The organism is Arthrobacter sp. ES3-54 (genome assembly GCF_029504395.1).
GTDB lineage: Bacteria > Actinomycetota > Actinomycetes > Actinomycetales > Micrococcaceae > Arthrobacter.
In genome coordinates this window covers 286,297-340,818 of sequence record NZ_JAQFIF010000005.1, presented here as the reverse complement: position 1 = coordinate 340,818, position 54,522 = coordinate 286,297, and the positions used below count along the sequence as shown (strand labels likewise).

Here is a 54,522-nt window from a genome sequence, read left to right as displayed (position 1 = left end):
GCGGCGGACAGATCAATATGAAGACAAACCCTTCTCGGGCGTCAGTCGCACCCAGAGTCACGCCGCAACACAACCAATTCCATCATTACCGTCGCTGCCCGGCCGTAGCCTGCTTTTGTCCAGCCTTTCTGCTGGCAACAGGTGGCCCACGGCGAGGCAGCAGCCCCGTCCGGGCCGGAAATGGGGAAGCATGACAGATTCAGCCCTGACGCACGTGTACGTCCTCCTGGACCGTTCCGGTTCGATGAGCGCCATCGCCGATGACACTGTGGGCGGGTTTGCGGCGTTCGTGCGCGAACAGCAGGCGGTGGCGGGCCGGTGCCGGCTCTCGCTCGCGCAGTTCGATGACACCTACGAGCGCGTCTACGCCTCGATGGACATCCAGGACGTGCCCGCCCTGGACCTGCAGCCGCGGGGCAGCACCGCCCTGCACGACGCCATGGTCCGGCTGATCGGGGAAGCGGGTGCGGAACTTGCGGCCCTTCCGGAGGACCAGCGCCCCGGCACTGTGCTTGTGGCCGTGCTGACGGACGGGCATGAGAACTCTTCGCGCGAGGCCACGGGCGAACTGGTCAAGGCCCTGGTCCAGCGGCAGCAGAGTCAGTGGGGCTGGCAATTCACGTATTTGGGCGCCAACCAGGACGCCGTGTTGACGGCGGGCAGCCTAGGCATCCGCGCCGAGGACGCCCTGACCTATGCCGCCGGGAACGTCGATGCTGCCTTTTCCGTCCAGTCCGCCAAGACGCGGCGGTTGCGGGAGGCACGGATCGGGGGTGCCAGCATGGCGGACGCCGCCGCGGCAGCAGCCTACACGGCGGAGGAGCGGGAGGCAGCCGGCGGAGAACCGCCCCGGGTCTAGCTTTAGAGATGCGGTGTTCTGACATGCGGTGCAGACATGCCGCCGGCCGGCACCCTTCAGGAAGGGGGCCGGCCGGCGGCGGATGTTCTCTGCGGGGCGGTGTGGCCGCCCGGAGTCGCTAGGCCTTGTGCGGCGGGCGCGTCATGGACATGACGTCCAGGGCGGTGTCGAGCTGCTCTTCGGTCAGTTCACCGCGCTCGAGGAAGCCCATGGAGACGACGGTTTCGCGGATGGTCAGGCCCTCGGCCACCGCCTTCTTGGCGATCTTGGCGGCGTTCTCGTAACCGATGAACTTGTTCAGCGGGGTCACGATCGACGGCGAGGCCTCGGCGAGGAAACGGGCGCGCTCCACGTTGGCGGTGATGCCGTCGATCATCTTGTCGGCCATGACGCGGCTGGTGTTGGCCAGCAGGCGCACGGATTCAAGGAGGTTGGCGGCCATGACCGGGATGCCGACGTTGAGTTCGAAGGCGCCGTTGGTGCCGGACCACGCGATCGCGGTGTCGTTGCCGATCACTTGGGCGCAGACCATGATGGAGGCTTCGCAGATGACCGGATTGACCTTGCCGGGCATGATCGAGGAGCCGGGCTGCAGGTCCGGGATCGCGATTTCGCCGAGGCCGGTGTTGGGGCCGGAGCCCATCCAGCGCAGGTCGTTGTTGATCTTCATGAAGGAGATCGCAATATTGCGCAGCTGGCTCGACGCCTCGATGAGACCGTCCCGGTTCGCCTGGGCCTCGAAGTGGTCGCGGGCCTCCGTCAGGGGCAGCCCGGTGTCGGCCGCCAGCAGTTCGATCACGCGCTCCGGGAAGCCGGCCGGGGTGTTGATGCCGGTGCCCACGGCGGTTCCGCCGAGCGGGACCTCTGCGACGCGGGGGAGGGAGGCGTTGATGCGCTCGATGCCGTAGCGGACCTGGGCGGCGTAGCCGCCGAACTCCTGGCCCAGGGTGACAGGGGTGGCGTCCATGAGGTGCGTGCGGCCGGACTTCACAACGTCCTTGAATTCTGCGGCCTTGCGCTCCAGTGACTCTGCCAAGTAGCCGAGGGCCGGGATCAGGTCATTGATCAGCGCGGACGTGGCGGCGACGTGGACGGAGGTCGGGAAGACGTCGTTGGAGGACTGTGAGGCGTTGACGTGGTCGTTCGGGTGGACAACTTTGTCGCTGCCGGCGGCCTTGAGGGCGCGGGAGGCGAGCTCGGCGAGGACCTCGTTGGTGTTCATGTTGGAGGACGTGCCGGACCCGGTCTGGAAGACGTCGATCGGGAAGTCGCCGTCGTACTTGCCGGCCGCGACCTCGTCGGCAGCGTCGGCGATCGCCTGGGCGAGCTCGCCATCGAGCACCCCCAGTTCGGCGTTCGCCTGGGCGGCAGCCTTCTTCACCCGTGCCAGGGCTTCGATGTGGGCGCGTTCCAGGGTTTTGCCGGAGATCGGGAAGTTCTCGACTGCCCGCTGCGTCTGCGCGCGGTACAGGGCGTTAACGGGAACGCGGACTTCGCCCATCGTGTCGTGTTCAATGCGGAACTCTTCGGTGTTCAACTCATCTGTGGAAGTCATGGGGCTAGCTTATTGGGAGTGGGAGTCCCATCGAAAACCGTGAACGGTCTGCAGGGGCAGGGCGCCGGGGTTTAGAGCCGGCCGATGCTGGAGACGAGGTCGGCCCGGCCGTCAGAAAGGCTGTACGCGAGACCGATCACGGCGGTGCGGCCGCTGTCGACGGCACCCGAAATCACCCGGGAACTGTCCACCAGCCGCTGCGAGGTCTGCTTGACGTTTTCGACCACCATGTCGTTGATGTCGGTCTGATTGTTACGCAGCGAGGTCAACACGGACGGGGTGATCCGCTCCACCAGGCTGCGGATGAAACCGACCGGCATCTGGCCGGTTTCCACGGCGTTCTTGGTTGCGGTGACAGCGCCACAATGGTCGTGCCCCAGGACGACGATCAGCGGGACGTCCAGTTCGCTGACGCTGTATTCCAGCGAGCCGAGCACGGCGTCGTCGATCACCTGGCCGGCGGTGCGGACGACAAAGGCGTCGCCGAGGCCGAGGTCGAAGATGATTTCGGCGGCGAGCCTGGAGTCGGCGCAGCCGAAGATCACCGCGAAGGGGTGCTGGTTTTCGACCAGCGACGAGCGCCGCGACGCGTCCTGGTTGGGGTGTGAGGAAGTGCCGGCGACGAATCGCTTGTTGCCTTCACGGAGACGCTGCCAGGCGAGCGCGGGAGTCAGATAAGTAGCCACGTGGCCACTTTACGGTGAAGGGGCGGCCGTTGGGGAAACTGTTGCGCCCGGCGTGGGAGCCTGCGTGCCCGCAGGCGGATTGGCAACAAGTGACTTCACCACTGCCTCGGCCAGGGTGGAGAACTCCTCCAGCGTCGCGGATCCGGACAGGATCACGGTGGTGCCGCGCTCGGCCAGCACCATGGATTTCTCGCCCTTACCGGTGTCGTGCAGTTCCCAGTCCCGGCCGCCCGCGTTACGGGTGCCGGTCACTGGCGCGTTCTTGGTCTGCTGCAGGAGCCAGGTGGGGTTGGCCTGGCGGGTCTGCACGAGGGCTATGAAGGATTCCTTGGGCGTCAGGTAGCCGACTTCCCAGGCGGGGACGCCGCTGCCGGCTCCTGACTCCCAGCGGGCGTAGTTTGCGCGAAATGTGTCGCCGGTATCGGCCGCCACGGGTGTGAACCCTGCCACAGCCGCCGCGTTCTGCGCGGAGGCGCTGACGTTGATGTTGGGCCGGTAACCGTCGGTCTTGGGAGAGGGGTTCATGAGGACGATCGGCAGGAACGCGGCGATGCTCACCACCAGGGCGATGATCATGCCCATGACGGAGGCATTGGCGCGCTTGGCCGCAGCGGCGGCGATGACGGGCTTCGCCGGTGGCTGTCCGGAAGTGTCCGGGCCGGCCGCGGGGGAGCTGCCAGCCGGAGAACCGGGGGCGGCGGGGGAGGTGTCCTGCAATTCACTCACCCCTCTATAGTCGCGCATGTCCGGGCCGATCTCACATTCGCGGCGCAGAGGCCGCCCAGAGGTGAAGTGCGTCACGCACCGGTCATCCCATGACCTTGCGGGCCCGCCCCGACTATGATCATTATCAGACGAATCACCGCGACGGATCGATCCTGGCCGTACGGGTTCAACGACCGCCACTCGAAGAAGAGGTTCACGTGACACCAGCGCCCATGTCCCAGAAGTACTCCACGCTTTCCCCCTCGCTCGCCGTCGGGATCGACGAGCCTGACCGCAATCTCGCACTGGAACTTGTCCGCGTCACCGAGGCCGCGGCCATCGCCGGTGGTCACTGGGTGGGCTTCGGCGACAAGAACAAGGCCGACGGCGCCGCTGTGGACGCCATGCGTTCCTTCCTCCAGACTGTCCACTTCAACGGTGTTGTGGTCATCGGCGAGGGCGAGAAGGACGAAGCCCCGATGCTGTTCAACGGCGAGAACGTCGGTGACGGCACCGGCCCCGAGTGCGACGTTGCCGTCGATCCCATCGACGGAACCCGCCTCGCTGCCCTCGGCATCAACAACGCCCTCGCCGTCCTGGCCGTCGCGGAACGCGGTTCCATGTTCGATCCCTCCGCGGTGTTCTACATGGAGAAGCTGGTGACCGGCCCGGAAGCGGCCGACATGGTGGACCTGCGCCTCCCCGTCAAACAGAACCTGCACCTCATCGCCAAGGCCAAGGGCGTCAAGGTCAACCAGCTCAACGTGATGATCCTGGACCGCGACCGGCACCGCCCCCTCGTGGAGGAAATCCGCGAAGCCGGCGCCCGCACGAAGTTCATCATGGACGGCGACGTCGCCGGCGCCATCGCTGCGGCGCGTGCCGGCACCGGCGTCGACGCCCTCATGGGCATCGGCGGAACCCCGGAAGGCATCGTTTCGGCCTGCGCCATCAAGTCCCTCGGCGGCGTCATCCAGGGCCGCCTGTGGCCCACGAGCGACGAGGAGAAGCAGAAGGCGATCGACGCCGGCCACGACCTCGAGCGCGTGCTCTCGACCAACGACCTCGTCTCCAGCGACAACTGCTACTTCGCGGCCACGGGCATCACCGACGGCGACCTCCTCAAGGGCGTCCGCTACTCCAAGGACAAGGTCCTCACCCAGTCCATCGTGATGCGCTCGAAGTCCGGCACCATCCGCTTCGTCGACGGCGAGCACCAGGCCAGCAAGTGGGAAGGCTACGCCCGCAAGAACTAGCACCTGCGGGGCACTACTGAATACCGCGAATCCCGGGCCGCCTCCGCGACCCGGGATTCGTCGTCTTACTCCCTAGCGGTTGGCGAGGGCCCGGGACCGGGCTCGGAGCTTCTTCGCGAGCTGGGCGCCCTTGCGGGCCAGCTGGTAGCTGCCGTAGCGCACCTTCCGGACCGGCAGGTCCCACGTTCCGGGATACGCGATCCCGCGGCCGCCGAACGACTTCTTGAACGCGGTGAACCCGGCCCATTTGTGGTCGGGCTGGTCCGCCGGCGCCACGCCCCAGAGGTCCACGTACTTGAGGCCATTGGCCTGGGCGTCCGCGATCAGCGTGACGAGCAGGGGGATTCCCGCGCTGAGCTTGCGGTGGGTGTCATCGAGGGCGGCATGGGCGTAGGTCCGGGTGTCGGCCGAATCGTAGGCCAGGGCCGCGGCGATGGGGTGGCCGTCGAGCTCCGCGATGAACAGCGTCGCGGCTCCGGCCGGCATCAGCGAGCGGGCCACCTGGCTCAGGTACTCGTCGCTTTGGGGCTTGAAGCCGTTACGGGCGGCCGTCATGTGCAAGAACTCCAGGAGGACGGTGATCTCGGCCGGATCCTGGCTGGAGCGGAATGTCACGCCCTTCTTGTGGATGTTGCGGAACAGGTTCCGGTTGGCCGGCTTCATGTCCGCGAGGACGTCCTTGAAATCCCGGTCGAGGTCCACAATCCAGCTGAGCTCGGGCTGTTGGCTGACCGGAGCCGGCTGCAGGCCGCGGCTGCGGAGTACCGCGTCGGCCTCGGCGGCAGTGAACCCTGCCGTGACCGGCTCAACCCGGACAAACACGGCGCCGCTGGCCCGGGCGAGGTCCGTCAGGGCCGCCAGTGCGGCGTCGAACGCTGCCAGCGATTCGGCCACCGGTCCGTAAGGGGCGTACAGGAGTTTACCGGCCGGATTGGATTCCTCGACCGCGAGGAAGCGCCATCCGGGGCCGGCCTGTTCGTGGACGGTGCGCCCCAGCGCCCGCTGGAACTGTGCCCATTGCGGGCTCTGCAGGAAATAGTCCATGGTGTCAGCCTTCCAATGCGGTGGTGACGGCGAATGCCAGGGCGGGGCCGGTGGCGCCGGAGACGGCGTGGACGTTGACCGGGGCCTCGGCGGCGGGCAGGAAGGCACTGGCGCCCCGTTCCAGCCGCAGCTCACCCTTCGGGGAGTCGAGCCGGACGGAGCCGGCCGTGACGATGACGACGGCGGCACCGGACTGCGCCAGCGGGACCGGCTCCGCCCCGGGCTCCAGAACAATTCGCTGCAGCTGGAATTCCCGGAACGGCGGACGGAAGAGTTCCTGGCCCAGCATTGTGGTCTCGGCGGGGAGCATGGGCACTGCGACGGCCTCGAACGCGACCGTCTTGAGCAGCTCCGGCACGTCCACGAATTTGGGCGTGAGCCCGCCGCGGAGCACGTTGTCCGAGGACGCCATGACCTCGATCCCGAGCCCGTGGAGGTAGGCATGGACGTTTCCGGCCGGCAGGTAGACGGCCTCACCCGGCGCGAGCGAGATCCGATTCAGCAGCAGCGAAATCAGGACGCCCGGGTCTCCGGGGTAGTCATGGTTGAGGTTCACCACGGTGGTCAGCTCCGCCACGTGCGAACCCATGGGCGCGCCGGAGACGAGGGCCGCCACGATCATCTCCGTGGCGTGCGAGACGTCCTCGCCGCCGGCGATGAGCCGCTCAAAGGCGGAGCGGAGGGCCGCGGGCTCGTCCGGCTGCGCCAGGTCCTCGAGCAGCAGCGGAACAACCGGCGGCAACTCCAGCCCGGCGAGGTCGAAACATGCTGCCAGGTGCTGGAAGACTGCCCGCGATTCCGCCGCCGGCCGGAAACCGCAGAGCGCCTCGAACGGGGTCAGCGCGAAGATCATTTCCGGTTTGTGGAAGGCATCCTTGTAGTTGCGGTCCGGGGCGGCGGGGTCCACGCCGGCGGCTTCTTCACGTGCGAAGCCCTCCCGGGCTTGGGCCAGCGTAGGGTGCACCTGCAGGGACAGCGGCGTCTCGGCCGCGAGGACTTTGAGCAGGAACGGCAGCCGCGGGCCAAAGGCGGCCACGCTCGCGCCGCCCAGGCAGTGTTCCGGATCCTCGGCGATCAGGGCGTCCAGCGCGAGCCGTCCGTCGTCGTGCGTTTCGGGCGCGTGCCGGCCGGCACCCCCGGCCGCCGGCGTCAGCGCAACAGAGGGGGAGTCCGGGTGGGCGCCGATCCAGAGCTCCGCCTCGGGTCCGCCGGACGCCGGCCTGCCGAGCAGTTTGGCGATCGCCGTCGGGGAGCCCCAGGCATAGGGCCGGAGGACGTTCTCAAGTTCGTACATGGCCTGGTCCCTGTCTTGTGAAATGAAATGTCTCGTCTAACGAAATGTCTCGTCAATGAATTGTGGTCAAACTGCTGCGGTCGCTCTGGGCCGGGCACCCGCGCCCGGGAAGCGGCGCGGGTGGACGCCATGCGGCCCAGTGTTAGAGCGGCGCGCACTTGCCGTTCGTGGCGACGAGGTCGCGGATGGACTGCTCGTCGCCGTTGCGCTTGAACTGGTTGAGCATCCCTTCGGTGATCGGCTGCCCGTCCGGCGTGGTGGTCACCGGGGTGAAGTCCGACGGCGAGGGAGGGGGCTGGGTACCCGGCGCGGCACCGGCGGCCGAGAGCGGCCCGGCGGCGGTTCCGGGCTGCAGGACACTGTCGTCTGCGGCGCCGGCGGACGGGCTGGCCAGCAGTTTGGCCACCCGCTGGTGGATGATGTCGAAGTCCGGCGACGTGGAGAAAGCCGCGTCGAAGTCGGGCGGACCGATGGTCAGGCGGCTGACGTCCTGGCCCTTGGCCTTCATGGCCAGGTCCACGAAGCTGCCGAGCTGGCCGGAGGAGATGTTCGATTCGACCACCTTGGTGCCGGCCTTGGCGATGTCCTCAAACTTGGCCAGCAGTTTTGCGGGGTCGAGCTGCTTGAGCATCGCCTGCTGCACGCACTGCTGGCGCTGGATGCGGGCGTAGTCGTCCACGAATTCCCGGGACCGCCCGTACCAGAGGGCGTGGAAGCCGTCGAGCGTCTGGTCGCCTGCCGGGATCCAGCCGTCCGGCATGCCGTGGATGCCGTTGGCCTCATCCACCATCGGTCCGCTGATGGGGACCCAGCCGCCGGCCTTGATCCGGATGCCGCCCATGGCGTCGATCAGCTTGGAAAAACCGTCCATGTCCACGAGCACGTAGGCCTGGACCTTGATGCCCAGCGTTCCGGACACCGCTTCGAGGGTGGCCTGCGCACCGGGGTCAGCCACCCCGGGGTAGAGGTCCTGATGTTGGTTGGTGACCTCGGTGTTGATTGCGTTGATCAGGCATTCGTCGCCGCAGTTGTAGCCTTCCGGATACACCTGGCGCATCGGGGAGTCCGCGCTGAACTGCGCATTCTGGAGGTTGCGGGGCACGGAGATGATTGCCGTGCTGCCGGTCTTGGCATCGACGCTGATCACCGAGAGGCTGTCAGGCCGGCGGCCCGTGCGGTCTGCTCCGGCGTCGCCGCCCATCATCAGGAAGTTGTAACGGCCCTCGGAAGGCTCAAGGGTGGGGCCGGAACCGGAGAAGATACTGCCGATGGCGTCGCGGCTGACGTTGAGCAGGTAGGCCGCGTAGCCCAGGGACCCGCTGCTGAGGATCATGGCCAGCACCAGCGCCAGCACCACTGCGGGGCGGATCCTGGGGGTAAGCAGCCCGGGCCGGATCAGCCGCAAGGTGTTCAGGAACAGGGCAGCCCAGCCGATGGCCAGCAACGCGAGGCCGAGCACCAGCAAGAGCGAGGGCACCGGGCCGGCGAGGATGTTGATCAGCGTGGAGCGGGACAGAAGCAGGAGCAGCACGGCGATAAGGGCCAGCGCCCAGACCGTGAAGGTCACGCGCAGCGCAGCCCGGCCGAGCCGGCGCTGGCCCGCGACGATCTGGGCGCTGCCGGGGACCAGCAGAGTCAGAAGGATCAGGACGAACGCCCGCTTGGTCAGCACCGGGGCCGGGGCGCCGGAAGGGTGCCGGACCGGGTCGCTCAGTATCCGCCCGGACTGCTCTGGGCTGTCAGGGCGGTGCGTGGGGGCGTAGCTGTTGCTCATGCCGGGATTCCTAATGGCTACCTTAATGGCTGCTACGCGGGGCGACGTTGCCGTCCGCGAACACTTCGTTGACCTTCTGCCGCAGGCTCGCGCCCTTCCGGGTTGCGACGTCGTTCAGTTCCTGGGCGAAGTCCAGGAGGTCCGCCCGGAGTTGGAGCGCGAGTTCGTCCGTGCCCGAGGCCAGCATGCGCACGGCCAGGAGGCCTGCGTTGCGCGCCCCGCCAATCGAGACGGTGGCGACCGGAACACCGGCCGGCATCTGCACGATGGACAGCAGGGAATCCATGCCGTCCAGGGTCTTCAAGGGTACGGGGACGCCGATCACGGGCAGCGGGGTGACCGAGGCGAGCATGCCGGGAAGATGCGCGGCACCGCCGGCGCCGGCGATGATGAGGCGAAGGCCGCGCTCGTGGGCGGTCTGGCCGTAGCGGATCATCTCCGTGGGCATCCGGTGGGCCGAGACGACGTCGGCCTCGAACGGGATCCCGAACTCCGCGAGGGCTTCGGCGGCCGCTTCCATGACCGGCCAGTCCGAATCCGAGCCCATGACGAGGCCCACGATCGGAGTGTCCGCGCGGGGGAGAGGGGTGCCTGCGTTGCGGGGTGCGGTGCTCATGCGGTCTCCTCGGAGGTTGCCGGCATTGTGCCGGCGTGGGCCCGGCCGTTCCGGATGATGTCGGCCACGATAGTGGCCCGCTGCCGCACAGAGTCGACGTCGGCGGCTGAAGTCCCGACCAGATTGACGTGGCCGATCTTCCGGCCGGGCCGGACGGCCTTGCCGTAACAGTGCACCTTCGCGGCCGGCTCGCTCGCGAGGGCCGCGGGGTAGGCGGAATAGAGGTCCTGGTTGGCGCCGCCGAGGAAGTTCTTCATCACGACGACAGGCCCCAGCAGGTCCGTGGCGCCCAGCGGCAGGTTCAGGATGGCCCGCAGGTGCTGCTCGAACTGGCTCGTCACCGAGCCGTCCTGGGTCCAGTGCCCGGTGTTGTGCGGGCGCATGGCGAGTTCGTTGATCAGGAAGCCCGCACCTACGCCCGGCGTCTCGAAGAGTTCGACGGCCATGACGCCGGTCACGCCGAGCTCGCTGGCGATCCGGACCGCGGCGTTTTCCGCGGCCGCGGCAACATCGAGGGGGATGTCCAGGGCCGGGGCAATCACTTCATCGCACACGCCGTCGACCTGGATGGTGTGCACCACCGGCCAGGCCCGTGTTTCCCCGTCCGGCGTCCTGGCCACCATGGCCGAGAGCTCACGGCTGAATTCCACCTTGGCTTCGGCCAGCAGGGGGGACATGGCCTCGAACCAGTCGGCGGAGCCGGCCGCGTCCTCGGCCGAGGACACGATGCGCACGCCCTTGCCGTCGTAACCGCCGCGGGGCATCTTTAGAACCACCGGCCAGCCGGTCTGCTCGCCGAAGGCGACGAGGTCCGGGACATTGGCGACGGCGGCCCACTCGGGGTTGGGCAGCTCGAGCCGGTCGATCGCGGCGCGCATCACGAGCTTGTCCTGGGCGTTGACCAGGGCATCCGGGCCGGGGTGGACGTTCACGCCGGAGCCGATCAAGGACCGCAAGTGCGCCGTGGGGACGTGTTCGTGGTCGAAGGTCAGAACATCCAGGCCGCGGGAGAACTCGAGCAGATGCTCCAGGTCCGTGTAGTCGCCGACCGGGGCGTTAACCACGGCAGAGACTGCAGAGACGTCCTCGCCTTCGGCGAGAACACGGAGCTCAAAGCCCAGGGCGGTCGCGGCGGGGGCCATCATTCGGGCAAGCTGGCCGCCGCCAACAACACCGATTACAGGAAAAGTCACAAGTCCCAGCCTACCGAAAACCTCACGGGAACCCGGCTTTTGGGGATTGGCAAGCGCGGGAACGCTGCTGATGGGAGGGTTCCGGGCCCGCGTCGGCGCCGCCGGGCGTCGGGTGCGCAGGGAACTGTCGGAACGGCCGCTGCGGGCGGACTCCCGGGAAACGGCGCTAAAATGGACGTTTGGCCCAATGGCCGACAGTTCCAGAAGGCCACGGAGGGTCATGATTACTACACTTAACGAGCGCATGCGCGGGCTGGCCTCGCTCTTCTGGCGCGAAGTGGCCAAGTTCGGCGCCGTCGGCGGCATTGCGTTCATCATTGACAACGGGCTGACGTTTTATCTGATGCACGGTCCCATGACCGACAGCGAGGCCAAGGCCCGTTTCTTCGGGGCCAGCGTGGCCACCGTGTTCTCGTGGATTGCGAACCGTTTCTGGACGTTCCGGCACCGCCGGCAGGCCAACGTGCTGCGCGAGTTCGTGATGTTCGTCATCATCAACGGGATCGGCATCGGCATCTCCACCGGCCTCACCGCCATCGCGAAGTACGGCATGGGTGTCACCGACAAGAACATGCTCTTCCTGGCCGGGGTGGTCGGCATCCTCGTCGCGACCGTGGTCCGGTTCTTTGCCTACCGCTTCCTCGTGTTCAACCAGGAACTCGACGAAGAGCCGGAATTCTCGCACGACCACGAGATCATCGAACGGCACCCGCACACGCCGCATGACAACCAGACCGGTGCCGGCGTTTCCAGGACGGCCGTCCGGGAGGCCGTCAGGGACCCGGAGCTGCCCGGCCCGCCGGCCTGAGGAACAGTACCCTAGGTTCAGTGCCAGAGCCTCAGTGCCAGAGCCTCAGCGCCTGAGGTTCAGTTCCCGCTGATGCGCTCGGCGGCCCGCAGCTTGCCGGTCACCTCGACGTCGGGGTGCACCAGGACCACGGAACCGTCGGCCTTCCAGGTTCCCAGTGACTGCGCAAGGACCGCTTCGAGGCCGTCCGCCGCAGGAACGAGCAGCCGCAGGCCGGTGGCGCGGGCCGCGGCAAAATCCTCCAGGAGCGCGCCGTGTGCATGGACTGTGCCGTCAGAGGTGCGGACCGCGAGGCGTTCCGCTTTCGGGTCGGTGTGGGGCATGAAAATGTCCCCGTGGGAGCGGACCTCGGCGGCGTAGTCAAGGACGCCGGTGGGCAGCTCGCCCGTCCATCGCATGGCCAGCGCCGGCAAGGACACAGCCAGGACGGCGTCGAACCCGCCCGCCGCAGCGCCCGGGCCCGGGTCCGCGGTGGCCAGCAGCTCCGCCTCCGCGTCGTCGAAGACCACTTCCATGCCGAGCTGCCAGGCCGCCAGGGCGAGGATCACCGACTTCCAGTGCGCGGGCAGGTCCAGGCGCAGCCGCGTGCCGGGTTCGGCGTCGAGTTCGTCCTGCAACAGATTGGAAGTCTTCGCCACCCAGTTGTCCAGCACGCGCCCTGAAAGTTCAACCCGCTCCGAATCGGGGCCGTACCAGGTCAGCCGGGGCGCTGTGGACTGGCCGGACCGCAGGGCTGTCATCAGTTCGATTGCCGGGATGCTCATGTCCTCATCTTGCCACGGCTCTTGTCACGGCCGATCGGCCCCAGGCGGCGTGACGTCGGTCACGCCGGCGGTTGCCGCGTCCGGCGGCCTCTGCGTGGGGGTGGGAAAAATTTGCCGAAAACTCAATGAAAACTCCCAGAAGTGCTCAGTACCCTGATTATTCCGCGGGATCCTGCGGAATGGGCGAAAAAAATCCGGGCGTGGCGTGTCTGCACTTTGTGTATCAAGTTGATTATTATCTCCGCCGTGGCTTGACTCCCGGATACTTACACGCGTGTAATTAGTTATCTAAAGCCACTGCACATAAACCGGCACTCAACCGAGTGCCATGGGGGTCTTGCAGTGGCTGCAAATCAGGAGGGGGACGCCATGGGGCTAGCAGAGCGTATCCATGAAGATGCCGTAGTTGCCGGCCAGGCCACGGCGAAATACCGGTCACGCGGCGTGCCGAGTGACTGGTATGTAGATCCGGCCGATCCGGACGCGGCTGAGCGCTATAACGAACACACCCAGGATTCCCTGCAGGAGGCCGCCACGGCCTTCCTCGCAGCGCACGACGAACTCCTCGCCGGTCCGGATCATGACACAGATCCCCTCGACCCGCCGATGGAGCTCCATTCGCCCGGTTCGGTTTCCACCGCCCAGCCCGTCTGGATCGGACTGCCGTCCCGGCAGGAATTCGACGACGAGGGCGAGCTCGGCTGGCAGACCGATGCCTTGTGCGCCCAGACGGATCCTGAAGCCTTCTTCCCTGAAAAGGGCGGCTCCACCCGCGACGCCAAGAAAGTCTGCGGCGCCTGCAACGTGCGTTCACAGTGCCTCGAATACGCCTTGTCTAACGACGAGCGCTTCGGGATCTGGGGAGGCCTCTCCGAGCGCGAGCGGCGCCGGCTTAGGAAGCGAGCAGTCTAATTCTTCAAGAAGTACGAGTCACCGCCGTCGTGGTCTCCCACGACGGCGGTGCTTTTCTCCCCAGGACCCTTGCGGCGCTGGCGGCCCAGACACGGCCCGCCGACGCCGTGATCGGTGTCGACACCGGCTCCCGCGACCACTCCGCCGCCCTCCTCGAGCAGGAATTGGGCAAGGCCAATGTCACGGTCGTCGACCAGCCCAGGTCCGGCATGGGAGGCGCCGTCATGGCCGGGCTCAAGGCCCTCTCGCCGAGGGCTGAGGACGGCGCCGGCGGCGCGCCGGGTGCCGAGTGGATCTGGCTGCTGCACGACGACGCGGCACCGGCACCCGAGGCCCTCGCCGAACTCCTCCACGCGGTCGAGCGCGCGCCGTCGGTCACGGTGGCAGGCTGCAAGCAGCTGGACTGGCATGCCGAGCGGCGGCTGATCGACGTCGGCCTTTCCACGAGCCGGTGGGCCGAGCGGCTGACGCTGATCGATGCCGACGAGCTCGACCAGGGCCAGTACGACGGCCGCAGCGATACCTTTGCCGTCAATTCCGCCGGCATGCTGGTCCGCCGCGACATCTGGGAGGAGCTCCGGGGCTTCGATCCGGCACTGCCCGGAAGCGGCGACGACGTCGATTTCTGCTGGCGCAACCGCCTCGCCGGGCACCGCGTGGTGGTGGTCCCCAGCGCGCGGATGTTCCATGTCTCGCATCGTCCCCATGCCCTGGGCAACGCGGCCGCCGCACGCAAGGCACAGGTCCATCTGCGGCTCAAGCACGCCGCCGGCTGGAAAGTCCCGCTGCACGCCGCCGGCGCCCTCGTAGGGAGCCTTTTCAAACTTATCCTGAGCATTGCTGTCAAGGACCCAGGGCACGGGTTCTCCCAGCTGCTGGCAACCTTTGCCGCGCTGGGCCGCCCGGCCGCGGTGATCCGCGGACGCCGCAATGCCGCGCGCACCCGCCGGATAAGGCGCTCCGTCATGACAGGGCTGCAGACGCCGCGCCGTGAGGTCTGGGCGCACCGGCGCTCCCTGATCGAGGCGCTGGGCGCCGACGACTTCGGCGACGGAGCCACGGGCACCGATCCGCTGGCAGAGCAGCCTACCGGCGACGCCGACGACTTCGCCGCCATCGCCACCCCGGACCGCGGTTGGGTGGGCAACGGTGCCGTGCTGGCCGTACTCCTGGCCCTGGCGGTCTCTCTGACGGGACTGCTCAGCCTGTTCCGGGCCCCGGCAGTTTCCGGCGGCGCGCTGATCCCGGTTTCGCTGCGCCTCTCCGAAATCTGGCACCATGCCTCCACCTGGTGGGTCAGTCTCGGCGCGGGCCTTCCTGGCCACGGCGACCCCTTCGGCTACCTCCTGTGGGTGCTGGGAGTGCTCGGTGCCGGCGACGCCAACGGCGCCGTCGGCTGGTTGTTCATCCTTGCCATGCCGCTGTCCGCGCTGGGCGCGTGGTTCGCTGCCGGTGCCCTGACGGCGCGCCGGAGGCTGCGCCTGGCGGCCGCCCTGGTCTGGGCCGCGGCACCGGCGCTCCAGGTTTCCCTCAACCAGGGCCGGCTGGGCGCCTTGATTGCGCACGTCATGATCCCGGTGCTCGTCCTGGCGCTGCTCCGGGCTACCGGCACGGCGGCAGGCCGCGGCGTCCATGCCGTCCCGGCGCTGGGCCAAGGCCGGCTGACCCCCATGCCAGCCACCCGCCCCGGCATCAACGGGACGCCCTCCTGGACGGCTGCGGCCGCGGCGGGCCTGGCCATGGCCGTGGTCACCGCCGCGGCGCCGTCGCTGCTGGTGCCCTCCATCGCAGTCGTTGCCCTGTGCGGCGTGCTTCTGGGCCGCCGCGGCCGCACGGTGTGGTGGGCGCTCCTGCCCAGCCTGGCACTGTTCCTGCCGTTCGCCTTCTCCGTGCTGGACCGGCCGCGGGCGCTCCTGGCCGACCCGGGCCTGCCGCTCGGTTTTGACGCCGCCCCGCTGTGGCAGCAGGCCCTGGGCCAGCCGCTGAACTTCGACGCCGGCGCCGGACTCACCGGACTGAGCGCCTTCGGCGGGTCTGCAGCGGGCTCGGCCGGACCGCCGTGGGCACTGCTGCTGGCCTTGCTGTTCGGGCTGCCGGTGCTGCTGCTGGCCCTCGCCGCGCTGTTCATGCCGCGCCGGCTGGTGCTGGCAGGACGCACCTGGACGGCCCGCTGCCTGTGGGCCGTCGCAGTCCTGATGCTGGCCGGCGGCTGGCTCGCCGGGCATGTCGCCTCCGGCGCCAGCGCCGATGTCCTGGTCACGCCGTTCCCCGGCCCCGCCGTTTCGGCGGCCGCGTTCGCCCTCTTGGGGGCCGCCCTCATCGCAGCAGAAGGACTCCTGGACGCCGCCGACCGGACGGCCGGGACCGGTCTGGCACGGAAGGTCCTGATCCGCGGCACGGCCGCGGCAGCCCTGGCCCTTTTGCTGGCCGCACCCCTGGCCGGGTTCACCCTGTGGAGCGCGCAAAACCTGCTGCAGCCTACAGCGCAGGCACCGGCAGCCGCCGGCGACCCCGGCGACCCCGCCGGTCTCGGAACCCCGAGGCTCGTCCAGCCTGCCCAGGCCCGTACCCTACCGGCCACGGCGGTTGACCGCGGCGAGGGCTCGGAACAGTCCAAGACGCTCCTTATTGCCAGCAACGAGGACGGAACCTTCGACGCAACACTTATGCGCGGCGCCGGCACCACACTCGACGCCCTGTCCACGATCGCCGCGGCCCGCGGCATCATGGGGGCGCCGGGCCAGGAGACGGTCCGCGACGACGACGCCGTCGCCGCTTCGCTCCGGAACGTCGTGGCCACCATTGTGGCCGGCGAGGGCGTGGATCCGAGGGGAGAGCTCGAGCGGCTCGGCGTCGGCTTTGTCGTGCTCCGGGTTGCCGATTCGGCCTCCGAATTGACGGCCAGCCGCATGGACGCCGTGCCCGGGCTTGTGGCCGTCGGCCAGACCGGTACAGGCTGGCTCTGGCGGGTCAGCCCGCTGGACCGGCCTGGCATCAAGGCCTCCGACGTCGCCCACCGGGTCCGGGTGGTGGACAGCACCGGCACAACCGTCGGTCTGCTTTCTGCGGAGGAAGTCTCGGCGGGGGGCACTATCCCGGCCGGCCCCGAGGGCCGCCTTGTGGTTCTTGCCGACCGGGCCGATCCGGGCTGGAGCGCTTGGCTCGACGGCCGCCGCCTGACCTCAACGACGTCGGGATGGGCCCAGGCGTTCACCCTGCCCGCCCAGGGCGGCCAGTTGAGCATCCGTTACGAAGCGCCCTGGGCCGTCCTGATCGGAATCGCGCAGGCCGTGATGATCGGGCTGACCGTCCTCCTGGCCGTGCCCATGCCTGCCCGCCGGTCCAACACCGGCCTGTCCAGGGACGAAGCCTCCCTGCGTAAGGAACATCAGCATGTCTAAGGGCAAAAACGACAACGAAGACAAGAACGAAAACAAGAACGAAAACAAGGTCCACGGCGGTCCGGCCCCGGAAACGTCAGCGGACGCACCTTCGATGACCGAAACCCCGGCCGCTGGCGTGCCCGGCGCCGGTGCGCCAGCCAAAGATGTGCCCGGCGCGGGTGCGGCGCCGCGGAAGAGGGGCCTGCCGCGGGCCGGCTTGATCGGCGGCATCCTCTCCGCAGTCGCCCTCGTTGCCGCGGGCGGAGGCCTGGTGTCGGCGGCGTCGCTGACACCACAAAGCCCCGCCAGCCGGCATCTCGAGGCCCCCGTGGCCTCGGTACCGGCCGGCAGCAGCGTCGGAGTCTGCCCGGGCCCGGCCCGGCTGCTCGAGGGCACCCCCGTGGGCACCGACCCCCAGTTCAGCCCGGAATCCGCCACCGCGAAGACCGCCGTCAGCGCCGCGGTGCTCGGCTCAAGCGCGGGCGTCATTCCCGGCAGCCGGCTGGCCCCGCTCAAGGGTGCCCCCCTCGCCGAAATCGGCAAGGGCGCCACGGCTGGGCCCACCGCCTCCGCCGCTGCAGCCCGCACGCCCGTGCTGATCGCCGGCGTCGTGCCCCAGCGGGAGGTGGACAACATCAGCGTCCTCAGCGCCGATGCCCAGGACAACCGCCAGGCAGCTGCCGGCGCCATCCTGAGCTACACCGCCGAGGACGGGGACCTCCAAGGTTCCGCGGCCGCCGCCTGCCAGCAACCCGGCAACGATCTCTGGCTGGTCGGCGCCAACACGGCCCTCGGCCGGTCGGCAGTCCTGAACCTCACCAATGCCTCCAGCACGCCCGCGACGGTGAGCCTGGATCTCCTTGGCTCCGACGGCTTGATCCAGGCGCCAGGAAGCCGCGGCCTGCTCGTGGCGCCCGGCAGCACCCGCTCCATAGTCCTGGCCGGGCTCGCGCCTGGGCAGGAACGGCTCGGCGTGCGGGTCCGCAGCACCGGCGGCCCGGTGGCTGCCGTCATCCAGCAAAGCGTGCTCCGCGGCCTGACCCCGGGCGGCGTCGACTTCATCACCCCCGGCAGTGCACCGTCCGTCAGCCAGGTGGCCGCCGGTCTCGAGATCCAGGATCCGGCGGCCCTGGCCGCGCTCACGGCGAAACCCGGCTTCGCCGATGCCGGACCGGCCCTGGAAGTCGCCGTGCCCGGGGCAGCCGACGCCGTGGTCGAGATCAAGTTGTATGGACGCGACGGCCAGAAGGCGCTGCCCGGCGGCGGCGTGGTCACGGCGAAGGCCGGCGCCGTCACGGAAGTTTCGCTGGCTGGGGTCCCGGCCGGGACCTACACCGTCGCGGCGAGCTCCGATGTCTCCTTCGCGGCCACTGCCCGGCTCACACGGGGACTGCAGTCCGGGGACGCCGCGGACGTTGCGTTCTCCGCCGCGTCGGCCCGGCTGGGCAGCCAGCACATCGTTCCGGTTCCCCGCACAGGCGCCCGGCAGCTCGTTTTCGGTGCACCCACAGGCCGGGCGACAGTGACATACACACCCATCACGGCGGACGGCAAGATCCGGCCCGCCGGCACCGCCGACATCGCCGGCGGAACCACGGTGTCCATCAAGGTCCCCGCGGACGTGGACGGCTCTCCGCTCGTGGGCTATGTGGTATCTGCCGCCGGGGACCCGGCCTATGGGGCGCTGGTCCTGGGGCGGGAAAGCCGGCAGGACATTTCCGTCGTGGCCGTCGCGCCGGAAGCGGCAGGACAGCGACAGGTCCCCGTCACGCTGGGGTACTAAGCCAAGGTTCAGGCAAGGCCGGGCAGGGCAGGGCCTGGTGCCGGGGGACCCGGCTATTCCGGCCGGTCAGTACCGGCGGCGATAGACCGGGTCGAGGGACTCAGGGGGTACGCCGAGCATCTCGGCCGTGTATTCCACGACGACGTCGTGCACCAGGTCCTGGAGCTCGTCCCGGGTTCCACACGCCTGTTCCACCACGCGGCGATACAGCGTGATGACCGGTCCGTCCTCGGCCGTCGCCGCCGTGAAGGCGCCCATCGGCGCGGGGGTGCGGTCCGCCACGAGCTGCTCCAGGCCCGGAGGGATCTCGTCAACGGCGAAGCGGACGCCGTCGAGCGGTTTGCCCCAGATGTCGTGCAACCGCTGCGCCGAGTCCAGGACGAAGTCATCAAAGCGGTCGGAACGGGTCCGGTAGCCGGGCAAAGTGGGGAGCATGAGCTCGCCGCGAAGCCCCCGGCCGTGCCGGTTCCTGCGGCGCTGGCGGAAGTTCTTTCCCTGAACAGCGGTGGGCGAGCCGGCCAAAGGCGCGCCGGCGGGGCCGGAACCGGCGCCTGTCCGCCCGGCGTCGGGGTCAGCCAACCGGACCGTGAAACCCGAATCGTGGTGCGATGACTGCATATCTTGACTCTAAACCCGCGGATTGATTTACGCGATACAGGCCAGACCGCGATCCGCTGCCGCCCCGCCGCGGCACAACCCCTGTCGTGTCAATGCGGAGCCCCCGCCAGAGGGGGAGTAGTCTGTGATGTCGTGGGTGCAATTCGTCTTTGTTCGAGGTCTGCCTGCCGCAATTCTGCGGTGGCCACTTTGACGTACGTATACGCCGACTCCACGGCCGTCCTGGGCCCGCTCGCCACGTACGCCGAACCGCACTGCTACGACTTGTGCGAACAGCACGCCGACTCGCTGACCGTGCCGCGCGGCTGGGAAGTCATGCGGCTGGCTATGCCGGCAACCCCGGCCGGACCCGGCCCCGACGACCTTCTGGCCCTCGCCAACGCGGTCCGCGAGGCCGCCTCCCGTCCGGCTGCGGCGGAACCTGCCAAGGGCCAGCGCACGCTGCACCCGGCGCTGGAAGCACCGGCTCCGGCCGAGGGCGCCAGGCGCGGACATCTGCGCGTCCTGCGCGAACCTTCCTAAGGCGCCAACTGGCGGTAGGGTGGAAACTGCAAAAAGCCGTCAGCCACCGGCGCCCTTTCGCGGCGCCCATCAGGGAGCGTTCACTATGCCCAAGCTCAGTCCCGAACTGTTGTCTGTCCTGCGATGCCCCGTCACCGGCTCCGGCCTGGTGCAGGAAGGCGACGAGCTCGTCACCGTCACGGCAGATGAAGCCGGAAACAAGCTGCGGTACAGGATCGAGGACGGCATCCCCCTGCTGCTGCCGCCGGAACTCCTGCCCGCCGCCGCGGCGGCAGCCGCTGATCAGCACGACGCCGGCCAGCACGACGCCGCTCAGCACGACGCCGGCCAGCAAGGCACAGCCCCGCGCCACGCCGCGGAATAACGAGCGCCCCAAAACCTGCCCGCCACCCATCAGGGACGCCCCCGGCAGCGAATGACTGCTTAGAGCCAAGATCACCTGGGCACACCCAGCTCCAGACACGCAACGCCACCGGCCACAACAAAGGATTCACATGACTTTCGATTACAAGATTGCGGACATTTCCCTGGCCGAGGCGGGCCGCCATCAGATCCGCCTCGCCGAGCACGAGATGCCCGGACTCATGTCCCTGCGCGAGGAATTCGGCTCCAGCCAGCCGCTCAAGGGCGCCCGCATCGCCGGATCGCTGCACATGACGGTCCAGACCGCGGTGCTGATCGAGACCCTTACCGCCCTCGGCGCCGAAGTCCGCTGGGCCTCCTGCAATATCTTCTCCACCCAGGATGAAGCCGCCGCCGCCGTGGTGGTCGGAACCGGCACCACCGAGAACCCCCAGGGTGTCCCCGTCTTCGCCTGGAAGGGCGAGACGCTGGAGGAATACTGGTGGACTGCCGAGCAGATCCTCACCTGGCCGGGCGCCGACGCCAACCCCGAGCTGGGTCCGAACATGATCCTGGACGACGGCGGCGACGCCACCATGCTGGTGCATAAGGGTGTCGAATTCGAGGCCGCCGGTGCTGTGCCCGCCGCCACCGAGGACGAATCCGAGGAAGGCCGGGTCTTCCTCGACGTGCTGCGCGCCTCGCTCCAGGCCGACCCGCAGAAGTGGACCCGCATCGGCTCCCTCCTGCTCGGCGTCACCGAGGAGACCACCACCGGTGTGCACCGCCTGTACCAGCTGGCGGAGCAGGGCAAGCTGCTCTTCCCGGCCATCAACGTCAACGACTCCGTCACCAAGAGCAAGTTCGACAACAAATACGGCATCCGCCACTCCCTGCCGGACGGCATCAACCGCGCCACCGACGTCCTGATGGGCGGCAAGGTCGCCGTCGTCTGCGGTTACGGCGACGTCGGCAAGGGCGCCGCAGAGGCCTTCCGCGGCCAGGGCTCGCGCGTGATCGTCACGGAAATCGATCCGATCTGTGCGCTCCAGGCGGCGATGGACGGCTATCAGGTGGCCAAGCTGGAATCCGTCCTCAGCGAAGGCCACATCTTCATCACCACCACCGGCAACAAGGACGTCATCATGGCTAAGCACATGGCCGGGATGCGCGACAAGGCAATCGTGGGCAACATCGGCCACTTCGACAACGAGATCGACATGGCCGGCCTGGCGAAGGTCCCCGGCATCAAGAAGGTCGAGATCAAGCCCCAGGTGCACGAGTGGGTCTTCGAGGCCGACCCTGCCACGGGAACGGGCAGCCGCTCCATCATCGTCCTGTCCGAAGGCCGCCTGCTGAACCTCGGCAACGCCACCGGGCACCCCTCCTTCGTCATGAGCAACTCTTTCGCCAACCAGACGATCGCCCAGATTGAACTGTTCACGAAGGCCGGCCAACCCGAGGGCGAGCGCGAATACGAGAAGCAGGTCTACGTCCTGCCGAAGATCCTGGACGAGAAGGTCGCCCGCCTGCACCTGGGCGCCCTCGACGTGGAACTGACTGAGCTGTCCAAGGAACAGGCCGAGTACCTGGATGTCGATGTCGCCGGGCCGTACAAGCCTGGTCACTACCGCTACTAGGAAGTGTCCCAAGGGGCCCCGGACTCAGGTCCGGGGCCCCTTGTCGTGACCGTTTTGGGGGCACTTTTGTAACCGGATCGTGGTCGAAACGGTCCGGGGTTCCAAGGTAACTCAATTATGCTGGCAGGATGACGTGTGGAAACGCCCGGGCCCTGTGATGGCCCTGAAAACCTGGAGTACCGGCCGCAAGATCGCCTTGCTGGGGATGGTTTGCGCCCTGGCAGCCGGCGGCGGGGCCTTTGCCGCGGCGGCTCCGGGGCTTGCCCAGTCCGCGATTTCCTCTGAGGCGGGATCCCCGGCCCGGACGACGCCGGGACTCGCCGTCCCGGTGGTGGCCCCCGCAGAGCTCGCGCTCACGCCCGCCGACGGCGCTGTGCAGGTCAACCCTGCGGCGCCGGTCTCCCTCAAGGTCAAGAACGGGCGCATTGACCGGGTGGCCCTCACTAGCGATGCCGGCGACACCGTCGAAGGCACCCTGAGCGCGGACGCATCCGCCTGGACTTCCTCCGGCGACCTGGCGTTCAACACCCGGTACAACTTCACGTACTCCGTGCTGGACGCCGCCGGACGCCAGACCCACAGCACACGCTCATTCACCACCGTCTCGACTGCCAACGAGGCCGACGCCGCTATTTACCCCCTGGACGGGATGAAGGTGGGCGTGGCCCAGCCTCTGCAGATCACCTTCAGCGAGCCGGTCTTGAACCGGGACGCCGTTGAAAAGGCCATCAAGATCACCTCCACGTCCGGCCAGGTGGGTGCTTTCCACTGGTTCAACAAGAACACCGTCAGGTACCGGCCGGAGGCCTTCTGGGCCGCGAACAGCACCATCACCATGGACATGAAGATGTTCGGCGTCGAACTGGGCAACGGGCAGGTCGGCAATTTCAACAAGAAAGTGACCGTCCACATCGGGGACAAGAAAGTGGCGGTTGCCGACGCCAAGGCGCATACGTTCTCGGTCAGCATCAACAACAAGCCGGCGGGGAAGTGGCCGGCAACCATGGGCGACACCCGGTTCCCCTCGGCCCGGGGCTTCCTCGTGTTCATGGAGAAGCACCGCGTGGAGCACATGGACGCCTCCACGATCGGGCTCAAACCGGGGGACCCGGCTTACTACGGCCAGCTTGACGTGAACTACGCCACGCGTCTGACGCCCAGCGGGGAGTTCATCCACCAGGCCACGGACTCCGCAATGCCCTTCGTCGGCAAGGCGAACCTCTCCCACGGCTGCATCGGCCTGGGCCCGGACGGCGCTAAGTGGGTCTTCGACAACATGACCACCGGAGACGTCGTCCAGGTAGTGAACACCGAGGGGGAGTACGCCAACTTCGATGACGGTTTCGGGGACTGGAACATCCCTTGGGCCCAATACGCCAACTGACGGGGTGGCACCCCGCCGAGCCCAATCCTCTGACGGTAGGCTCGGAGCCAGATAAGTTGCGCAGCCGGGCGCAGGCCGGGCAGCACAGAAGCCTACGGAAGCGAAGCTCCACGTGACAGACAAAAGTCCTACCCCTCCCGACCGGCCGGATCCGCATCTGGATCCCTCTGACGACACCGACGAGCCGGCGTTCGACTGGATGAAGCCGGCCTCCACGGCCAAATCCACCGCAGGCGCCGCGGCCGACAAGCCCGCGGCCACGTCTGCTGACAAGCCCGTAGCAACGAAGGACGACGGCGCCGCGGCCGACAAGCCTGCAGCCACGTCTGCCGCAGCCACCGCTGCCGACAAGCCTGCAGCCACGTCCGCCGCAGCCACCGCTGCCGACAAGCCTGCAGCCACGTCCGCCGCAGCCACCGCTGCCGACAAGCCCGCAGCCACGTCCGCCGCGGCCACCGCTGCCGACAAGCCCGCAGCCACGTCCGCTGCAGCCACCGCTGCCGACACGCCCGCAGCCCGCCAGCCCGGGAGCCGCGCTGACCGGAAGGCGGCCGAAGCCGCCGTCCTCCAGACGGAGGCCGAAAGGTCCGGGGCATCAGCCGGGGCACGCCAGGACTCCGGCTTTGACGAGACGCTGCAGACCTCTGCCCTGCCGGGGTCCCCGCAGGAGGAAATCGAACGCCGGAATGCCGAACGCCGGAATGCCGAACGCGAGCAGGCGGCAAAGGCCAAGCCCGTCCTGCCCCGGGTGATGCAGGTACTGCTCGCCGTGTTCTATCCGATCATCCTGCTGGTGCTCGCCGTCCGCGCTGTAACCAGCCCCCTGTTCCTCTGGGTGGAATACAACCGTCCAGGTTTCCCCGGCGACGGTTACGGGTTCAGCACCGATGACCGCATGACCTACGGCTCCTACGCGGTGGACTACCTCAGCAACTGGTCGGGCCCGCGCTACCTCGGCGATCTTGTGGACCAAAGCGGCGAGCGGCTGTTCAAGGACGGCGAAGTCAGCCACATGGCCGACGTCAAGGCTGTCATCCTGTCCACGTTCGGTGCCGGCACGCTGCTGATCCTGCTGGGCCTGGTGGCTGTGATCTACCTGTTGCGGAAACACAACGGGGGAGTCCGCCGCGGCCTGTTTGCCGGCTCGATCGTCACACTCGCGATCATTATCGGCCTCGGAACCCTCGCGGTGCTCGGCTGGGAGCAGTTCTTCACCGATTTCCACCACATCTTCTTCGCCAACGGGACCTGGACATTTACGCTTCAGGACACGCTGATCAGGCTCTTCCCGGGCCAGTTCTGGATGGATGCCGGGATTGTCATCGGCGCCCTCGTCCTGCTTGCTTCCGTTCTCACCCTCATCCTGACCTGGCCCACGCGCCGGCGCCGCGGCCTTGGCAAGAAGGCCGGCACATCCAAGGGCGCCACTGCTGACGCCGACCCTGACGCCACCGAGGCTGCCGCCGCGGCGGATGCGACGGCCGGCAGCACCGGCACCGAGGCAGAGGGCCCGGCGCGCACCCGGCACACGGTCTGAAAGGGCCTGCTGCCCTTTGGGTTCAACCGTAGATGCGGTTGATGTGCTCCGCGTAATCCCGCACGACGGCGGCCCGCTTGAGTTTGAGCGAGGGCGTCAGGTGCCCTGACTCCACGGTGAAGTCGGCGTCCAGGATGACGAAGCTGCGGATCGACTCAGCCTTGGAGACCAGGAGGTTCGCCTCATCGACGGCGTCCTGGATCGAGGCCCGGACGCTCTCGTTGGCGGCGGCTTCGGCCGGAGCCATGACGGGCACGTTCCGGGCGGCGCACCAGTTGCGCAGTCCTTCCGGGTCCAGGTTGACCAATGCCGAGACAAACGGCCGGCCGTCGCCAATGACCACTGCTTGTCCCACCAGCTGGTGCTCGCGGATCTTCTCCTCGAGCGGGCCCGGGGCGACATTCTTGCCGCCGGCCGTGACCAGCAGGTCCTTCTTCCGTCCTGTGATGGTCAGGAAGCCGTCCTCGTCCAGGGAGCCGAGGTCGCCGGTCCGGAAGAAACCGTCCACGAACGCCTCCGCGTTCGCGGTCTCGTTGGCGTGGTAGCCCTTGAAGACGCCGATGCCCTTGACCAGGATCTCGCCGTCGTCGGCCACCCGGACCGTGGTGCCCGGCACCGGGATACCGACTGTGCCCACCTTGGTCCGGGCAGGGGTGTTGGCCGTGCACGGCGCCGTGGTTTCCGTCAGGCCGTAGCCCTCAAGGACGGGGATGCCCGCGCCGCGGAAGAAATGGGCGTCGTTGGAGCTCAGCGGGCTGGCGCCGGAGACGGTGTAGCGCAGCTGGCCGCCGAAGGCCTGCCGGAGCTTGGGGTACAGCAGCCGGTCGAAGACTGCGTGCCGGGCACGCAGGAAGATCCCGGGTCCCGTGCCGCTGCCCCGGGAGGCGGCGTCCAGGGCTTTGGAGTAGCGGACCGCGGCCGCCGCTGCAGCCGTGAAGACGCGCTCCTGGCCCGCGGCGGCAGCCTTCTGCGCGGCCCCGGCGTAGACCTTTTCGAAGATCCGGGGGACCACCAGCAGGAAGGTGGGCTTGAAGCTGGCCAGGTCGTCCAGGAGCTCCTTCGCGTTTGCAGTGTGGCCGAGGGTGGTGCCGGAACTCAGGCAGATGACCTGCACCGCCCGGGCCAAAACGTGCGCCAGGGGCAGGAACATCAGCGTCCGGGAGCGCGGCTGCAGGAGGAGCTCGGGCAGGAAGAGGACGGTGTTCTTCGCGACCAGGGCAAAGTTGGCGTGGGTGATCTCGCAGCCCTTGGGCTTGCCGGTGGTGCCCGAGGTGTAGACCAGGGACGCTACGTCCGCCAGGGACGCAGCGCTCCGGTGGCGTTCGAGCTCGGCGTCGGTCACCCCGGTGCCGGCGGCGGCCAGGCTCGCCAAGTTTGGTGCCGCGCCGTCGTGCTCCATCCGCACGACGGCGACAAGCCGGTCGCCGAGGACGGTGGAGGCGTCCAGGACGCCCTGGACCACGGCGGCCTTGGCCTGATCCTCGACGAACACCCGCCGGGCTCCCGAGTCGTGGAGGATCCACTCGACTTGGGCCGCGGAGGAGGTCTCATAGATCGGGACGGTGACGCCGCCGGCGAACCAGATGGCGAAGTCCACCACCGTCCACTCATACCGGGTGGCGGACATGACAGCGACGGTTTCGCCCGGAGTGAGTCCGCCGGCAATCAGGCCTTTGGCCAGGGCAGTGACCTGCCCCAGGAAGTGTCGGACGGAGACATCGGTCCAGCCGCCGGGGCCCTTGCGGGAGTAGAGGGCGTGCACGGGGTCCTTCGCGTGCTGCTCCAGGAGCAGGTCCGTCACGTTGGACTCCGGGTCCAGCTCCACGAGCAGTCCGGTGCTTGCTTCTCTCACAGCCGAGTCTCCATTTCCTGGTCCGCCCGGAGTGCGGCGGACTTCCCCTGCAATCCTGCCCTAGATCCAGGACGGCATCCACATCCGCATGCGCCACTCCTGGTAGGGGATCACCTCGGCGGTCCAGACGGGATAGAAGAACGCGGAGACCAGCACGGCCGCCACCACGAACAGCGCCACCAGGTAGAACCCGGATCGGCGGCGCCAGAGGGGGTCGCTGCGCTGGCCGAGCACCAGGCCCAGGCAATAGACGAGCGCCAGCACCAGGAACGGTTCAAAGGAGACGGCGTAGAAGAAGAAGGTGGTCCGCTCCGGGTACAGGAACCAGGGCAGATACCCCGCGGCCACGCCAGCCAGGACCGCGCCGGCGCGCCAGTCGCGGCGGCCGGCCCACCAGAACAGCAGGATGCCCAGGCTCACGGCGGCGCTCCACCAGATGAGCGGGTTGCCCACGGAGAGGATGGCGGTGGTGCAGTTGCTGAAATCGCAGCCCGGGCTGCCTTGCTTGGGGGATTCGTAGAAGAAGGACGTGGGCCGGCCCATGACCAGCCAGCTCCAGGCGCTGGCCTCGTACGGGTGGTCCGAACTCAGGCCCTGATGGAACTTATAGGCCTCAAGGTGGTAATGCGCAAGGGACCGCACGGCGTTCGGCAGCCAGCCCCACTCGGCCGAGGGGTTGGTCTCGGCCCAGTGCCTGAAGTAGGCGTCCGTGGACCGGAACCAGCCGGTCCACGTGGCACCGTAGACCACGGCGGCCACCGGAACGATGCTCAGGAAGGCCGGGACGCCGTCCTTGAGGATGCCGCCGCTGATCCAGGCATGCACGCCGGCTATGCGCCGCGCGCTGAGGTCCCAGAAGACGGTCAGCAGGCCGAATCCGGCCAGAAAGAACAGTGCGGACCATTTCGTGCCGACCGCCAGGCCCAGGCAGACTCCCGCGGCGAGGCGCCACCACCGGATGCCGAGCCAGGGTCCGGAGGTGAGTTGAAGCGCCGAGGGACGCCCCGTGGCAGAGGCTGCGGCCTGCCGGCCGAGCCGGGCTGCCAGCCGCCGCCGGCCGTCGTCGCGGTCCATCAGCAGGGCGCCGAACGCGGCAAGGATCCAGAACATGAGGAAGATGTCCAGCAGCGAGGTCCGGGACATGACGAGGTGGTGGCCGTCCACAGCGAGCAGGACGCCGGCAACAGCGCCCAGGGTCAGTGAGCGGAAGAGTTTTTGCGCGATCAGGGCCAGCAGGAGGATGGACAGCGTCCCCGTCAGGGCAGCTCCGAACCGCCAGCCGAAGGGATTGTCCGCCCCGAACAGCCACATGCCCGCGGCGATCATCCATTTGCCGACCGGCGGGTGGACCACATACTCCGGCGTGTTCAGCAGCACGCCGGGATTGCCGGCGATGAAGGCGTCGTTCGCCCGGTCTGGCCAGCTGCGCTCGTACCCGCTGACCAGGAATGAATACGCGTCCTTGACGTAGTAGGTTTCGTCAAAAACCAGGTTGCGGGGCGTATCCAGCCGGACAAACCTCAGGACGCCGCCCAACGCGGCGGTGAGAACCGGAATCAGCCAGTACCAGAGCCGAAGCGACGCCGGGTAGTCCCGCCAGCTCTGGATGCCGCCGATCAGGCGTTCCCTGAGGGCCTCCGGCGTGTTGGCCTCGGCGGGGCGGCCGATCCAGCGGTGTCCCTCCAGGTTGCGGCCGGTGCGGAAGCGGCTCCCGGCTCTGCCGTTGGCGCTGCTCCGGCCTGTTGTCGGCGATGCGGCGGGGCCAGCCTCGGGCGGCCGCGTGGGGGTCTGGGTCACGTTGCCCATGCTACCTTTCGCAGCTGTGCTCGCAGGGCTGCGCGCCGGCGGCAGTAGGCTGGTCCTGTGGACCACGAACCCAGCACCTCCCCTCTTCCTCCCCTCGATCCTCCTCTCGACGACGATGCCGTCGCCGTCGTTCCGGCCGCTGGTGTTCCCGCCGCTGGCGGACCCGGCAGGATCGTCCTCGCGGCGACGCCGATCGGCAATGCGGGAGATGCCTCGGCGCGGCTCGTGGAGCTGCTGACGACGGCGGACATCGTCGCCGCGGAGGACACCCGGAGGCTGCACCGCCTCGTGCAGAACCTTGGCATCACCGTGGCCGGCCGGATCATCAGCTATCACGAGCACAATGAGGCTGCCAAGACTGCCGACCTGCTGGACCAAGTCCGGGCCGGCAAGACCCTGGTCATGGTGACCGACGCCGGCATGCCCTCCGTCTCGGACCCGGGGTTCCGGCTGGTTGAAGGCGCCGTAGCGGCCGGCCTCACCGTCACCGCGGCGCCGGGACCGTCCGCCGTGCTGACCGCGCTGGCCCTTTCCGGCCTGCCGACGGACCGCTTTTGCTTCGAGGGATTCCTGCCCCGCAAGGCGGGTGAACGCTCCTCGCGGCTGGCGGAGCTCGACGCCGAGCGGCGCACCATGGTGTTTTTCGAGGCGCCGCACCGGCTCGAACCCATGCTGCGGGCCCTGCGCGAAAGCTTCGGCGCCGACCGCAGGGCCGCGGTGTGCCGGGAACTCACCAAGACCTACGAAGAGGTCATCCGCGGCACCCTGCGCGAGCTGCTCGAATGGGCCGAGACCAACGAGGTGCGCGGCGAAATCGCGGTGGTGGTGGGCGGCGCTCCTGAACGCGAACCAGGCCGTCCCGAGGATCACGTGGCTGCCGTCAACGGGCTGATAGCCCAAGGCATCCGGTTGAAGGAGGCCGTGTCCGCAGTGGCCGACGACGCGAAAGTCAGCAAGCGCGAACTCTATGCCGCGGTCCTCGCCGCGCGGTGATAAACGCGGTGTGCTCCCGGCGCCTGTAACCCGCGCCGGCCCAGCTGGATCGAGCCCCCACGGGTGGCACGGAGCGGTTGTGCAGCTGCACAGCATATTCTGGATCGGGTAGTGCGCCCATGCATAGACTTGCCCGTGAGCGCGGCAGTACCGTGGCAGTAATCCAGACGCCCGGGCCTGCCTGCGGGAACGTGCGCCGACACCAATAACTAATTCAAACAAACTAGTGCCAAGAAACTAGGGCCAACCGAATTGCTGACGAGGGAGTCATTATGACTGTAACTGCCCAGCCTATTGTTTCCGCCGAGCGGGAGAGTGCCCTGCTGGCGTCCGTTCCGACGGGCCTGCTGATCAACGGCGAGTGGCGTCCGGCCGCGTCCGGGAAGACCTTCGACGTCGAGGACCCGGCCACCGGGAAGGTCCTGCTCAGCATTGCCGACGCCGGTCCCGAGGACGGCAAGGCGGCCCTGGACGCGGCCGCCGCCGCGCAGGAGTCCTGGGCGAAGGTCCCGCCCCGGGAACGCGGTGAGATCCTGCGCCGCGCCTTCGAGATGGTCACGGCCCGCGCGGAGGACTTCGCGTTACTGATGACCCTGGAGATGGGCAAGCCTTTGGCCGAGGCCCGGGGCGAGGTCACGTACGGTGCGGAGTTCCTGCGCTGGTTCTCCGAGGAAGCCGTCCGCGCCTTCGGCCGGTACTCGGTGTCCCCGGACGGGAAGTCCCGGCTGCTGGTGACCAAGAAGCCGGTGGGCCCGTGCCTTTTGATCACGCCGTGGAACTTCCCGCTCGCCATGGCGACCCGCAAGATCGCCCCGGCCGTCGCCGCCGGCTGCACCATGGTGCTCAAGTCCGCGAACCTGACCCCGCTGACGTCCCAGCTGTTCGCGGCCGTGATGCTTGAGGCCGGGCTGCCCGCTGGTGTCCTGAACGTCATCCCGACCTCCACCGCCGGTGCCACGACCGGGCCGCTGATCAAGGACTCCCGGCTGCGGAAGCTGTCCTTCACCGGCTCCACCGAGGTCGGCCGCCGGCTGCTCGCGGATGCCTCCGAGACGGTGCTGCGGACCTCGATGGAGCTCGGCGGGAACGCCCCGTTCGTGGTGTTCGAGGACGCCGACGTCGATGCCGCCGTCGCCGGGGCGATGCTGGCGAAGCTGCGGAACATGGGCGAGGCCTGCACCGCGGCGAACCGGTTCATCGTGCACGAATCCGTCGCCCAGGAGTTCGCGGAGAAGTTCGCCGCGAAGATGGCGGGCATGACCACCGCGCGGGGCACCGAGGCCGAATCCAAGGTGGGCCCGCTGATCGATGCCAAGAGCCGGGACAAGGTCCACGAGCTCGTCACAGACGCCGTCGCCGCCGGCGCGGTCGCGGTGACCGGCGGCTCCGCCGTCGAGGGCCCGGGCTACTTCTACCAGCCCACCCTCCTCACCGGCGTCACCGAGGGCACCCGGATCCTGTCCGAGGAAATCTTCGGACCCGTCGCCCCGATCATCACCTTCGGCACCGAGGACGAGGCCATCCGGCTCGCGAACAACACCGAGTACGGGCTTGTGGCCTACGTCTTCACCCGGGACCTGAACCGGGGCATCCGGATGGGCGAACGGCTCGAGACCGGCATGCTGGGCCTGAACGCCGGCGTGGTCTCCAACGCTGCCGCCCCGTTCGGCGGCGTCAAGCAGTCCGGCCTGGGCCGCGAAGGCGGCCTCGAGGGCATCGAGGAATACCTCTACACCCAGTACATCGGCATCGCCGACCCCTACGCCGGCTAAGCACCCGACCTAGCCGCGGCGCACCCGGCGAACGGAGTTGCGGATCTTCCCCCAGGATTCCGCGAGTCCCCGCCGGGTGCGTTGTGCTGTCCGGGAGAGGATCCGGCGGGGCGCCGGGAGGATCCGCCGCCAGCTGGACATGACCGACGGCGGCAGCCAGGCCGCGCGCAGACGCACCAAGGGCCTCGCGTTGGCCCGCAGCGAGGCCTGCACCAGGGCGATCCTGGCCGCGGCGGAATCGGCCGGATCCGCGGACTCTGCGGTCTGCGCCGGTCCGGCGGCGCCCCCCGGCCGGCCGTATTGCTCACGTTCAAAGTCCTCGGTCAGGGCGGCCGCTGCCCGTTGCCCGGGCCCATCCGCGCCGCCGGGTTCCCCCAACGCTGCCGAGGAGCGCAACCGCTGCGAGAAATGCCGCGGCGTCTCGCTCGCTCCGGGGGACACGCCGTAATCCGTGGCCAGATCCCGTAGTTCAGCCCAGGCCGGCAGAGCCGGTCCGGCGGTGGCGCCGGGATAGCCGCGGGCCGCCGTCCTCAGCCTGCGGCGCCGCAAACCGCTGCGCACCAGCCGCGGGGAAGCCAGCAGCAGCGCCAGCAGCAGCACCGCACCAACGCCGTACAGCGCCCGTGCCGCTTGCGCGTCCCCGAGCGCCGGCGTCCCGGTTCCGGGCAACGGAACCGTGCCGGGGGCCGGGACCGGGGCGTGCGTGGAACCGTCCCCGGGGGTCAGGGCATCGTTGCGTTCGTTGGTGCTGGCGCCGCTGGGCAGGGAGGCGTCCGTGGCGTAGGCCGGGACGAGGCCGCGGGACGGCGTCGGCTCAAACGCGACCCAGCCGACGCCCTGGAAGTAGAGTTCCGGCCAGGCATGGGCGTCACGGGCATCGACTTCGAACTCCGGAAGCGGACCCTGGCCCGAGACCGCCACCGTGGCCCCGGTGGGGCGTCCGGGAGCGTAGCCCACGGCGATCCTGCTGGGAATGCCCTCCAGCCTGGCCATCACGGCCATGGCAGAGGCGAAATGAATGCAGTAGCCGCTCTTTTGGTTCAGGAAGTCCGCCAGCACTGACAAGCCGTTGCCGTCGTAGCCGCCCTGCACAGGGGACTGCAGGGAGTAGCTGAACTCGGTGGAGCGCAGGAACCGCTGGATGGCCATGGCCTTCGCATACGGCGAGGCGGCTCCTGCCGTCACGGTCTTGGCCGTGCTGCTCACAACCTCCGGAACGTTCGACGGTTGCCGCAGGAACTGTTCCGGGATCCCGCGCACCGGTTCGGAGGCCCCGGCCAGCAGCGCCGCCGTGAGCTGCGGGGTAACGGACGTGACCATGTACTGCTGGTCGCGGGAGTTCGTGTCGACCCCCTTGATGCTCAGCGTGGCAGGATCCCAGCTCCAGCGCCCAGTGAGGCCGTTGACGGCTTCCGGCGCGTACGGTGCCGGCAGGTACGGGCTCGTGTACTGGCCGGTGTTGACGGCCGTGATCACGCGGAGCTCTGTCGGGGCCCTATCCAGCCCGGACTCGATCCTGCCGGTCCCGGGTTGCCGGGTGGACTCCCGGTCATCAGGTGCCCAGGAATCGCCGTCGAAGCTGTCCACCGTCACCGACCGCAGGTACGGCGTCGTCGGCGAGTTCGTGGCGAAGGTGATCCGGCCCTCGCCCGAGGGGCTGCGCAGGCTGTTGCCCAGGCTGATCATCGGATTCAGGCCGGTGGCGCCGCCGAAGGGGTTCAGCCGCGAGCCCTGCGGGAACGTGCCCTGGTCGAATCCCGGGATGACAGGCTGCAGCAGCAGCGTGACGGTCAGCGCCGCGACGGCTGTGACCGCTCCGCGCCGGAATTGCCCGGGGTTCCGGGCGGTGTCGGCCAGGGTGCGGGCATCCGGCGTGAACCAATGGCTACACCCGAGAATCAGCAGATACCCGACGGCGGCGCCCACGAACCCCAGCACTCCCACGCTTTGCGGTTTGACCATGGCCGGCACTACGAGAATGGCCAGGATCCCCAGCCCGCTTGTGGCCGGCAGTGCCAGCGGGAACGCCAGCGCATCGATGAGGATCACCAACAGCCCGAGCACCGCGCAGATCAACATCACGATTCCGGCGTTGGGGGCCACCGGGGTGCTCTCGGCAAGGACGGTTTCGCTGGCCCGCCGGAGGAACTTCCCCAGGTAACTCATGGTCTCCGGGGACGGGATGAACCCGGCAATGCTGTGCTGCCGGAAGAAAATGAAGGTCAGTGCCACTATGAGCGCCACCAGGCCGCCGGCAGCGACGAGCCATGTCCGGGCCCGCAACGACCGGAGCATTGCCATGGAGAACGCGACGGAGAGAACGGTGCTGAAGACCGGGGAGTACCAGGCCCACCCACGCAAGACGCCGTTGAAGCCGAGGGCGGCGCCCGCGACTGCCACCGCGACGGCGGTTCCCATCACCCAGGGCTGGGCGCCGGGTCCGTCCGGCCGGGGCGCCGCGCCGGGGGACAGGACTGTCGGTTCTTCCTTGCCGGCCGTGCCGGTGCCAGATCCGGAGCTGCGGTGCGGTGCGAGTGTCATGGCCGGCCCCCTACGCCGCGGCGGACGTCGGCCGCAGCGGACATCGCCGGGTCTGCCTGGTCAAAGGCTGCCCATGCGTCCGGCAGCGAGCTCCGCGCAGTTACCGCCACGGCCCGCCATCCGCCCAGCCGCAACGCCTCCAGTACCTCGGGCATCTCACCGGAATCCTGTGCGTGGTCCATGACCAGCAGCGCAAATGCGTTCGCGCCGAACCCGGCCGCCGGTGACAGCGCCCGGGCCTCCGCCGGGGACAGGCTGCCCAGGATCGCCAGGACCGGTCCCCGCAGCCGGTGGGCCGAAAGCTTGTCCATCAGGGCGTCGTCGAAGACCTGCGGGGCTCCCGCCGCAGCCTCCCGCGGGCGGGGCTGCGGGGCGCGATCACGGTGCTGTTGGGTGTGGTGGTGCGGGTGGTGCGGGCCGGAAAGTTGGATGGCGGCCAGGCTTTCCGCGATGGACTGCAGCCCGGCCGTTCCGGTGTATGCCTCGGCTTCCGGATCGGGAGCGGACGGCGAATTCCGGAAGGCGGGCGCACCGGCGGTGTCCAGGAACCGCAGCGAGTAGTTGCGTTCCGCCAGGTGCGCGCCGATCGACATCGCCGCCGTGACAGCCCACTCGAAGGCGTCGCAGGTCAGCAAATCATGGCCGTCCCCCTCCCCGTTGCCCGAGTGGCCGCCCGGGGACAGGGCGCTGTGGCCAAACACGCCGTGGGGATAAGCCGAGAGGCGCTGATCCAGGATGACGGTCGCCTCGGGGGTGGTGACGGACTCCTCCTGCCGCACCATGAGGGACCCGTGGCGGGCGGTCGCGGCCCAGTGCACTCGGCGCAGCGGATCCCCGTGGCGGTATTCGCGGGTCATGACGTCATCGTCGCTGGGATTGGCCCGGGCCCGCGTGGGTGTGACGCCGTCGTGTCCGCGGGCGCCTGCGAGGCCCGTCTCGGGGAGCTCCACGGCGGCGGGCGTCACGGTGAGGAGGTCGCCGTCGTCAATCGCGTGGCGGTGGAAGGACAGCCCGAAGGGGTCGCTGAACTCCGCCGTCACAGGCCCAATCAGGAACTGGCCCCGCCGGGGCGAGCGAAGGTGGTACTCATAGCGGCTGGTGCCGGCCGCAGCCGCACGTGCCGGGAACCTGAAGACGGGGGATTCGCCGAACCGGGCCGGCAAGTGTTCCTCCATAATCGCGTGGCCCGCCCCGGCCCCGGTCCGCGCGACGGCCAGCCGGACCGTGGTGCGCGCCGACGTTTCGACCGGCGACGGGCTGAATTCGCGGTAAACCTGGAACCTCGGCTTCAGGACGCGGGTTCCGGCCAGGGCCAGCACGGGCAGGACCAGCAGCAGTACGGCCAGCGCCAGCAGATCCCGGCGTCCCATGATCTGCGCGGCCAGCAGGGACAGCGCGCCCGCGCCGAGAAGGCCCCAGCCACGGGTGCTGAAGAAGTGTCCGGGCAACCGATCCCTCAACGCCACGGCGGACCCATTCCCTAGCGCGGATTCGGCAGTTTGGGTGACGGCGCGGCTGCCATGGCCGAGGCCTTCTTCCGGCCAGTGCGGCCGCTTCCGTTGGTTGAAGCCGTCACTTCCGGCGTAACGGGGATCTTGGCGATGATGGCCCGGATGACGCTTTGCGGCGTCTCGCCCGCGCTGGCCGCCTTGCGGTCGAGGATGATCCGGTGGGCGAGCACCGCTTCGGCCACGCTAACGACGTCGTCCGGCAGCACGAAGTCCCGGCCCTCCAGCGCGGCGGTGGCCTTCGCCGCGCGCAGGAGCTGCAGCATGGACCGCGGGCTGGCACCGAGCCGGAGAAGCCCGCTATCACGCGTGGCCCGTCCCAGGGCCACCGTGTACTCCTTGATGGAACGGGACACGTAGACCTGCTGCACCGTGGCGATCATGGCGGCCACTTCCGCCGCGGTGACCACTGCCGTCACGCGGGCCAGCGGAGAGGATGCCTGGTGGGTCTCGAGCATCTCCATCTCGGACTCACGGTCCGGGTAGCCCATGGAAATCCGGGCCATGAAACGGTCCCGCTGCGCTTCCGGCAGCGGGTACGTGCCTTCCATCTCGATGGGGTTCTGCGTCGCCACCACCATGAACGGCTCATCCAGCCGGTAGGACGTGCCGTCCACCGTGACCTGGTGCTCCTCCATGCACTCCAGCAGGGCTGATTGGGTCTTGGCCGAGGCGCGGTTGATTTCGTCCCCGATGACGATGTTGGCGAACACCGCACCGTGCCGGAACTCGAAGGTCCGGGTCGCCTGGTTGTAGATGGACACGCCCGTGACGTCGGACGGGAGCAGGTCCGGCGTGAACTGGATCCGGTTGACGGAGCAGTCGATGGTGCGGGCCAGGGTCTTGGCCAGCAGCGTCTTGCCCACCCCCGGGACATCTTCCAGGAGCAGATGGCCCTGGGCGAGAAGCACGGTGAGCGCCAGCTTGGCCGCTTCGGCCTTGCCGTCGATGACCGTATTAATGGCCGTCAGGATCCGGGTACTGGCTGAGTGGAAGGCATCCTCGTCCATAGCCGGCGCCGAGGCCCGGTGTCCGGAGGCGTTCGGGTCCAGGCCGGGGCGGCCCGGGAGTCTCTGTCCTTCGGGGAGGATGTCGTCTACGGAAGTGCGGTGGTAATCCATCGGCAGCCTTTCAGCCCTGGTGGGTCCCGGCACTGACGCCAGCGGCCGCCGGACCCCTCAGCGGCGTTCGCCTGTTTCCTAACGGGGAAATAACAGAGTACTTACAGACTACTAACACAACTGCCGGGCCTGACAGAGAATTCCGGGGAAATCTCGGCGCCGGTTAGGGTGGATGAATGCTCAATCCCCTCACACCCGTCCCGTTCCGGCCGCCCGGAGATGACGGTACCGGACGCAGCGGATATCCGCCGGCACCGGAGCCACTTCCCGTGCCGGTCATGGACAACCACACGCATCTGGACTTTCCCGACGCGGAGCTCTTGGTTGGCGTCAAGGACGCCCTCGACGCCGCCGCAGCGGTGGGTGTCCAGGGTGCGGTGCAAGTGGGCTGCGACCTCGAATCGTCCCGGTTTACGGTCAAGGCGGTTGAGCTTGATTCGCGGCTCCTTGGCGCAGTTGCCCTGCACCCCAACGATGCGCCCGGCTACGCCCGGCGCGGCGGACTGGAGGAAGCCCTGGCCGAGATCGAGGCCCTGGCCGCCCATCCGAGGGTCCGGGCGATCGGTGAGACCGGCCTCGACTTCTTCCGGACCGAGGGGGAGGGCCTGGCCCACCAGCGCTATTCGTTCCGCCGCCATATCGACATCGCCAAACGGCTCGGGCTGACGCTGCAAATCCACGACCGCGACGCCCATGACGACGTCGTCCAGGTGTTGCGCGAAGAGGGGGCCCCGGAGCGGGTGGTCTTCCACTGCTTCTCCGGCGACGAGGCCCTCGCCCGGACCTGCAACGCGGAGGGCTGGTACATGTCCTTTGCTGGAACCGTGACGTTCAAGAACGCGGCGGACCTGCGCTCAGCGCTTGCCATCGCGGAGCCGGACCGGATCCTGGTCGAGACCGACGCGCCCTTCCTCACCCCGCACCCGCATCGCGGCCGCCCGAACGCGAGCTACATGGTTCCGTATACGGTCCGGGCCATGGCCGATGTGACTGGTTCGGAGCTTTCCGAGCTGTGCGCCCAGATCGCCGCAAATACCGTGCGGGCGTACGGATCCTGGGACTGAACCGACCCTCTGCAGCCGTCCGGCATAGATACCGGGTATGCACAAATTCTTGGCGCCTTTATAACGCTTCGATTACAGTGGTCAACTATTAGCCGGGGTCGGGGAAGGCCTACGGTCAATTTCACTCAAGCAGGGCGTGCATTGTGGCAAACGAACCACATGCGCGCTCTCGTTTTGGGTGAGGCAGTGCACGCATGTTCCGTGACGCTCCGGACGCTGTCCGGAGCCGCCGTTGGCGCGCTCACGAAGGGTGGTCACGTGTACTTATCCCCGTGCCCGGAAGGTCCAAGAGATTCGGGCAATTGTGGTCAAGTTCTTCACATCGGACGGAAAGTTCAGCTTCGTCAAAGTTGGCACGCAGCTCGTAGTGCTGGTGGCACTGGTGCTGGGCCTCGTGGCCTTTGTCGGCAACAACAAGACGATCACACTCAACGTGGATGGCAAAGTCAGCTCCGTCCAGTCCTTCGGCGGAACCGTCGGGGAAGTCGTCAAGGGTGCCAAGGTTGAACTGCAGCCATCCGACAGGGTGTCGCCCTCGCTGGACGCCCATGTGCAGGACGGGGCGGTCATCAACGTCAACCTCGCAAAGGCCGTCAAGGTCAGCCTGGACGGCGCCGAACGGACCATCTCCACTACCTCGCCCAACGTTGAAGGGCTCGTGACCGAACTCGGTGTGGCCAGCGCCTCGCAGCTCTCCGTGCCCAAGGATGCCCAGCTCGCCGTCAGCGGCTCCTTCGTTTCCATCTCGACGCCGAAGACCGTGAGCGTCGTCGCGGACGGCAAGGCAGCCAAGACCACCACCACCGCGGCCACCGTGGCCAAGGTCCTGGAGGACGCCGGGCTCTCGCTCGGGGCCACCGACCGCGTCTCCCAGCCCGGGAACGCTCCCGTGGTCAATGACATGGTGATCAAGGTCTCCCGCGTCGACGTCAGCAAGACGGCCAAGACCACCGAGCCCGTCGCCTTCGAAACACTCACCACCGAGAGCGCGGACATGTTCAAGGGTGAGAAGAAGGTCACCCAGGCCGGCGTTGCCGGCACCACCAGCAAGAGCTTCAAGCTGGTCCTCGTGGACGGCCGCGAAGCCTCCCGGACCCTGGTGTCCGAGACCGTCAGCACCCAGCCCGTCACCGAAAAGGTGACCGTCGGCACCAAGGAAAAGCCCAAGCCTGCCGCCAACACCGGTGCAGACGCCCCCGCGATGATGAACCAGGGCATGTGGGACAAGATCGCCCAGTGCGAATCCGGCGGCAACTGGTCCATTAACTCCGGCAACGGCTACTACGGTGGCCTGCAGTTCGACGTCGGGACCTGGCTCAGCTCCGGCGGCGGCGCCTACGCCCCGAACGCCGCTGCGGCCAGCAAGGCCCAGCAGATCGCCGTCGCCAACCGCGTCTACGCCCAGCGCGGCCTGCAGCCCTGGGGCTGCGGCTGGGCCGCCTCCAGCTAGCACGCGCAAGTCCAGTGGGCCAGAACAGTACGCCAGCCCGGCGGCTGGCAGCCGGCCACTGACCGCCCGACTCCGCGGCTACTGACCACAGCCAGGGGACCGCACAGGCCGGGTCCGGATTCCCTCCGGACCCGGCCTGCGGCGTACCCGCGCCGGGATAGGATACCTAGGTGACTGAACCGAGCCCCTCCGCCCCCGAAAGCCTCCCCGGAGCGGCGCCCGCACCGCTCATGGGTGCCTCCGATATCCGCCGGCTGGCAGAGGAAATCGGCGTGCGGCCCACGAAGACCCTCGGCCAGAACTTCGTCATCGACGGCAACACCATCCGGCGGATCGTGAACACCGCTGACATCCGGGCCGATGAGACAGTCCTTGAAGTCGGTCCCGGGCTCGGGTCGCTGACCCTTGGCCTGCTGGACGCCGCCCGGAGCGTGGTCGCCGTCGAAATCGATCCGGTCCTCGCCGGGCGCCTGCCGGCCACGGTGGGCCAGTGGCGGCCGCACGCCGTCGGGAATTTCCACCTCGTCCTGGCCGACGCCATGCGGGTCACCGAGCTGCCCGTCGAGCCGACAGCGCTCGTGGCGAATCTTCCCTACAACGTCGCCGTCCCCGTGGTGCTCCACCTCCTGCAGCACTTCCCGAGCCTGCAGCACGGCCTGGTCATGGTCCAGGACGAAGTCGCCGACCGCCTCGCGGCAGGGCCCGGCTCCAAGACCTACGGCGTGCCTTCGGTCAAGGCCGCCTGGTACAGCAGCATGCGCAAGGCCGGCGTGATCGGCATGAACGTCTTCTGGCCCGCACCCAAAATCCATTCCGGACTCGTCGCGTTCACACGCCGGGAACCCCCCGTCACGACTGCCACCAGGGAGCAGGTCTTCGCCGTGATTGACGCAGCCTTCGCGCAGCGCCGCAAGACGCTCCGGGCCGCGTTGGCCGGCTGGGCCGGCAGCGCCGCCGAGGCCGAACGCTGCCTGCGGGCCGCCGGCATCGACCCCACCGCCCGCGGTGAAGTGATCGACATTGCGGCGTTCGCCAGAATCGCCGAAGCGCACGAGCAGCCGGTCGCCTAAGGTCGTCCTGAGCTCCTTATGGGTTCCCCTGGGCGCGGTTCCGTGCTTGGAGCCCGGGCCGCAATGCCATAGCGTGGAGCCATGAACGCAGTGAGAGAGCGCTTTGCCGCGAGGACTGTTCGAGTCAAGGCTCCAGGCAAGGTCAACGTCTCACTGGACGTCGGACCGTTGCGGCCGGACGGCTACCACTCGGTTGCCAGCGTCTACCTGGCGGTCTCACTCTACGAAGAAGTTGCCGCCACCAGCACCGATACTGGCGAGATCACCGTCAGCATCAGCAACGCGAGCACCTTTGACGGCCTGGACATTCCGCTCGATTACCGCAATCTGGCCTACAAGGCGGCGGCCATCATGGCAGACGTCTCCGAACACTCCACCGGTGTCCACCTGGAGATCACGAAACGGGTGCCTGTGGCCGGCGGCATGGGTGGCGGGTCCGCCGACGCCGCCGCCACCTTGCTGGCCTGCGACGCATTGTGGAACAGCGGCCTGTCCCGCGACGAGCTGGCCCACCTGGCCGCAGAACTCGGAGCCGACGTCCCTTTCGCGCTGCTCGGCGGCACGGCCGTGGGGCTCGGTTTGGGCGACGATCTCTCGCCCGCCCTCGTCAAGGCCCAGACCGACTGGGTACTCGTGACGGCGGACTTCGGCCTGCCCACCCCGGAGGTCTACCGGGCCCTGGACAGGCTGCGCGTGGCCGAAGGAGCGGTGATCGAGGAACCCATCGCCGTGGACCCGATGATCCTCCAGGCCCTGCGCGGCGGCGACGCCGACGCCTTGAGCCGTGTCCTGATCAACGACCTGCAACGCGCCTCGATCGAACTCGCTCCGGGCCTCCGGGACACCCTCGGACTCGGTGAATCCCTGGGAGCGATCGCTGGAATCGTCTCCGGGTCCGGGCCTACGGTTGCGTTCCTTGCCCACAACCCGGCGGCGGCTGAGGGGCTGGCCAAAGACCTTCGGCACCACAGTTTCGACGCCATGGCGGTGCACGGCCCGGTGCACGGGGCCCGCATCATCTCCGATACGCTCCTTTAGGAGCTTTTGGCGCACCGCATCTCATGACGTAACAGCTTCACTTCAGCGATACACCTAATCGATACACCTAAGAAAGCAGTTCCCAGTGGCACACCTGCTCGGCGGCGAGAACCTCACGGTCTCGTATGCAACCCGTACCGTCCTCGATGGCATTACCCTCGGCCTTGAAGAGGGCGACCGGATCGGGATGGTGGGCCGCAACGGCGACGGCAAGTCGACCCTCATGCGGCTGCTGGCCATGCGCTCCACCCCGGACTCCGGCCGGGTGACCAAGCGCAGCGAGGTAAACATCGGATACCTGGACCAGAGCGACGTACTCGACGGCGACCTCACCGTCGGTGCTGCGATCGTGGGGGACCAGGCTGACTATGAATGGGCCCGCAATCCCCAGATCCGCGAAGTCATGGGCGGACTCGTGTCCGACGTCGACTGGCACGCCAACGTCCACGCGCTCTCCGGCGGGCAGAAGCGCCGTGTGGCACTGGCCAAGTTGCTGATCGAGGACCACGACGTCATTATGCTCGACGAGCCCACCAACCACCTCGACGTCGAAGGCGTCGCGTGGCTGTCCCGGCATCTGAAGACCCGCTGGCGTGCCAACCAGGGCGCCTTCCTCGTGGTCACCCACGACCGCTGGTTCCTCGACGAAGTCTGCACCAAGACGTGGGAAATCCACGACGGCATCATGGACCCGTTCGACGGCGGTTACGCCGCCTATGTGCTGGCCCGCGCCGAACGTGACCGCTCCGCTTCCGTGGTGGAAAGCAAACGCCAGCAGCTCGTGAAGAAGGAGCTCGCCTGGCTCCGGCGCGGTGCCCCGGCCCGTACCGCCAAGCCCAAGTTCCGGATCGAGGCAGCCAACGCCCTGATCGCGGACGTCCCCGAGCCGCGCGACTCGACGGCGCTGAGTAAGATGGCCACAGCCCGGCTCGGCAAGGACGTCCTGGACCTCGAGAACGTCTCGCTGGACTTCCTCGGCGGCGACGCCGGGCAGAAGCTCTTCGACAACATCACGCTGCGGCTTGCGCCGGGTGAACGGCTGGGCCTCGTGGGCGTCAACGGCGCCGGCAAAACCACCCTGCTGAAGCTCCTCAACGGCGAGATCCAGCCCAGCTCCGGGAAGGTCAAGCGCGGCAAGACGGTGGTCACGGCGGTCCTCACCCAGGAGGTCAAGGAACTCGATGACGTCTCGGACCTGCGCGTGATCGAAGTGATCGAGCGTGAGAAGCGCTCCTTCAACGTCGGCGGCAAGGAATTCACCGCCGGCCAGCTCGTGGAGCAGCTTGGCTTCACCAACGAGAAGCAGTGGACGCCGGTCAGGGACCTCTCCGGTGGCGAACGCCGGCGGCTGCAGCTCCTGCGCCTGCTCGTGGGGGAGCCGAACGTGCTGATGCTTGACGAGCCCACCAACGACCTCGACACCGATACGCTCGCCGCCGTCGAGGACGTGCTCGACGGCTGGCCCGGCACCCTCGTTGTGGTCAGCCACGACCGGTACCTGCTGGAGCGCGTCACGGACCACCAGATGGCGCTCCTGGGCGACGGGAAGATCCGCGCCCTGCCGCGCGGCGTCGACCAGTACCTCGAACTGCGGGAAGGCGCCCTCGCGGGCTCCACGATCACCGGCGGCGGGAACCCCGTCACTTCCTCCGGCGGGGGTGCGGCCCCCGCCGCAGCAGGCCCGTCCGAGGCCGAAAAGCGCGACGCCCGCAAGGCCAAGAACCGGATCGACCGCCAGCTGGGCAAGCTCAAGCAGCAGGAAGACAAGATCCACGCCCAGATGACGGCCGGGGCCGGGGACGCCAGCAAGTTCGACCAGCTCGCCGAGCTCAACGCGAAACTCCGGGAGCTCGCCGGCGAACGCGAGGCCCTCGAACTCGAATGGCTCGAGGCCCTGGAAGTGCTGGGGGAGTAGCTTCCGGGCGGCCACGGGACATGCCCAGTGGTTTTGGGCAAGGCTGGCATGTCCCTCTGAGCGTGTGACTCCCGCAGGACATGCCCCACCGCGCAGGCCAACACGGGGCATGTCCCTTGCAGGGCTGAATACCCGCAGGACATGTCCCACTGCGCAGACCAACGCTGGACATGCCCCTTGCAGGGCTGAAAACCCACAGGACATGTCCCTCGGCGCGGCCCGGGGATGGGCATATTGGCCTTATGTCCATTCCTCGGAAGCAGTACTGGGCATGTCCCTTGCAGGGAGTTCAAGGGCTCCGCGCGCCGCTCCGGATGTCCCTCGGAGGGCTGGATTGGGCGCAGGACATGTCCCACTGTGCAGGCCAACACTGGCATGTCCCTTGCAGGGCTGAAAACGCGCAGGACATGTCCCTCGGCGCGGCCCAGGGATGGGCATGTTGGTGATAAGTCCATTCTTCGGGCCCAGCACTGGGCATGTCCAGCGGCAGCAAGCAAGCGCGCCCCCACCACCCCGGGGCTCAGTCCTGGCTGCGGAGCCCGGGATCCTTCTGCAGCCCCGTCAGGCCGTTCCAGGCCAGATTCACGAGGTGCCCGGCGACTTCGCGCTTGTCCGGCGTGCGGCTGTCCTGCCACCACTGGCCGGTGGTCGCAACCATTCCCACGAGCATCTGGGCATACATGGCGCCGGCGGCGGGGCTGAAGCCGCGGCGGGCGAGCTCGTCCTCGAGGATGTGCTCCACCCGCGCCGCCACCTGCGAGAGCAGGGTGGAGAAGGCCCCTTCCGGATGGGACGTCGGCGCGTCGCGCATGAGGCACGGAAGCCGTCGGTCCGGTCCTCGATGTAGGTCAGCAGCGCCACGGCGGCCCGTTCTACCAGGACGCGTGGCTTGGCGTCCTCGGCCAGGGCTTCGTTGATGGAGGCCAGCAGGATGTGGAACTCACATTCCACCACCTGCGCATACAGGCGTTCTTTGGAGCCGAAGTGCCCGTAGATCACCGGTTTGGAGACGCCCGCGGAGGCGGTGATTTCCTCGATGGTGGAGCCGTCCAGGCCGCGGAGAGCGAAAAGCCCCCGGCCGATACCGATCAACTGCGTGCGGCGCTGCAGGCCTGTCATGCGGGGCCGGACAACGTGGCCAGGGGCACGCGCGGGCCTGCGGTTGCCGCCGTCCGCCCCGCCGGATGCGCCTGCAGTCTTGCTCACGGCACCATCCTGCCCTACCGTCCGGCCGCACCGGTCCGTCGCCCTTCCGGCGGCGCTGAGTCGCACGAGCATGAACCTTCGTGGCAGAATTGGTTCTCGTGCCACAGGTCATGCCCGGCACGATCCGCTCTGGTGTAATGGCAGCACCCCGGCCTTTGGAGCCGTGGAGTATAGGTTCGAGTCCTATGGGCGGAACTGGCGAGACACACTGCGCAACCAAGCAAGGAGAGCCAATACGTGAGCCCCGAGAACACTGGCCCAGCCGCCGTGATTGTCCTAGCTGCAGGGGCCGGTACCCGGATGAAATCCCGCACCCCAAAGATTCTCCATGAGATCGGCGGCCGCTCCTTGGTCGGCCACGCGCTCCAGGCGGCCCGCAGTATCCACCCCCGCGAACTGGCCCTCGTGGTCCGGCATGAACGCGACCTCGTCGCCGCCCATGTCACCGCCCTCGATCCGCAAGCCCTGATCGTTGACCAGGACGATGTGCCCGGCACCGGCCGGGCGGTCGAGGCCGCACTCGAAGCCCTCGATGCGCCCGGCGCCGGAGGCCCGCTGAGCGGAACAGTCGTTGTCACCTATGGCGACGTCCCCCTGCTCACCGGCGGACTCCTCGCCGAGCTCGTCGCCACTCACGAGGCCGAGGGCAACGCCGTCACTGTCCTCACCGCCGTGCTCGACGACGCCACAGGGTACGGCCGCATCCTCCGCGCAGAGGACGGGACCGTCACGGGAATCCGCGAGCACAAGGACGCCACCAGCACCGAACGCGAAATCCGTGAGGTCAACTCCGGCATCTACGCCTTCGACGCCGCCGTGCTGCGCGACGCGCTGGTCCACGTCACCACGGACAACGTCCAGGGCGAAAAGTACCTCACCGATGTCCTGGCCCTGGCCCGCGACGCCGGCGGGCGCGTCGCAGCCGTCGTCACCGAAGACCGCTGGCAGGTGGAGGGCGCCAACGACCGCGTCCAGCTCTCGGCGCTCGGAGCCGAACACAACCGCCGCACCGTCGAAGCTTGGATGCGCGCCGGCGTGACCGTCGTGGATCCCGCCACGACGTGGATCGACGCCACCGTGAGCCTCGACGAGGACGTCCGCCTCCTGCCCAACACGCAGCTGCACGGTGCCACCACAGTGGCGCGCGACGCCGTCGTCGGTCCGGACACCACACTGACCGACGTCACAGTGGGGGCGGGCGCGAAGGTGATCCGCACCCACGGCTCCGGCTCCACGATCGGCCCCCGCGCCAGCGTGGGCCCCTTCACCTACCTGCGCCCCGGCACCGTCCTGGGCGAGACCGGCAAGATCGGGGCGTTCTACGAAACCAAGAACGTCACGATCGGCCGCGGCTCCAAGCTGTCCCACCTCGGCTACGCCGGAGACGCGGAAATCGGCGAGGACACCAACATCGGCTGCGGCAACATCACCGCCAACTACGACGGCGAAAAGAAGCACCGCACGGTGATCGGCTCGGGTGTGCGCACAGGTTCCAACACCGTATTCGTCGCTCCCGTCCGCGTGGGCGACGGCGCTTACAGCGGTGCCGGCGCGATCATCCGCCAGGACGTCCCGGCGGGCGCCCTCGCCGTCACCCTGGCCACGCAGCGGAACTCCGACGGCTGGGTTGCGGCCAACCGCCCCGGTTCCGTCTCCGCCGCCCTGGCCGAGTCCGCCCTCGCCGAGTCCGACGGCGCCGAGTCCGACAGCGCCGAGTCCGACAGCGCCGTCGGCGTCGCCCCAACATCCTCCACTACTCCGGCACCGACAGAAGAGGGCTAGCAATAATGAGCGAAATTACGGCACACGGCGAGAAGAAGCTGGTGCTGGCCGCAGGGCGCGCGCACCCTGAGCTGGCCAAGGAGATCGCGAAGGAGCTGGGCACCGAACTGCTGCCCCTGGACGCCTACGACTTCGCCAACGGCGAGATCTACGTGCGGGCCGGCGAGAGCGTCCGAGGCACCGACGCGTTCGTGATCCAGGCCCACCCGGCCCCGTTGAACAACTGGCTCATGGAACAGCTGATCATGATCGATTCGCTCAAACGGGCCTCCGCCAAGCGCATCACGGTCGTGTCCCCGTTCTACCCGTACGCCCGCCAGGACAAGAAGGGCCGCGGCCGCGAGCCGATCTCGGCACGCCTCGTCGCCGATCTGTACAAGACCGCCGGCGCCGACCGCATCATGAGCGTCGACCTGCACACTTCCCAGATCCAGGGCTTCTTCGACGGCCCCGTGGACCACCTCATGGCCATCCCGCTCCTGGCCGACTACATCCGCACCCGGGTCGGCTCGGACAAGGTCACGGTCGTCTCGCCGGACACCGGCCGCGTCCGCGTCGCGGAGCAGTGGGCCGAGCGCCTCGGCGGCGCGCCGCTGGCCTTCGTGCACAAGAGCCGGGACCTCACCGTGCCCAACCAGGCCGTCTCCAAGACGGTCGTCGGCCAGATCGAAGGCCGCACCTGTGTCCTGATCGACGACATGATCGATACCGGCGGAACCATCTCCGGCGCCGTCCAGGTGCTCAAGAACGCTGGCGCCAAGGATGTCATCATCGCCGCGACCCACGCCGTGTTCTCCGATCCGGCAGCCCGCCGGCTGTCCGAGTCCGGCGCCCGCGAGGTTGTGGTCACCAACACCCTGCCGATCACCCCGGACAAGCGCTTTCCGCAGTTGACCGTGCTGTCCATCGCGCCGCTGATCGCCCGCGCCATCCGTGAAGTGTTCGACGACGGCTCCGTCACCAGCCTGTTCGACGGCCAGGCCTGAGCCGGCCGGCGGAGGGCCCGGTTTTAGAAACCGGGCCCTCCGCTGGTAGCCTTGTACCGAAACCTTGGCGAGGGAGAGCGCCGGTAGGCCGCTTGCACCAGTTGTATGCACGGTCAACCGGACTGCTGGTCTCCGTTATCGACTGGGTCTGAATCTCCTTCTGAAGGGCAGCTGCACGGCAGCCCGGCGTTGAAGGTCGTGAACAGACCTCCGCCCTTGCTGAACACCGTTTAGTCCCGCAGCTTGAAATTCCACGAGGAGATATCCATGTCTGAGCAGAAGCTCGCAGCAGAAGTCCGCACCGAATTCGGCAAGGGCTTCGCCCGCCGCGCCCGCATGGCCAACCTGATCCCGGCCGTCATCTACGGCCACGGCGCCGAGCCGATCCACATCACCCTGCCGGCGAAGGCCACCACCTTGGCTGTCCGCACCGCCAACGCCCTGCTGACCCTGGACATCAACGGCGAGCAGCACCTGGCCCTCGTCAAGGACATCCAGCGCAACCCGATCAAGCAGATCATCGAGCACCTCGACCTGCTGACCGTCCGCACCGGCGAGAAGGTCACCGTTGACGTCCCCGTGCACCTGAACGGCGAACTGGCTCCGGGCAACGTGTACAACCAGGAAATGACCACCGTCTCCCTTGAGGCCGAGGCAACCCACCTGCCGACCGCCATCGAGGTCAGCATTGAGGGCCGCACGGCCGGCGAGCACATCCACGCTTCCGACCTCGTCCTGCCGAAGGGCTCCGTCCTGCTGGCCGACGCCGAGGCTCTCGTTGTTCACATCTCCGAGGCCACCGAGGTCTCCGAGGAAGAGGCTTCGGCCGACACCACCGAAGGTTCCTCGGCCGCAGCCGAGTAATTCCGGCGAATTTAGCGGCGGCCGGGTCCCTCAGGGGCCCGGCCGCCGTCGTCTCTGATGTCGTCGGCTGCCGCGCCGCCCACTCCGGGAGCCTGCTTCCCTGCCTGACACGTCCCGCCTGACCGTCCCACCCTGCCGCGTCCCACCGAAGGACTGATCCATGACCGACACCTGGCTGATCGTAGGCCTTGGCAACCCCGGATCCGAGTACAGACACAACCGGCACAACGTCGGCCAGATGGTGCTGGACGAACTCGCCTCGCGCGTCGGCGGCGGCTTCAAGTCGCACAAGTCGCGCGCCCAGGTCCTGGAGGGGCGACTGGGCATCGGCGGGCCCCGGATCGTGCTGGCCAAGCCGCTGTCCTACATGAACGTCTCCGGTGGCCCCGTCTCGGCCCTGGCCCAGTTCTACGGGATCGATCCCGCCCATGTGATTGCCGTCCATGACGAGATCGACATCCCCTTCGACACCGTGCGGCTCAAGATCGGCGGCGGCGAAGGCGGCCACAACGGTCTCAGGGACATCTCCAAGGCCCTGGCCACCAAGGATTACCTGCGTGTGCGGGTGGGCGTGGGGCGTCCGCCCGGCCGGATGGAGACTGCGGACTACGTCCTGCACGATTTTTCCGCCCCGGAGAAGAAGGAACTGCCCTTCCTCATCGATTCAGCGGCCGACGCCGTCGAAGTCCTGGTCAGGGACGGTCTGCTGGCCGCCCAACAAAAGTTCCACCCGGCCAAGGCCACGTAAATACGGCCCGAACCTAAACGTGGCCGATCGCCCTCCAGCGCAGCCGTCCCGGCTCCGCGGCAGGCGCCGCGCAGTTTAGTTGCATGCGCATTGCGTGTTTCCTTTCCAAGCTTTCGGCATTCCAGCTATGATCTGTCTACTCTCATGTCGGGGGATAGGGATACTCTACTTCTAAGTGGGCAGTCTGGGGTTGCTGTCTGCAAAGCGGTACGAAGGAAACTACATGTCGAGGGACTCGCTGGGCTGGGGGAATGTTTCCACTACATTGGCACCCGCCGAAGAAGAACATGCTGCCGGTCCGGTCGCGAGGCACGGCTGGTCCGGTTTGGCGCGGCACGCTGATGCCGAGCGTGTCCGCAAGGAACTGCTGGCGCAGGACCGGATGGGCGTTGTCATCACGGGCGACCGGGGTGTCGGCAAGACGCTTGTCGGCCGGACCGCCCTCGGCGGATTCGGCCCCGAGGTGTACACCATCCAGCTCCGCAGTTCGGGGCCTGGTTCGGCAACCCCGTACGGTTGCCTCGCCTTCACCCTCGCGCGGCTCCCGCAGAGTTCCCTAGGCTCGCCGACCGCCATCCTGCACGGTATTACCTCGCTGATCCGCGACGACGCCGCCGGACGCCAGTGCGTGATCCTGCTCGACAACGCCGGGTCCCTCGACGAACTCAGTACCGGGGTCCTGCTGAACCTGCTGCAGACCCGGACCGCCCGGCTGATCGCAACGGCCCAGCGCACGACAGACCTTCCGCCGGACTTCTACTGGCTCATCACCTCGGGCCAGCTTGCCGAGGTCCGGCTCGCCAACCTGACCGAACTCGAAACGCTGGAGGTCCTGCAGTCAGCCCTGGGCCATCGGGTCTCGACGGCCCTGGCAAGCCAGCTGCACCAGCTGGTCGGCGGCAGCCCCACGCTCCTGCAGGCAGTCGTCTCCGAACAAATCGAACGCGGAAACCTCGTCTTGTCCGGATCCGTGTGGACACTCGTCGACGAGGTCGTGCTCGATGGCCGGACGGCGCTGGAGGATATTGTCCGGGCCAGGTATGCCAGGGAATCGCCGGAGGCCCGCGAAGTCATCGACGTCCTCTCATGCGCCCGGACGCTGCCCTTGTCCCGGCTCGCCAGGATGTACAGCCCCGGAGTTATCGCGGACATGGAAGAGGCCGGCCAGATCGTGGTCGACCGCACGGACCGGCACCTCGTCACCCTGGGCGACCGCTACCTCGGCGACATTGTCCGCAACTGGTTGAGCGTGGAGCGACGCCTGGAGCTCCGGGACAAGGTCCCCGGGCACCAGGAACATGAGCTGGACGAGCTGACAGTCGAGGATTTGCTGGCCTACGCGGCGTGGACCCACGACTGCAACGCCCAGCTCGCACCCGCCCACGCTGTCGCGGCTGCCAGCGCCGCCGTCAAGCTTTTCGACCCGAAGTTTGCCCTCAAATGCGCCGGCAGCCTGTCTCCCTCGGACCCTGAGTGGGCCGAGGGACAGCTCCAGAAATCGGCCGCCTACCTCCAGCTCGGGCTGCCATTGCAGGCCATGTCCGCGCTGGACGATGTCTCCGAACGGCAGGTCAACGACCTCGCGGCCGAGAACTTCGCCGAATTCATTGCGGCGAAAGCCGACTGCATGGCCTGGCTGGAGGACCGCTCCGGCCAGGTCCCCGAACTGCTCCGGCAGGCCAGAGTCCGGCTCCAGGACTTGAGCCTGGACGAGCCGCCTGCCGCCCCGGCGGCACTTTCCCGGGCCGCGCTGAGCCTGGATCTGTGCGAGTTCAACTACTTCTCCTTCATCGGGGATTTCGAGCCCATCATGGAGCGGCTCACCACAGCGGCCACCACTGACGTCCCGGGCGCCGATCCCGTGCACCGGCTCAGATCGGCCATCATCCTGATGGAGGCCTGGTCCCTGACCGGCCACGAACTCGATGCCCGCAAACTCATGCGGGAGATCGGCGGACAGCTGGGCGAGTGGTCCAACGTGCCGCGCATACGCGAAAACTTCGCCTGGCGCTCCTTCAACGTGCTGCTCATCTCCGGCCTGTGGCGCCAGGCCATTGACATGCTCAAGGACGCCAGCGGCCGGGCAGGGCACGGGCTGCATTCCGGCAGCGCCGCAACCGACCTCGCCGTCGGGCTCGCGTACGTTTATGCCGGCCGGGGATACATGGCACTGGACCCGCTGCTGGCCGCGATCGCCCAGCTGGAGGTCCGGGCGAGCCTGCAGTCCCTGCGCCAGGCCTACGCCGCCACCGCTTTTGCCTACGCTCAGACTGGCAACTCGGTCCAGGCCACCATCTACCTGGACCGGGCCCGTTCGGCTGACGGCCCGGCCCGCTTCACAGTCGCCACTTCCACGGAGTTCTGCCTGGACATGGCCTCGCGGTGGCTCGGTGACCCCGAGGCCAAGGACCGGCTGGTGCGATCGGCGGAGGCACATTTCCGGAAGGGCCGCCACACCCTTGCCGGCATCTGCATGTTCGGAGCCACCGTCAACGGAACCGTCAAGGATTTTCATTTCATGGAGGAAATCGCCGGGCTGCGGCAGGGGCCGCTTGCCGAGCTGTCCCGAACCGTCGCTGTCGGCAGCCGGAAGAAGGACGCGGCGATCATGCTCGAAGCGGCCGGGCAGGCCGCGGCCCTCGAACTGGACGCTGTCCAGGCCAGGTGCGCGGCTCTCGCGTTCGACTACGCGAAGGGCGCCGGACTGACCGCCAGCGCCAACGCCGCGTACAGCATGCTCGAGAGCCTCTCGGAATCCGTTCCGGCGCTGCCCGTCATGCCCCGCAATAAGGGCCCGCTGCTGACGGAACGGGAGCGGCAAATCGCCACCCTTGCCGGGAACGGGGTCTCCAACAAGGACATCGCCCTGGAGGTGGGCATTTCCGTCAGAACTGTGGAGGGCCACCTGTACCAGGTGTTCACGAAGCTCGGCGTTTCTTCGCGAAGTGATCTGCTTGGACTCATCTAGGGGGCCGGCGGGAAGCCCCGGCACGGCGCCGACCCGCGCCTTGACCGGGAGGTCGGAAGATTTGTCGTCGGCGGTGGAGGCCCTTCAAGGCGGCAGCCATGTGGCCGTATTCGTCCTCGGCGACAGCGGGATGGGCAAATCCAGGCTCATCGAAGCCGTTGTGGCGGAGTTGGGCGCCGAGGTGACGCCGGTGCCCATCCACGGCAGCGCGTCGCTGACCAAGGTGCCGTACGGTGTCCTTGGCCCCTTCATCGTCGGACTGCCGGTCCAGGAAGCAACATCGCAGCTGGCCGTGTTGAGGACGCTGTGGGCGCACCTGGAGGAGCAGAAGCGCGCCACCCAGAAACCTTTGCTGCTCGTCGTCGACGACGCCCATGACCTCGACGAGGCGACGGCCGGGATCCTGGCGGAACTGGCTGCGGCCGGCTGGGCGAAACTCCTCGTGGCCGCCGCCGCCCGGCCCGGACTGCCGGAACCGCTCCTGCAGCTGTGGTTTGAAGGCATCGCCGAACGGCACGACCTCCGGCCGCTCACCCTCCCCCAGACCACAGAGATGCTGGAGGGCGAGCTCGGCTCGCAAGTGCTGCCGAACGTCGCCGAGATCCTCTGGGAGGCCTCCGGCGGCAACCCGATGCTCCTCAACGGGCTCCTCGACGACGCCAAGAATGACGGGACGCTGCTCCGGCGCAACGGTGTCTGGTTGTTTACCCGACACCTCAACAGCCACGGCGAACGGCTGACCGACGTCGTGCGCCGCCAGCTGCTGCTGCGCTCGCCGGAAGAGCGGCAAGCCCTGAATCTGGTGGCGCTGGCTGAACCCGTGGCCAGGGACCTGATCGAGTCGGTGACCGGCGAAGAGGCCGTGGGATCGCTGATCGACAGCGAACTGATCCGCGTGACGGACCGCGCTACCGGAGAGCTGCGGCTGTGGCACACCGTGTACGGCGACACCTTGCGGAACCTGATCTCGCCGGCGAGGAGCCTGCAACTTAGGCAGAGCCTGCTGCGAAAGATGGACAGCGAGCCGACGTCGGCCGAAGGACTGCTGCGCCACGTGAGCTGGTCGATCGAATGCGGTGCGGAGGTCGAGGACCGGCAGCTCCTTCGGGCCGCCGTGCTGGCCAGCCGGCTCTACGAGGATGAGCTCGCCCGGAAGGCTGCCGCCCTGGTCAAGGATCCGGAACTGCAGATGGCGGCCCGTGCCGTGATAGCACGGACGCGCTACAACGCCTCCGACTACGTGGCGGCGCGGGATATCCTCGACGCCGATTTCGGCAAGGGCAACAGCATCCCCGGCCTCTTGGCGGGATCGCTCCTGTGGGCCGCCGTGATGTCAGCGTTGGGCCACGCGCCGGCGGAGATCATGAAACGGGCACAGGTGCTCCAACGTGCCGCCGAACGCCTCGCCGCGGCCCGGCCCGATGACGCAGAAGCCATTGTGCGCGCCACAAAGGAGCGCCTGGCCACCATGGAAGCCATGGTCCTAGCACTGTCAGGCGAGTATGCCGCGGCCCCTGCCATGGCGGACGCCCAGGCTGCGGCGGACGCGGGTGGCGCTACCCTGCCTGCGGCGAACACCCTCGAAAAAGTGTTCCGGCTTTGCCTCGACGCGGAGCGACTCCTCGCCGACGGCAAGGGACTGAGCGCCCTCGCCGTGATGTCCCGGGCAATCGAGGCCGCCGGAGCCGATCACGATGAGCTCTACTTCCTCACCGACTTCCTGGTGGTTCGTTCCGCCGGCGCCGCCATCCATTCCGGGGACTGGCAGGGGGCGGAAACGCTCCTGACCAGCTTTGTCGCCGGGTCCGGGCCCAGCCTGATTTCCTTCGGCGGGGGAGTCCACGCGGCCCACGGCATCATCCTGCTCTACAAAGGCAAGGCCGCCCAGGCCCTGAACACGCTGAGCGCCGCGCTCGAAGCCCTGAGGTTGACCGACCCCCAGCAGCTTTTTGCCCTCACGGCGGCCATGGCCTTCGCGGCGGCCGCCGAAGTCGGTGCCCAGGCGAAGGCGGAGCTCCTCCTCGCCGACTTCGAGGCGGCCCCCGCGGCCTTGCCGCGATATATGCGCTCACTGGCCGCGATGGCCGTGGTCTACGGAAAAGCCCGGCTCGGGAATTACCCCGGCGCCATCGCGGAACTGAAGCGGCTCGGACACCCGGACCCGGACGTGGACACCCCCGGCATCGAGCTCGACGCGCTGGCCTTTTGCCTGGAACTGGGGGACACGGATTCGGCGCCGAGGCTGCTCGAACTCCGGGACGGGCTTGAGGGCCCACGGCCCGCCGCGATCTGCGCCTACGCGGCAGCCATCAGCACGGACAACCCCGCAGACCACCTTGAGGCCGCGAAAACCTGTGAAGCTGCGGAACTGTGGACCTTTGCCGCCCTTGCCTACGACGCCGCGGCGCACGCCTACCGGGCCGCGGGGGACACCCTCAGGGAGCGCATGGCGAACTCCCAGCGGAAGCGGTGCCTGGACCGGGCCGACGACCTCCCCGGTGAGGACGCATCCAAGAGCGATGACTCGCTCGGCATACTGACCCGCCGCGAGCGCGACATTGTGGCGCTGGCGGTGCGCGGCCTCACCGACCGGCAGATTGCCGCCGAACTCCAGGTGTCCGTGCGAACGGTTGAAGGCCATCTCTACCGCAGCTACGCCAAGCTCAACGTCAAGGGCCGCGAAGAGCTTCCCGGCATCGGCGGACGGTAGCAGCGGACGCCAGCGTACAAGCGGCCGGCCGGGCCTGCTTCGGGCCGTGGAGGGCGGCCGGCCCTGCGGCAGGCCGATTTTTTGATTTCCCGGGACGCTACCGTCAGGCACACGTGAAACGGGATTCCGACTACTTGCTTTCGTCCACGCGCCGCTCGGGTCCAACTGAGTACAGCTACGTAGAGCCGGCCGAATACTTGCTGCGTAATCGAGTACTACTTACGCATACCAGAAAAACGCGTAGTCCCTACCGTTGAGGTATCACCGCTCACAATTTGATAGCGAAGGTCTCTCATATGTTCCAGCAAGATGCCGGCTTGCCTGCGGGCAGCGGCCAGACAGAAGCCATTTTTCCCGCGCCAAGAAACGGATATGGGCGGAACAAAGATAAACCCTTCACCCGCCAGCAGGTCGTTGCCGACGTCATTGAAACCCTGACGTCAGGTTCCGGCT

General features: G+C 68.1%; 40 protein-coding genes, 1 tRNA gene and 1 pseudogene (1 of these 42 only partly in view). 26 read left to right on the top strand and 16 right to left on the bottom strand.

Annotated features, from left to right (window positions below):
• Positions 1-190: 190 nt before the first annotated feature.
• Positions 191-859, top strand: coding sequence for a vWA domain-containing protein (locus tag M2428_RS12200; protein ID WP_277526214.1), 669 nt, complete (start codon positions 191-193; stop codon positions 857-859).
• Between the two features lie 118 nt (positions 860-977).
• Here M2428_RS12200 and M2428_RS12195 read toward each other — a convergent pair whose 3' ends face one another.
• The 3 genes from M2428_RS12195 to M2428_RS12185 form a co-directional block, all read right to left on the bottom strand.
• Entirely contained in the window at positions 978-2,414 is a 1,437-nt protein-coding gene (locus M2428_RS12195; RefSeq protein ID WP_277526213.1) for a class II fumarate hydratase, read from the bottom strand.
• Between the two features lie 71 nt (positions 2,415-2,485).
• Entirely contained in the window at positions 2,486-3,100 is a 615-nt protein-coding gene (locus M2428_RS12190) for a carbonic anhydrase (protein ID WP_277526212.1), read from the bottom strand.
• Positions 3,101-3,109: 9 nt separating this feature from the next.
• Complete coding sequence (locus tag M2428_RS12185) at positions 3,110-3,844, bottom strand: DUF4245 domain-containing protein (RefSeq protein WP_277526211.1); 735 nt, start codon at positions 3,842-3,844, stop codon at positions 3,110-3,112.
• Between the two features lie 194 nt (positions 3,845-4,038).
• Here M2428_RS12185 and glpX point away from each other — a divergent pair, with 194 nt between their 5' ends.
• A complete protein-coding gene (gene glpX, locus M2428_RS12180; protein ID WP_277526239.1) occupies positions 4,039-5,061 on the top strand; it encodes a class II fructose-bisphosphatase in 1,023 nt (340 codons plus the stop codon).
• Positions 5,062-5,133: 72 nt separating this feature from the next.
• On the opposite strand, the gene M2428_RS12175 is transcribed toward glpX, so the two are convergent.
• The 5 genes from M2428_RS12175 to M2428_RS12155 all read right to left on the bottom strand — a co-directional run bounded on the left by M2428_RS12175 (position 5,134) and on the right by M2428_RS12155 (position 10,934).
• Positions 5,134-6,105, bottom strand: coding sequence for a peptidoglycan bridge formation glycyltransferase FemA/FemB family protein (locus M2428_RS12175; RefSeq protein ID WP_277526210.1), 972 nt, complete (start codon positions 6,103-6,105; stop codon positions 5,134-5,136).
• A gap of 4 nt (positions 6,106-6,109) precedes the next feature.
• The gene (manA, locus tag M2428_RS12170) at positions 6,110-7,399 is read right to left on the bottom strand and encodes a mannose-6-phosphate isomerase, class I (RefSeq protein WP_277526209.1); all 1,290 of its coding nucleotides are present in this window, start codon (positions 7,397-7,399) and stop codon (positions 6,110-6,112) included.
• A gap of 142 nt (positions 7,400-7,541) precedes the next feature.
• The gene (locus M2428_RS12165) at positions 7,542-9,173 is read right to left on the bottom strand and encodes an LCP family protein (RefSeq protein ID WP_277526208.1); all 1,632 of its coding nucleotides are present in this window, start codon (positions 9,171-9,173) and stop codon (positions 7,542-7,544) included.
• A gap of 22 nt (positions 9,174-9,195) precedes the next feature.
• Positions 9,196-9,789: a 5-(carboxyamino)imidazole ribonucleotide mutase gene (gene purE / locus M2428_RS12160; protein WP_277526207.1), complete on the bottom strand. Its 594-nt coding sequence runs from the start codon at positions 9,787-9,789 to the stop codon at positions 9,196-9,198.
• A complete protein-coding gene (locus tag M2428_RS12155) occupies positions 9,786-10,934 on the bottom strand; it encodes a 5-(carboxyamino)imidazole ribonucleotide synthase (protein ID WP_277526238.1) in 1,149 nt (382 codons plus the stop codon). The genes purE and M2428_RS12155 overlap by 4 nt, the downstream gene beginning before the upstream one ends.
• A 268-nt stretch (positions 10,935-11,202) precedes the next feature.
• On the opposite strand from M2428_RS12155, the gene M2428_RS12150 reads away from it, so the two are divergent.
• Positions 11,203-11,790 carry a GtrA family protein gene (locus M2428_RS12150; protein WP_277526206.1) on the top strand — a complete coding sequence of 196 codons (588 nt, stop codon included), beginning with the start codon at positions 11,203-11,205 and terminating at the stop codon, positions 11,788-11,790.
• 59 nt (positions 11,791-11,849) lie between these two features.
• On the opposite strand, the gene M2428_RS12145 is transcribed toward M2428_RS12150, so the two are convergent.
• A complete protein-coding gene (locus tag M2428_RS12145; protein ID WP_277526205.1) occupies positions 11,850-12,554 on the bottom strand; it encodes a TIGR03089 family protein in 705 nt (234 codons plus the stop codon).
• A 369-nt stretch (positions 12,555-12,923) separates the two neighbouring features.
• On the opposite strand from M2428_RS12145, the gene M2428_RS12140 reads away from it, so the two are divergent.
• From M2428_RS12140 to M2428_RS12130, 3 genes are read left to right on the top strand one after another with little or no spacing between them, the layout of a single operon-like run.
• Positions 12,924-13,466, top strand: coding sequence for a WhiB family transcriptional regulator (locus tag M2428_RS12140; protein WP_277526237.1), 543 nt, complete (start codon positions 12,924-12,926; stop codon positions 13,464-13,466).
• Positions 13,466-16,867 carry a glycosyltransferase family 2 protein gene (locus M2428_RS12135; RefSeq protein ID WP_346780746.1) on the top strand — a complete coding sequence of 1,134 codons (3,402 nt, stop codon included), beginning with the start codon at positions 13,466-13,468 and terminating at the stop codon, positions 16,865-16,867. Before M2428_RS12140 ends, M2428_RS12135 begins: the two co-directional genes overlap by 1 nt.
• Positions 16,860-18,632 carry a DUF5719 family protein gene (locus M2428_RS12130; protein WP_277526203.1) on the top strand — a complete coding sequence of 591 codons (1,773 nt, stop codon included), beginning with the start codon at positions 16,860-16,862 and terminating at the stop codon, positions 18,630-18,632. Before M2428_RS12135 ends, M2428_RS12130 begins: the two co-directional genes overlap by 8 nt.
• Positions 18,633-18,698: 66 nt before the next feature.
• Here M2428_RS12130 and M2428_RS12125 read toward each other — a convergent pair whose 3' ends face one another.
• Positions 18,699-19,250 (bottom strand): metallopeptidase family protein, encoded by a 552-nt coding sequence (locus M2428_RS12125; RefSeq protein WP_277526202.1) that lies wholly within the window; start codon positions 19,248-19,250, stop codon positions 18,699-18,701.
• A 132-nt stretch (positions 19,251-19,382) separates the two neighbouring features.
• Here M2428_RS12125 and M2428_RS12120 point away from each other — a divergent pair, with 132 nt between their 5' ends.
• From M2428_RS12120 to M2428_RS12100, 5 genes are all read left to right on the top strand, one after another.
• The gene (locus M2428_RS12120; protein ID WP_091557146.1) at positions 19,383-19,772 is read left to right on the top strand and encodes a DUF3499 domain-containing protein; all 390 of its coding nucleotides are present in this window, start codon (positions 19,383-19,385) and stop codon (positions 19,770-19,772) included.
• A gap of 85 nt (positions 19,773-19,857) precedes the next feature.
• Complete coding sequence (locus M2428_RS12115) at positions 19,858-20,136, top strand: hypothetical protein (RefSeq protein ID WP_277526201.1); 279 nt, start codon at positions 19,858-19,860, stop codon at positions 20,134-20,136.
• Between the two features lie 130 nt (positions 20,137-20,266).
• Complete coding sequence (gene ahcY, locus M2428_RS12110; protein ID WP_277526200.1) at positions 20,267-21,754, top strand: adenosylhomocysteinase; 1,488 nt, start codon at positions 20,267-20,269, stop codon at positions 21,752-21,754.
• 157 nt (positions 21,755-21,911) lie between these two features.
• A complete protein-coding gene (locus M2428_RS12105; protein WP_277526199.1) occupies positions 21,912-23,138 on the top strand; it encodes an Ig-like domain-containing protein in 1,227 nt (408 codons plus the stop codon).
• Positions 23,139-23,250: 112 nt separating this feature from the next.
• Positions 23,251-24,675, top strand: a complete 1,425-nt coding sequence (locus M2428_RS12100) for a TIGR01906 family membrane protein (protein WP_277526198.1) — start codon at positions 23,251-23,253, stop codon at positions 24,673-24,675.
• A 22-nt stretch (positions 24,676-24,697) separates the two neighbouring features.
• Here the strand turns inward: M2428_RS12100 and M2428_RS12095 are convergent, their stop codons facing one another.
• Complete coding sequence (locus M2428_RS12095; RefSeq protein ID WP_277526197.1) at positions 24,698-26,527, bottom strand: AMP-dependent synthetase/ligase; 1,830 nt, start codon at positions 26,525-26,527, stop codon at positions 24,698-24,700.
• A gap of 60 nt (positions 26,528-26,587) precedes the next feature.
• Positions 26,588-28,333 (bottom strand): phospholipid carrier-dependent glycosyltransferase, encoded by a 1,746-nt coding sequence (locus M2428_RS12090; RefSeq protein WP_277526196.1) that lies wholly within the window; start codon positions 28,331-28,333, stop codon positions 26,588-26,590.
• A 171-nt stretch (positions 28,334-28,504) separates the two neighbouring features.
• Between M2428_RS12090 and rsmI the strand changes: the two genes are divergently transcribed.
• Both rsmI and M2428_RS12080 read left to right on the top strand, forming a co-directional pair.
• Positions 28,505-29,326 carry a 16S rRNA (cytidine(1402)-2'-O)-methyltransferase gene (gene rsmI / locus M2428_RS12085; RefSeq protein ID WP_277526236.1) on the top strand — a complete coding sequence of 274 codons (822 nt, stop codon included), beginning with the start codon at positions 28,505-28,507 and terminating at the stop codon, positions 29,324-29,326.
• Between the two features lie 272 nt (positions 29,327-29,598).
• Entirely contained in the window at positions 29,599-31,098 is a 1,500-nt protein-coding gene (locus M2428_RS12080; protein ID WP_277526195.1) for an NAD-dependent succinate-semialdehyde dehydrogenase, read from the top strand.
• 9 nt (positions 31,099-31,107) lie between these two features.
• On the opposite strand, the gene M2428_RS12075 is transcribed toward M2428_RS12080, so the two are convergent.
• From M2428_RS12075 to M2428_RS12065, 3 genes are read right to left on the bottom strand one after another with little or no spacing between them, the layout of a single operon-like run.
• A complete protein-coding gene (locus M2428_RS12075) occupies positions 31,108-33,639 on the bottom strand; it encodes a DUF3488 and transglutaminase-like domain-containing protein (protein ID WP_277526194.1) in 2,532 nt (843 codons plus the stop codon).
• The gene (locus M2428_RS12070; protein ID WP_277526193.1) at positions 33,636-35,105 is read right to left on the bottom strand and encodes a DUF58 domain-containing protein; all 1,470 of its coding nucleotides are present in this window, start codon (positions 35,103-35,105) and stop codon (positions 33,636-33,638) included. Before M2428_RS12070 ends, M2428_RS12075 begins: the two co-directional genes overlap by 4 nt.
• Before the next feature lie 14 nt (positions 35,106-35,119).
• Positions 35,120-36,268, bottom strand: coding sequence for an AAA family ATPase (locus M2428_RS12065; RefSeq protein ID WP_277526192.1), 1,149 nt, complete (start codon positions 36,266-36,268; stop codon positions 35,120-35,122).
• A gap of 176 nt (positions 36,269-36,444) precedes the next feature.
• On the opposite strand from M2428_RS12065, the gene M2428_RS12060 reads away from it, so the two are divergent.
• From M2428_RS12060 to M2428_RS12040, 5 genes are all read left to right on the top strand, one after another.
• The gene (locus tag M2428_RS12060) at positions 36,445-37,332 is read left to right on the top strand and encodes a TatD family hydrolase (RefSeq protein ID WP_277526191.1); all 888 of its coding nucleotides are present in this window, start codon (positions 36,445-36,447) and stop codon (positions 37,330-37,332) included.
• 304 nt (positions 37,333-37,636) lie between these two features.
• Positions 37,637-38,782 (top strand): resuscitation-promoting factor, encoded by a 1,146-nt coding sequence (locus M2428_RS12055; protein ID WP_277526190.1) that lies wholly within the window; start codon positions 37,637-37,639, stop codon positions 38,780-38,782.
• A gap of 170 nt (positions 38,783-38,952) precedes the next feature.
• Positions 38,953-39,852 carry a 16S rRNA (adenine(1518)-N(6)/adenine(1519)-N(6))-dimethyltransferase RsmA gene (rsmA, locus tag M2428_RS12050; RefSeq protein WP_277526188.1) on the top strand — a complete coding sequence of 300 codons (900 nt, stop codon included), beginning with the start codon at positions 38,953-38,955 and terminating at the stop codon, positions 39,850-39,852.
• Positions 39,853-39,933: 81 nt separating this feature from the next.
• On the top strand, positions 39,934-40,890 hold the full coding sequence (locus tag M2428_RS12045; RefSeq protein ID WP_277526187.1) for a 4-(cytidine 5'-diphospho)-2-C-methyl-D-erythritol kinase: 957 nt from the start codon (positions 39,934-39,936) through the stop codon (positions 40,888-40,890).
• A gap of 85 nt (positions 40,891-40,975) precedes the next feature.
• The gene (locus tag M2428_RS12040) at positions 40,976-42,805 is read left to right on the top strand and encodes an ABC-F family ATP-binding cassette domain-containing protein (RefSeq protein ID WP_277526186.1); all 1,830 of its coding nucleotides are present in this window, start codon (positions 40,976-40,978) and stop codon (positions 42,803-42,805) included.
• A 520-nt stretch (positions 42,806-43,325) separates the two neighbouring features.
• Here the strand turns inward: M2428_RS12040 and M2428_RS12035 are convergent.
• A pseudogene (locus tag M2428_RS12035) lies at positions 43,326-43,924 on the bottom strand (TetR/AcrR family transcriptional regulator).
• A 210-nt stretch (positions 43,925-44,134) separates the two neighbouring features.
• Here M2428_RS12035 and M2428_RS12030 point away from each other — a divergent pair.
• The 8 genes from M2428_RS12030 to M2428_RS11995 all read left to right on the top strand — a co-directional run.
• Positions 44,135-44,206, top strand: a tRNA-Gln gene (locus M2428_RS12030).
• 42 nt (positions 44,207-44,248) lie between these two features.
• Positions 44,249-45,793, top strand: coding sequence for a bifunctional UDP-N-acetylglucosamine diphosphorylase/glucosamine-1-phosphate N-acetyltransferase GlmU (gene glmU, locus M2428_RS12025; RefSeq protein ID WP_277526185.1), 1,545 nt, complete (start codon positions 44,249-44,251; stop codon positions 45,791-45,793).
• A gap of 5 nt (positions 45,794-45,798) precedes the next feature.
• Positions 45,799-46,779: a ribose-phosphate diphosphokinase gene (locus M2428_RS12020; RefSeq protein WP_026537748.1), complete on the top strand. Its 981-nt coding sequence runs from the start codon at positions 45,799-45,801 to the stop codon at positions 46,777-46,779.
• 267 nt (positions 46,780-47,046) lie between these two features.
• Positions 47,047-47,643, top strand: a complete 597-nt coding sequence (locus tag M2428_RS12015) for a 50S ribosomal protein L25/general stress protein Ctc (RefSeq protein WP_277526184.1) — start codon at positions 47,047-47,049, stop codon at positions 47,641-47,643.
• Positions 47,644-47,803: 160 nt separating this feature from the next.
• On the top strand, positions 47,804-48,391 hold the full coding sequence (gene pth / locus M2428_RS12010) for an aminoacyl-tRNA hydrolase (RefSeq protein ID WP_277526183.1): 588 nt from the start codon (positions 47,804-47,806) through the stop codon (positions 48,389-48,391).
• Positions 48,392-48,614: 223 nt separating this feature from the next.
• The gene (locus M2428_RS12005) at positions 48,615-51,359 is read left to right on the top strand and encodes a LuxR C-terminal-related transcriptional regulator (RefSeq protein ID WP_277526182.1); all 2,745 of its coding nucleotides are present in this window, start codon (positions 48,615-48,617) and stop codon (positions 51,357-51,359) included.
• Complete coding sequence (locus M2428_RS12000; protein ID WP_277526181.1) at positions 51,337-54,069, top strand: LuxR family transcriptional regulator; 2,733 nt, start codon at positions 51,337-51,339, stop codon at positions 54,067-54,069. The genes M2428_RS12005 and M2428_RS12000 overlap by 23 nt, the downstream gene beginning before the upstream one ends.
• Before the next feature lie 296 nt (positions 54,070-54,365).
• A protein-coding gene (locus tag M2428_RS11995; protein WP_277526180.1) for a LuxR C-terminal-related transcriptional regulator crosses the window boundary here: on the top strand, positions 54,366-54,522 show its beginning. Its footprint extends 2,585 nt past the window's final position; the window shows 157 of its 2,742 coding nt (coding positions 1-157); it begins with the start codon at positions 54,366-54,368; its stop codon lies beyond the right edge, outside the window.

Excerpts from the sequence above, each read along its gene's own strand:
- M2428_RS12145 (WP_277526205.1), bottom strand. The coding sequence starts at position 12,554 with ATGAGCATCCCGGCAATCGAACTGATGACAGCCCTGCGGTCCGGCCAG.
- manA (WP_277526209.1), bottom strand. The coding sequence starts at position 7,399 with ATGTACGAACTTGAGAACGTCCTCCGGCCCTATGCCTGGGGCTCCCCG.
- M2428_RS12005 (WP_277526182.1), top strand. The coding sequence starts at position 48,615 with ATGTCGAGGGACTCGCTGGGCTGGGGGAATGTTTCCACTACATTGGCA.
- M2428_RS12150 (WP_277526206.1), top strand. The coding sequence starts at position 11,203 with ATGATTACTACACTTAACGAGCGCATGCGCGGGCTGGCCTCGCTCTTC.
- M2428_RS12165 (WP_277526208.1), bottom strand. The coding sequence starts at position 9,173 with ATGAGCAACAGCTACGCCCCCACGCACCGCCCTGACAGCCCAGAGCAG.
- M2428_RS12065 (WP_277526192.1), bottom strand. The coding sequence starts at position 36,268 with ATGGATTACCACCGCACTTCCGTAGACGACATCCTCCCCGAAGGACAG.
- M2428_RS12140 (WP_277526237.1), top strand. The coding sequence starts at position 12,924 with ATGGGGCTAGCAGAGCGTATCCATGAAGATGCCGTAGTTGCCGGCCAG.
- M2428_RS12185 (WP_277526211.1), bottom strand. The coding sequence starts at position 3,844 with ATGCGCGACTATAGAGGGGTGAGTGAATTGCAGGACACCTCCCCCGCC.
- M2428_RS12200 (WP_277526214.1), top strand. The coding sequence starts at position 191 with ATGACAGATTCAGCCCTGACGCACGTGTACGTCCTCCTGGACCGTTCC.
- purE (WP_277526207.1), bottom strand. The coding sequence starts at position 9,789 with ATGAGCACCGCACCCCGCAACGCAGGCACCCCTCTCCCCCGCGCGGAC.
- M2428_RS12020 (WP_026537748.1), top strand. The coding sequence starts at position 45,799 with ATGAGCGAAATTACGGCACACGGCGAGAAGAAGCTGGTGCTGGCCGCA.
- M2428_RS12130 (WP_277526203.1), top strand. The coding sequence starts at position 16,860 with ATGTCTAAGGGCAAAAACGACAACGAAGACAAGAACGAAAACAAGAAC.
- M2428_RS12125 (WP_277526202.1), bottom strand. The coding sequence starts at position 19,250 with ATGCAGTCATCGCACCACGATTCGGGTTTCACGGTCCGGTTGGCTGAC.
- M2428_RS12195 (WP_277526213.1), bottom strand. The coding sequence starts at position 2,414 with ATGACTTCCACAGATGAGTTGAACACCGAAGAGTTCCGCATTGAACAC.
- M2428_RS12080 (WP_277526195.1), top strand. The coding sequence starts at position 29,599 with ATGACTGTAACTGCCCAGCCTATTGTTTCCGCCGAGCGGGAGAGTGCC.
- M2428_RS12060 (WP_277526191.1), top strand. The coding sequence starts at position 36,445 with ATGCTCAATCCCCTCACACCCGTCCCGTTCCGGCCGCCCGGAGATGAC.
- ahcY (WP_277526200.1), top strand. The coding sequence starts at position 20,267 with ATGACTTTCGATTACAAGATTGCGGACATTTCCCTGGCCGAGGCGGGC.
- M2428_RS12105 (WP_277526199.1), top strand. The coding sequence starts at position 21,912 with ATGGCCCTGAAAACCTGGAGTACCGGCCGCAAGATCGCCTTGCTGGGG.
- M2428_RS12045 (WP_277526187.1), top strand. The coding sequence starts at position 39,934 with ATGAACGCAGTGAGAGAGCGCTTTGCCGCGAGGACTGTTCGAGTCAAG.
- M2428_RS12115 (WP_277526201.1), top strand. The coding sequence starts at position 19,858 with ATGCCCAAGCTCAGTCCCGAACTGTTGTCTGTCCTGCGATGCCCCGTC.
- pth (WP_277526183.1), top strand. The coding sequence starts at position 47,804 with ATGACCGACACCTGGCTGATCGTAGGCCTTGGCAACCCCGGATCCGAG.
- M2428_RS12175 (WP_277526210.1), bottom strand. The coding sequence starts at position 6,105 with ATGGACTATTTCCTGCAGAGCCCGCAATGGGCACAGTTCCAGCGGGCG.
- M2428_RS12075 (WP_277526194.1), bottom strand. The coding sequence starts at position 33,639 with ATGACACTCGCACCGCACCGCAGCTCCGGATCTGGCACCGGCACGGCC.
- glpX (WP_277526239.1), top strand. The coding sequence starts at position 4,039 with ATGTCCCAGAAGTACTCCACGCTTTCCCCCTCGCTCGCCGTCGGGATC.
- M2428_RS12015 (WP_277526184.1), top strand. The coding sequence starts at position 47,047 with ATGTCTGAGCAGAAGCTCGCAGCAGAAGTCCGCACCGAATTCGGCAAG.
- M2428_RS12090 (WP_277526196.1), bottom strand. The coding sequence starts at position 28,333 with ATGGGCAACGTGACCCAGACCCCCACGCGGCCGCCCGAGGCTGGCCCC.
- M2428_RS12155 (WP_277526238.1), bottom strand. The coding sequence starts at position 10,934 with ATGATGGCCCCCGCCGCGACCGCCCTGGGCTTTGAGCTCCGTGTTCTC.